A 56058-nucleotide genomic window follows, 5' to 3' on the forward strand; every position below is an offset into this window, starting at 1 on the left:
TCATCTCGGCGCTGGCGGAAACGAACCGTCCGCCCTTCGACCTGCCGGAAGCTGAATCCGAACTCGTCGCAGGCTTCATGGTCGAGTATGGCTCCACGCCGTACATGATGTTCATGCTCGGCGAATATGCCGCCATCTGCCTGATGTGCGCACTGACCACGATCCTCTTCCTCGGCGGCTGGCTGCCCCCGGTCGATTTCTGGCTGTTCAACTGGGTACCGGGCATCATCTGGTTCCTGCTGAAGGCAGGCTTCGTCTTCTTCATGTTCGCGATGGTGAAGGCATTCGTGCCGCGCTACCGCTACGACCAACTCATGCGTCTAGGCTGGAAGGTGTTCCTCCCGCTGTCGCTGGCCATGGTCGTGATCGTTGCATTCGTGCTGAAGCTCACAGGATGGACCGCATGACCATCAGTGACTTCGGCAACATTGGAGCTTTGTAATGGCTAGTATTTCGCAAGCCGTCGGTTCGCTGTTCCTCAAGGAATTCGTTGGCGCCTTCTTCCTGTCGATGCGCTATTTCTTCCGGCCCAAGGCCACGCTGAACTATCCCTTCGAGAAGGGTCCGGTTTCGCCGCGCTTCCGCGGCGAGCACGCTCTGCGCCGCTATCCGAACGGCGAGGAACGCTGCATTGCGTGCAAGCTTTGCGAGGCGATCTGTCCTGCCCAGGCAATCACGATCGAGGCCGGCCCGCGCCGCAACGACGGCACCCGCCGTACGGTGCGCTACGACATCGACATGGTGAAGTGCATCTATTGCGGTTTCTGCCAGGAAGCCTGCCCGGTCGACGCGATCGTGGAAGGTCCGAATTTCGAGTTCTCGACGGAAACTCGCGAGGAACTGTACTACGACAAGCAGCGGCTCCTCGATAACGGCGACCGTTGGGAACGCGAAATCGCGCGCAACATCGCGATCGACGCACCCTACCGCTGATAGAATTGAGTTGAGGCCGGCGCTCGAAGAAGCGGCGGCACTGCAAGTGATAGGCATGGGCCTGGTGGCGAATACACCGGGCCGAGGCGGGAAGGGGGCTTTGAAGCCAGACCCTTCCGCGGAAGACGAAAAGGCACCAACATGGGTCTCCAGGCTCTATTCTTCTATATCTTCGCCTTTGTGGCCGTGGGGTCGGCGTTCATGGTGATCGCGTCCCGCAACCCGGTCTATTCCGTGTTGTTCCTGATCCTGACCTTCTTCAACTCGGCCGGGCTCTTCCTGCTGACCGGCGCCGAGTTCCTGGCCATGATCCTCCTCGTCGTCTATGTCGGCGCGGTTGCGGTGCTCTTCCTGTTCGTCGTGATGATGCTCGACATCGATTTCGCGGAGTTGCGCGCCGGCGTCATGGAGCATGCGCCTGTTGGAGCGCTCGTCGGCCTGATCCTCGCGGCAGAGCTGATCATCGTGGTGGGCGGCTCCACGCTGTCGCCGGAAATCGCCAAGAATGTGGCCATGCCGATCCCGGCCGTGACCGAGCGGACCAATACCGCGGCGCTCGGGGACGTGCTCTACACCCATTACGTCTATTTCTTCCAGATCGCCGGCCTCGTGCTTCTGGTCGCCATGATCGGCGCCATCGTGCTGACGCTGCGCCATCGGGAACATATCAAGCGTCAGGATATCTCCAGGCAGGTTGCTCGCAAGCCGGAGACTGCGGTCGAAGTGGTCAAGGTCAAGCCCGGGCAGGGCGTGTGAGCGGACGGAGCTAAGGAACCCACATCATGGAAATCGGTATTTCCCACTATCTCACCGTTAGCGCCATTCTCTTCACCCTCGGCGTCTTCGGTATCTTCCTGAACCGCAAGAACGTCATCATCATCCTGATGTCGGTGGAACTCATCCTGCTTGCGGTCAATATCAACATGGTCGCGTTCTCCGCTTTCCTCAACGATATCGTCGGCCAGGTATTCGCTTTGTTCATTTTGACCGTGGCGGCAGCCGAGGCTGCGATCGGTCTTGCAATTCTCGTCGTCTTCTATCGCAACCGCGGTTCGATCGCGGTCGAAGACGTCAACATGATGAAGGGTTGATCGGCTCATGGATACGATCATCAAGGCCATAGTTTTCCTGCCGCTGATCGGTGCGCTGATCGCCGGCCTGGGCGGCGGCGCCATCGGCGCCAAGGCATCCGAATACATCACCAGCGGCTTCATGATCATCGCCGCGGTTCTTTCCTGGATCGTGTTCTCCAACATGGCTCTTGGCCATGAAGAGATGGTCAGGGTCAGCGTCATGCGCTGGATCCAGTCTGGCACGTTCGACGTCGAATGGGCGTTCCGCGTCGACTCGCTGACGGCTGTGATGCTTGTCGTCGTGAACACGGTGTCGACGCTCGTCCACATCTACTCGATCGGCTACATGCATCACGATCCGCATCGCCCGCGGTTCTTCTCCTACCTGTCGCTGTTCACCTTCGCCATGCTGATGCTGGTGACGTCCGACAACCTGCTTCAGATGTTCTTCGGCTGGGAAGGCGTCGGCCTTGCCTCCTACCTGCTCATCGGTTTCTGGTACAAGAAGCCCTCGGCCTGCGCCGCTGCAATGAAGGCATTCATCGTCAACCGCGTCGGCGACTTCGGCTTCGCGCTCGGCATCTTCAGCGTCTTCGTCCTGTTCGGATCGGTGAACCTCGAGACGATCTTTGCGTCCGCTGCCTCGTTCCTGCCTGCTGAAGGCGCGGCCGATACAGCTGAACCCATCATCAACCTCTTCGGGATGCACCTCGACAAGGCCGACGCGATGACGGCGACCTGCCTGCTGCTCTTCATGGGCGCGATGGGTAAGTCGGCGCAGTTCCTGCTGCACACCTGGCTTCCGGACGCCATGGAAGGCCCGACCCCGGTCTCGGCTCTCATCCATGCCGCAACAATGGTGACCGCAGGCGTCTTCCTCGTCGCCCGCATGTCGCCCCTGTTCGAGCTTTCTCCGGATGCTCTGACCGTCGTCACCGTGATCGGTGCCATCACCGCCTTCTTCGCGGCGACCGTCGGCCTCGTGCAGAACGACATCAAGCGCGTGATCGCCTATTCGACCTGCTCGCAGCTCGGCTACATGTTCGTCGCCCTCGGCGTCGGCGCCTATGGCGCGGCTATCTTCCACCTGTTCACGCACGCCTTCTTCAAGGCACTTCTGTTCCTTGGTGCGGGCTCCGTTATCCACGCCGTCGATGGCGAGCAGGACATGCGTTACATGGGTGGCCTTCGCAAGCACATCCCCGTGACCTTCTGGATGATGACGATCGGCACGCTGGCCCTTACCGGCCTCGGCATCCCCGGTACGCTCATCGGCTTTGCGGGCTTCTTCTCTAAGGACGCCATCATCGAGTCGACCTTCGCTTCGCACAGCGCGGTCTCCGGTTTCGCCTTCACGCTGCTGGTCATCGCCGCGCTCTTCACGAGCTTCTACTCGTGGCGCCTTGCCTTCCTTACCTTCTTCGGCAAGCCGCGCGCTTCGTCGGACGTCATGCACCATGTGCATGAATCTCCGGCCGTGATGCTGGTTCCGCTCTACATCCTCGCCGCTGGCGCGGTGCTCGCGGGCGTGCTGTTCCACGACTACTTCTTCGGTCACCACTACGTCGAGTTCTGGAAGGGCGCGCTCTTCACGTCCGCCGAGAACGAGATCCTGGAGGAATATCACCACGTTCCCCTGTGGGTGAAGTGGAGCCCCTTCGTCGCCATGTCGCTCGGCTTCATCGTCTCCTGGTACATGTACATCCGCTCGCCGGAAACGCCGAAGTACCTGGCCGACCAGCATCGCGTGCTCTACAGGTTCCTGCTGAACAAGTGGTACTTCGACGAGCTCTATGATTTCCTCTTCGTCCGCCCCGCCATGTGGGTCGGCAAGTTCCTCTGGAAGAAGGGTGACGGTGCGGTCATCGACGGCCTCGGGCCGAACGGTGTCGCGGCTCGCGTCATCGACGTGACGGATCGCGTCGTCCGTCTCCAGACTGGTTACCTCTATCACTACGCATTCGCGATGCTGCTCGGAATTGCCGCACTCGCCACATGGATGATGCTCGGGAGTTCTCTCTGATGACCGATTGGCCCATTCTTTCCGCGGTCACCTTCCTTCCGCTCGTCGGTGTGGTGCTGCTGCTGCTGACGCGTGAAGACGGCGTCTACGGCCGGCGCAACATTCTGAACGTTTCTCTGCTGACGACGGTGTTCACCTTCCTGCTGTCGCTCTTCATCTGGGCCGGCTTCGATTATTCGAACCCGGGCTTCCAGATGATCGAGAAGCACGAGTGGCTCGGAACAGGCATTTCCTACCATCTGGGCGTCGACGGCATCTCCATGCTGTTCGTCATCCTGTCGACCTTCCTGATGCCCTTCTGTGTTCTGGCGAGCTGGAACTCGATCGAGAAGCGCCTGAAGGAATACATGATCGCCTTCCTCATCCTGGAAGTGTTCATGGTCGGCGTGTTCGTATCGCTCGATATCGTGCTGTTCTACGTGTTCTTCGAAGCCGGTCTCATCCCGATGTTCATCATCATCGGCGTGTGGGGCGGCAAGGACCGTGTCTATGCCAGCTACAAGTTCTTCCTCTACACGCTCCTCGGCTCCGTGCTGATGCTGCTTGCCATTATGGCAATGTACTGGCAGGCAGGAACGACTGACATCACGGAACTGCTCGCCTACCAGTTCCCGGCGCATATGCAGACGTGGCTATGGCTTGCCTTCTTCGCCTCCTTCGCGGTGAAGATGCCGATGTGGCCGGTCCACACCTGGCTTCCCGATGCGCACGTTCAGGCGCCGACCGCGGGTTCGGTCATCCTGGCTGGCATTCTCTTGAAGCTCGGCGGCTATGGCTTCCTGCGGTTCTCGCTCCCGATGTTCCCGCTGGCATCCGACTATTTCGCGCCGTTCGTCTTCACGCTGTCCGTCGTCGCGATCATCTACACCTCGTTGGTGGCGATGATGCAGGACGACATCAAGAAGCTGATCGCCTACTCGTCGGTCGCCCACATGGGCTACGTGACCATGGGCATCTTTGCTGCCAACGTGCAGGGGGTCCAGGGCGCTCTGTTCCAGATGCTCTCCCACGGTATCGTCTCCGGCGCGCTCTTCCTCTGTGTCGGCGTGGTGTACGATCGGCTTCACACCCGCGAGATCGCGGCCTATGGCGGCCTCGTCAACAACATGCCGAAGTATGCCGTGGCCTTCATGGTGTTCACCATGGCTAACGTCGGTCTTCCGGGTACGTCGGGCTTCATCGGCGAAGTCACCACCCTGCTTGGCGCATTCCGCACCAACACCTGGGTCGCCTTCTTCGCCACCACCGGTGTCATCCTGTCCGCAGCCTATGCCCTCTGGCTCTATCGCCGCGTGATATTCGGTGCGCTGGAGAAGGAAAGCCTGAAGGCGCTGCTCGACCTGTCGGCGCGCGAGAAGATCATTCTCTATCCTCTCGTTGCCCTGACGATCCTCTTCGGCGTCTATCCTGCACCGGTCTTCGATGCCACGGCGGCTTCGGTCGATGCGCTTCTTAATAACTACACCGCAGCTCTTGAGGCGGCGCAATCTGTTGCGCTGTCGATGAACTGACGACGGGACTTTCCGACATGACCGCTGATACAATCCTTGCCAGCCTTCAGCTCTCGACGCCCGAGATCATTCTTGCGCTTGGCGCGATGCTCCTGCTGATGATCGGTGTCTTCTCCGGCGAACGCTCGGCGAGCACGGTGACCGGCCTTGCCGTGGCCCTGCTCATCATTGCCGGCCTTTGGCTGGTGATGGTTACGGGTGAGGGGGCTGCCTATGGCGGCGCCTTCCTTTCGGATCCCTTCGCCAAGTTCATGAAGGTTCTTGCCCTGATCGGTTCCGTCACCGCGATGGTGATGACCGTGGGGCATGCCCGCTCCGAGCAGATCGACCGGTTCGAGTTTCCCGTCCTGATCGTGCTGGCGACGCTCGGCATGATGCTGATGATTTCGGCCAACGACCTGATTTCGGTCTACCTGGCGCTCGAACTTCAGTCTCTTGCCGCCTACGTCGTGGCGGCGATCAATCGCGACAGCCTCCGCTCGACGGAAGCTGGCCTGAAGTACTTCGTGCTGGGCGCGCTGTCCTCGGGCATGCTGCTCTACGGCATGTCGCTCATCTATGGCTTCACCGGCCACACCGGCTTTGAAGCGATTGCAACGGCGATCTCGACCGAAGGTCGCTCGCTCGGCCTCGTTTTCGGCCTCGTCTTCGTGCTTGCAGGTTTTGCCTTCAAGATCTCGGCGGTACCGTTCCACATGTGGACGCCGGACGTCTACGAGGGTGCTCCGACACCTGTGACCGCATTCTTCGCAGGTGCGCCGAAGGTGGCGGCGATGGCTATGCTCGTGCGCATCGTTATCGAGGCGTTCGAACCGGTCGCTGCGGACTGGCAGCAGATCATCGTCTTCATCTCGATCGCCTCGATGCTGCTCGGCTCCTTCGCCGCGATCGGACAGCGTAACATCAAGCGTCTGATGGCCTATTCGTCCATCGGTCACATGGGCTACGCGCTTGTCGGTCTTGCCGCAGGTTCGATGGCCGGTGTGCGCGGCGTCGCACTCTACATGCTCATCTACATGATCATGACGCTGGGTACGTTCGCCTGCATCCTCGCGATGCGTCGCAAGGAAGGCGGCAACGTCGAGAACGTCGATGACCTTGCTGGGCTCTCGACCACGAACCCCTTCATGGCGACGGTCCTGACCATCCTGATGTTCTCGCTGGCTGGCATCCCGCCGCTTGCAGGCTTCTTCGCCAAGTACTTCGTCTTCATGGCGGCGATCGAGGCGCATCTCTATGCGCTTGCCATCATCGGCGTGCTCGCTTCCGTTGTTGGCGCTTACTATTACCTGCGCATCATCAAGGTGATGTGGTTCGACGAGGCGACGGGCGAGTTCGCCCGCACCGCCGGTGAACTGAAGCTGGTGTTCGGCCTGGCCGGTCTCTTCGTTGCCGGCTACGTGCTGATCGGTGGCCCGATCGGGGCTGCCGCCGAGGCCGCCGCGCGGACGTTCTTTTGAGCACGTTTGACGGCCCCCGCCGGATGTCGCTCGACGACTTCCGGCACGAGGCGCTGGCTGAAACCGGCTCCACGAATACGGAATGCCTGGAGCGCGCCCGAAACGGCGCGCTTTCAGGTCTTTGGATAACGGCAGAGCGTCAGACCGTCGGGCGTGGCCGGCGCGGCCGCCCGTGGCAGTCGGAGGCAGGAAACCTCTACGCCTCGCTGCTCCTGGTCGATCCGGCGCCGCATGCGAGCCTTGCCTCCCTGCCGCTCGCCGTAGCGGTCGCCGTGCAGTCGGCAATCTCGTGCGTGATGCCGGTCGCCGCGCCGAGCGTTCTGATCAAGTGGCCGAACGACATTCTAGTCGAGCGCAGGAAGGTCTGCGGCATTCTCGTGGAGAGCGAGACGATGAGGGACGGGCGCCAGGCAGTGGTGATCGGTTGCGGCATCAATGTCGCCGTTGCACCTGACGTGGGTCTCTATCCGGTTGCGACGCTTCGGGAGTTCGGTGCATCTGCGTCGCCCCAGGAGCTCTTCGCCCACCTTTTCCGGGAGATGGCGGATGTGCTCGCGCTCTGGGACAGCGGTCGGGGCATCGATGAGATCATGGTGCGATGGCGCAAGGTCGCGGGCGGGATCGGCGAGAGGATCACGGTGAATCTGCCGGACCGTTCAATTTCCGGGCTTTTCGCGGGAATTGATGATACAGGACTGCTTAAACTAGAAATGGACGATGGCAGCACACGCCTGATCGCCGCTGGCGATGTATTTTTCGGATAGTTGGAATAAAGCAAAAAATGGCAAAACAAGAAGAACTGGTGTTCGTACCGCTCGGCGGCGTCGGCGAGATCGGCATGAACCTCGGGCTCTACGGCTATGGTCCGCGCGGAAACCGCCAGTGGCTCATGGTCGATTGCGGCGTGACCTTTCCGGGGCCGGAGCTTCCGGGCGTCGATCTTGTATTGCCGGATATCCGGTTTCTGGCCGAGGAACGCAAGAACCTCAAGGGCATCGTCATCACCCATGCCCATGAGGACCACTATGGCGGCCTGAACGAGCTGTGGCCGGGATTGAACGTGCCGGTCTATGCCTCGCCGTTCACGGCCGGCATGCTCGAGGCAAAGCGTGACTACGAACGCAGCCGTGGCGACATCCCGATCACGATTTTCAAGCAGGGCGACCGCATCAACATCGGGCCATTCGAGGTGGAAGCCGTCGGCGTCAACCATTCCATCCCCGAGCCGATGTCTCTTGTGATCCGCACTCCGCTCGGAAATGTTGTCCATACGGGCGACTGGAAAATCGACCTGGCACCGTCGCTTGGGCCTCTGACGGACGAGGCGCGTTTCCGGGCGATCGGAGACGAGGGCGTGTTGGCACTCGTTTGCGATTCCACGAATGCACAGCGTGACGGCGTGTCCCCGTCCGAACAGGAAGTTTCGGAGAGCCTGCGCCAGATCATCGAAAAAGCCGAGGGCAGGGTGGCGATCACCACCTTCTCCTCGAATGTTGGCCGTATTCGCTCGATCGCGGAAGCCGCGGAAGCTGCCGGCCGCGAGGTTCTTCTTCTCGGCAGTTCGATGAAGCGCGTGACCAACGTTGCGCGCGACATTGGCCTGATGGAAGGACTGAAGCCCTTTATCGCGGAAGACGAGTTCGGCTACATTCCGCGTGACAAGGTCGTGGTCATCCTGACCGGCAGCCAGGGTGAGCCCCGCGCGGCGCTTGCGAAGATCGCGCGCGACGAAATGCGTGACGTCGCCTTCACGGCCGGCGACACGGTCATTTTCTCGTCGCGCGCCATTCCGGGCAACGAGAAGGCGATCAACGACATCAAGAACGGCCTCATCGAACAGGGTCTCCATATCGTGACGGACAGCGAGGCACTCGTGCACGTCTCGGGTCATCCACGCCGCAACGAATTGCAGCAGATGTATGCCTGGACCCGCCCGCAGATGGTGGTACCCGTTCACGGCGAGGCGGCGCATCTGACCGCGCAGGCGGAACTCGCCGAACAGTCCGGCGTCCTGTCGGTCCCAAGGGTGCGCAACGGCAACATCCTGCGGCTTGCTCCGGGGCCGGCGGAAGTCATCGGCGAGGCGCCGCACGGGCGTATCTTCAAGGACGGCAACCTCATCGGGGACTACGAGGAGATGGGGATCGGCGATCGCCGCAAGCTCTCCTTCGTCGGCCACGTCTCGGTCAATGTCATCCTGGACGAGCGCTATGATTTCCTCGGCGATCCGGAGGTGGAGCCCTACGGCTTGCCCGAGTTCGACGACGAGGGCGAGGACATGGGCGATACGCTCTATGACGCGGTACTGGGTGCCGTCGAGAGCATTCCCCGCGCGCGACGCAAGGATCTCGCGACCGTCAGGGAGGCCGTGCGCCGGGCCGTTCGGGCAATGGCAAACGACACCTGGGGCAAGAAGCCCGTCGTCACGGTCTTCGTGACGAAGGTATGACCACCTGACGGCTGCTGCCTGCGGCCGTAACCACTTTGTGACCGGGAGAAGAAGTGATGCTAGGCCGCGTGAATCACATCGCGATTGCCGTTCCGGATCTCGCTACTGCGGCCGGCTCCTATCGTGATGTTCTCGGTGCAACGGTCACCGCCCCCCAGGCCCTTCCCGAGCACGGCGTGACGGTCGTCTTCGTGGAACTTCCGAACACCAAGGTCGAGCTGCTGGAGCCGCTCGGGGAGGCGTCGCCCATCGCCTCCTTCCTCGAGAAGTCGCCGTCCGGCGGCATGCACCACGTGTGCTACGAAGTGGAGGACATCCTCGCGGCACGCGACAGGCTGGTCGAGGGTGGAGCGCGCATTCTTGGGGACGGTAACCCGAAGATCGGTGCCCACGGAAAGCCGGTTCTGTTCCTCCACCCCAAGGACTTCTTCGGTACGCTGATCGAGCTTGAGCAGGTGTGACAGCACGTCGCTTGCATCGGGTTTGAATTCGATCGCCGGCGGGGGTATTAGAAGCCGCACCGGCGTCACGTTTCGCCATTGCCATCGGTCAGGGCTTGCCGGAGAGACGCAGGCCCATCAAGGACGCATTCGATGCAGTTATTCTCGATCTTCGCCGTCTATTTCATCGTCTGGTGGCTGACCCTCTTTGCGGTTCTGCCATTCGGCCTGAAGACCCAGGCGGAAGAAAACGAGGTCGTGCTGGGAAGCGTGGAGAGCGCGCCCGCCCGTTTCCGCGCTGGCCGGGTAGTCCTGATGACGACCATCGTCTCCGCGATCATCTACGGCTGTTGGTATGTCGCTTCGGTGAAGTACGGCTATGGCATCGACTCCATCCCGCAATTCGCACCGAAATTTGACTGATCCCAAGACGGGGTTGGAGATGTGACGGGCGCACGCTTGTCTTGCCTCCGACAAAGGGATGCCGGATCGGCAACGCGTGTCGCGCCTCAATCATTGGTATAGGTGCGACTACCCCTCGGAATATGCGGCCCGGACGTTTTTTTCATTTTTTTCGTCCAGCTGGAATTTGTACCCTGAATCGGTTCATTCGCTTGTTGGCACCTACGCCTTCCGCCGTATGTCGGTGGATGCGAACCGGGTACATTTCGACCATTGGTAGCAAGAAAATCATACAAATCCGCCGGACGGGTGAAATTTGCCGACGCGTTGTCACAAATCTGTAATAGCGGGCTTCTAAAGCGGTTTCGAGAAGGCAAAAAAAAACAAGGCTGAAAGCCCTGTTTTTAAAGTATCGCGTGATCTTTATCCGTTGCCGGTGGCAGCGTCTGCGCGCGCCAAAGATCTGATCCTCCCAAGACTTGACCGCGAAAATGACAGGAATTTGTACTCCCTGCCTCTTTTGTGGCCTGAACCTAGCCCAAACCTTAGGCGTTGTCATCCGCTTTTTTTGCATTTTTGATACACTGGAATATTTTTTTTCCGTTGACAAACTTCCCGCAATTTCCGTTATTGACGGGCTCTTTTTCGAGCCGGCTTACGAAGCTCCGGTTGCCGCACCTTCGCAGTTCAAGATTGCCGTCCGAGACCCTTCCGCCGGGTTCCCTTCCTGCGATGAAGCGTTTATGTACGCGTGAAAATCAACGTCGTTTCGCCCGATTCTTCGTTTAGGCGGAAGCATCAACTGGACCCTGCCATGCGCCTCTCTCGCTTTTTCATGCCCATTCTGAAGGAAAACCCCAAGGAGGCGGAGATCGTCTCGCACCGGTTGATGCTTCGCGCCGGCATGATCAAGCAGAATTCCTCCGGCATCTATACATGGCTGCCGCTGGGTAAGCGCGTGCTCGACAAGGTCAATGCGATCATCCGTGAGGAACAGAACCGCTCCGGCGCAGTCGAACTGCTGATGCCGACGCTGCAGTCTGCCGAGCTCTGGCAGGAAAGCGGCCGCTATGATGCCTACGGCAAGGAGATGCTGCGCATCAAGGACCGGCAGGACCGGCCGATGCTCTATGGTCCGACCAACGAAGAGATGATCACGGACGTGTTCCGTTCCTACGTCAAGTCCTACAAGGACCTGCCGCTCAATCTCTACCATATCCAGCTCAAGTTCCGTGACGAGATCCGTCCGCGTTTCGGCACCATGCGATCGCGCGAATTCCTGATGAAGGACGCCTACTCCTTCGACCTTGACCGCGAAAGCGCGGAGCACGCTTACAATCGTATGTTCGCTGCCTACCTGCGTACCTTCTCGCGCATGGGACTGCGCGCCATTCCGATGCGCGCCGACACGGGTCCGATCGGGGGCAATCTCAGCCACGAGTTCATCATCCTGGCGGAGACCGGCGAGTCCGAAGTGTTCTGCCACAAGGACTTCCTGAACTTCGACATTCCGGACGTGGATACCAATTTCGACGACGTTGCGGGTCTCCGCGGCATCTTCGACAAGTGGACCTCCCTCTACGCCGCAACGTCCGAAATGCACGATGCGGACGCGTTCGACGCCATCCCCGAGGGTGAACGGCTTTCGGCCCGCGGTATCGAGGTCGGCCATATCTTCTATTTCGGCACAAAATACTCCGAGCCGCTGGGCGCGAAGGTACAAGGCCCCGACGGCAAGGAGCATCCGGTCCACATGGGCTCCTATGGCATCGGACCGACCCGTCTCGTGCCGGCGATCATCGAAGCATCGCACGATGAGAACGGCATCATCTGGCCGAAGGCGGTCGCCCCCTTCGAAGCGATCATCATTAACATGAAGGCCGGCGACGCAGGCTGCGACGGTGCCTGCGAGCAGATCTATACGGCGCTCCGCAACGCGGGCGTCGATGCCCTCTATGACGACACGGACGACCGGGCAGGGACCAAGTTCGCCACGGCCGACCTCATCGGTGCGCCCCTTCAGATCATTGCCGGCCCGCGTTCCGTCGCGAATGGCGAAGTGGAAGTGAAGGACCGCAAGACCGGCGCACGCGAGACCCTGACCGTCGAGGCGGCGATCGCCCGAGTGACGGCTAACTGATCCGGAGACATCATGGCAGAGGCAGCGAGCGGCGAAGTTGAGAGGCCGGTGGAAAGCCGGCTGGCAAGCCGCCCGTTTTCCGCTTTCGAACGAATGGTCGCCTGGCGCTACCTGCGGTCCCGCCGCAAGGAAGCGTTTATTTCGGTCATCGCGGGTTTCTCCTTCATCGGCATTATGCTCGGCGTGGCGACGCTCATCATCGTGATGGCGGTGATGAACGGTTTCCGTACGGAACTCATCTCGCGAATTCTGGGCATCAACGGCCACATGATCGTGCAGCCGATCGACGGGCCGCTGGATAATTACGCTGCGCTCGCCGAGAAGTTCTCCGCGGTGCCCGGCGTGACCATGGCCATCCCGCTCGTCGAGGGGCAGACGCTGGCTTCCGGGCCGGGCGGCGCGGGTACCGGCGCGCTGGTCCGCGGCATTCGCGCCGAAGACCTGACCAAGATGAAGATGGTCTCGGACCATATCAAGGAAGGCGATCTCGTCGGTTTTGCTGCCGGTAACGGCGTGGCGATTGGCGCCCGCATGGCCGAGGCGCTCGGCATCCGAGCAGGTCAGCAGATAACGCTGGTGGCGCCCGAGGGTGACGTCACGCCGCTCGGCGTCAATCCTCGCGTGAAGAGCTATCCCGTTTCGGCTGTCTTCGAGATCGGCATGTCGGAATACGATGCATCGATCATCTACATGCCGCTGGAAGAGTCGCAGCTCTACTTCAATGCCGAAGGCATCGTGCAGTCGATCGAGCTTTTCGTTTCCGATCCTGATCGCATAGACGACCTGCGCGAATCCGTGGAGGCGGCGGCCGGGCGGCAGATCTACATAACCGACTGGCGGCAGCGCAATCGCACCTTCTTCTCCGCGCTTGAAGTCGAGCGGAACGTGATGTTCATGATCCTGACGCTGATCGTGCTGGTGGCCGCGCTCAACATCATCTCCGGCCTCATCATGCTGGTGAAGGACAAGGGCAGCGATATCGCAATCCTGCGCACCATGGGTGCGAGTTCCGGGGCGATCATGCGGATCTTCTTCATGACCGGGGCCGCGATCGGCACGGTCGGAACATTCGCGGGCGTGCTTCTCGGCGTCATCGTCTGCCTCAATGTCGAATCGATCCGCCAGTTCTTTTCCTGGATCTCGGGGACGACGCTGTTCAACCCCGAGCTCTACTTCCTGAGTCAGCTGCCGGCCGACATGAACGCAGGCGAAACCGTCTCCGTCATCGTCATGGCACTTCTCCTCTCCTTCCTGGCGACCATCTTCCCGGCGTGGCGCGCATCCAGGCTCGATCCCGTCCAGGCCCTTCGTTACGAATAGGAAGACCATTTCCATGAATGCACGCGTGGCATTGCAACTGTCCGGCGTCGAGCGCCATTACGGCCAGGGCGAGACGCTGCTTTCGATCCTGAAGGGAGCCGATTTCACCTTGCGCAGCGGCGAGACGGTGGCATTGGTGGCGCCTTCCGGTACCGGCAAGTCGACGCTCCTTCACATCGCCGGCCTTCTGGAGAAGCCGGACGCGGGCGAGGTGATGATCAACGGGGTCTCGTGCGGCAATCTCGACGACGAGAAGCGTACGGCCATCCGAAGAGCTGAAATCGGGTTCGTGTACCAGTTCCATCATCTCCTGCCGGAATTCTCCGCGCTGGAAAACATCATGATGCCGCAGCTGATCTCCGGTCTTTCCAAGGCGGAAGCTCGGGTGCGCGCGGCCCAGTTGCTGGACTACATGCGCATCGGCCATCGCGCCGAACACCGCCCCTCGGAGCTCTCCGGCGGTGAGCAGCAGCGCGTCGCGATCGCCCGCGCGGTCGCCAACGCGCCAATGGTTCTTCTTGCGGACGAGCCGACGGGCAACCTTGATCCGGAGACGGCCGGCTATGTGTTCGAGGCGCTGGAAGCCCTGGTTCGCCAGTCGGGGCTCGCGGCATTGATCGCAACCCACAACCACGAGCTTGCCTCCCTCATGGATCGTCGTGTCACGATCGAGGACGGCAAGGTGCACGAACTGCGCTAAACGGCTTCGGTGCTGCGGGCGGCCCCTTACTCGCCGCCGAGGCCGCAAGCCTTCTGACCGATCTGGTCGTCCCAGTCCTTGAGCAAAACCAGCTCGCCCTTCACGGTGAGTGCCTTGCTGTTGACCTTCCCCTTGCCGGTCAGGACGTTGAAATCGCATTCGGTCGTATTGTTCTGATCGAGCGTATCGTAGGACGAGTAGGTGTATCCTGCCACGACGAAGTCAAAATTGCGGTAGGCGACCGTCAGCGTCTGCCGCCAGCGGTCTCGCCCGACAGCATCGTTCTTCGTGGTGATTGCGATCGAGCCGTTAGCAAGTGCGGCAAGTTCCGGCTCCTGGCCGAACATGGCGTAGTTTCCCCAGACCTTGTTGGGAAGTGCGGTGACCAGCTCGAGCCGCTTTTCGTCACCCTTGTTGATGTAAATATAGATGCCGTTGTCGTCGTCGCTGCCTTCCTCGGGCTTTGCGATCAGCGCGAGGTCGGGATTGGCATCCTTGTTCCAGTCTCCGCCTGCGGCAGCGACGATCCTGTCGGCCGGAAAATCGGCGGCGCCGACCGGCATCGGCAAAAGCGCGGCAAGGATCAGCGGCAAGAGACGTTTCATCGATGGTTCCGGGGCTCCGGTTCGTGCGGCGGGATCAGGTGAAACGAGACTATTCGATCCCTTCCGATTGTCCAGACGCGTCTGGCCTTCCGGATCCGCGTCGCGATATGGCTCGCTTGACACGTGAACAAAAATAGAACAAAATAAAAACATACAAAGAAAGGGAGCCTTGCAATGACCGATTTTCTGCGTGACCTCGCTGCATTCGCATCCATGGCCATGTTCGTGGCGAGCTTCTCCGTCATCATCCTCGGAATGTAGAGACTACCTTCGCAGTCGCAATCGGCCGCCCGGGTGTTTGGTTCTGCGTGGTCCCTCCGTTTGATATCGGGGAAAAGGGCGGTCGTGCGCTGCCGTTATGGACTCACGAGCGGCGAATCCGTGTATCGTCACCTCTTCTTCGATGAGGTGCAGGTATGGCGGGTGATACGACGGCGACGGTTTCCGGAGACGAGGCGAAAGGATCGCCGGCTTTCGTGCATCTGAGGGTGCATTCGGCCTTTTCCCTGCTCGAAGGGGCGCTGCCCATCAAGAAGATTGTCGGCAAGGCGGTCTCGGACGGCCAGCCGGCCATTGCCATCACCGACACGAACAACCTGTTTGCGGCTCTGGAATTTTCCCAGAAGGCGGTCGGCGACGGCATTCAGCCGGTGATCGGCTGCCAGCTCTCGATCGACATGGAGGACGAAGGTGACGGTGAGCGGCGCGGCGGTCAGGCCCAGCTTGCCAAGCTCCCGTCCGTGGTCCTGCTCGCTGCGACGGAGGAGGGTTATGTTCGCCTTGTTGAACTGGTGAGCCGCGCCTATCTCGGCGGCGAGGGCGGCCAGTCTGTGCGCATCGCGCTTTCCTGGCTGGAGGAGGGCACTGAAGGGCTCATCGCCCTCACGGGCGCTTCCACGGGACCCGTCGACATGGCACTCATCGCGGGCCAGCCTACGGTCGCGGCCTCGAGGCTCTCCGCGCTGAAGCGGCTCTTTGGAGATCGCCTCTATGTCGAGCTGCAGCGGCACGGACGCTACGACCGGCAGCACGAACGCCGCATGATCGAATTCGCCTATGCACAGGACCTGCCGCTGGTCGCGACCAACGAGCCGTTCTTTCCGTCGCCGGACGACTACGACGCTCACGACGCTCTCATGGCCGTCGCGCACAATGCCATGGTGTCGGACGACAGCCGTTTCCGCCTGTCGCCGGATCACTACCTCAAGAGCCGGAAGGACATGGCGGCGCTCTTCGCCGACATGCCGGAGGCGCTCGAGAACACCGTCGAGATTGCGCGGCGATGCTCCTTCATCCTGAAGACGCGTGGGCCGATCCTGCCGCGCTTCACCGGTGCCACCGACGATCCCGCGGAGGCCGAGCGTGCCGAATCCGCGGAACTCCGCCGCCAGGCGGCCGAAGGGCTGGAAGAGCGAATGGACAAGCTCGGCCTTTCGCCGGGTTATTCGCGCGAGGACTATGTGGAGCGCCTTGATTTCGAGCTCGGCGTCATCGAGCGAATGAAATTTCCGGGCTACTTCCTGATCGTTTCCGACTTCATCAAGTGGGCCAAGCAGCAGAACATACCCGTCGGACCCGGCCGTGGTTCGGGTGCAGGCTCGCTGGTCGCCTATGCGCTGACCATCACCGATGTCGATCCGCTGCGGTTCTCTCTTCTGTTCGAGCGCTTCCTGAACCCCGAACGTGTGTCGATGCCGGACTTCGACATCGACTTCTGCCAGGACCGCCGCGAAGAGGTGATCCGCTACGTCCAGCGGAAGTATGGCCGCGAACAGGTGGCGCAGATCATCACCTTCGGTTCGCTGCAGGCGCGCGCGGCCTTGCGGGATGTCGGGCGAGTCCTCGAAATGCCCTACGGGCAGGTCGACCGGATCTGCAAGCTGGTGCCGAACAATCCTGCGAACCCGACGCCCCTCTACAAGGCGATCGAGGAGGAGCCCAAGCTGCAGGAAGAGGCGGAGAACGAGCCGGTCGTCGCACGCCTGCTCGACATCGCCCAGAAGATCGAGGGGCTTTACCGCCACGCCTCGACGCATGCCGCCGGCATCGTCATCGGCGACAGGCCGCTGTCGCAGCTCGTGCCGATGTATCGCGATCCGCGCTCCGACATGCCCGTCACCCAGTTCAACATGAAATGGGTGGAGCAGGCCGGCCTCGTGAAGTTCGACTTCCTCGGGCTGAAGACCCTGACCGTTCTCAAGACCGCGGTGGATTTCATCCGCAAGCGCGAGATCGAGGTGAAGCTCGAAAGCCTGCCGCTGGATGACGGCCTGACCTACGAGATGCTGTCGCGCGGCGAAACGGTCGGCGTCTTCCAGGTTGAAAGTGCCGGCATGCGCAAGGCGCTCATCGGCATGCGTCCGGACTGCATCGAGGACATCATCGCGCTCGTGGCCCTCTACCGGCCGGGCCCGATGGAGAACATCCCGGTCTACAACGCCCGCAAGCACGGTGAAGAGGAGATCGAATCGATCCATCCGATGATCGATCATCTCCTGAAGGAAACCCAGGGCGTTATCGTCTACCAGGAACAGGTGATGCAGATCGCCCAGGTTCTGTCGGGATACTCTCTCGGCGAGGCCGATCTGCTTCGCCGCGCCATGGGTAAGAAGATCAAGGAGGAGATGGACAAGCAGCGTGCCCGCTTCGTCGAGGGCGCGGTGAAGAACGGCGTCTCCAAGCCGCAATCCGACCTCATCTTCGACCTGCTCGCCAAGTTCGCGAACTACGGCTTCAACAAGTCGCACGCCGCCGCCTACGCCATCGTCTCCTACCAGACGGCCTACCTCAAGGCGCACTATCCAGTCGAGTTCCTCGCCGCGTCGATGACCTACGACATGTCGAACACGGACAAGCTCAACGATTTCAGGCAGGATGCTGCGCGCCTCGGCATCAAGGTCGTGCCGCCTTCGGTGCAGACGTCGTTTGCTCATTTCGAGACCGGCGAAAACCGCATCTACTATGCGCTTGCGGCAATCAAGGGCGTTGGCGAGGCCGCGGTTCAGCACATCGTCGACGTGCGCGGCGACCGTCCCTTCGAAAGCCTCGAGGACTTTTGCCTTAGGATCGACCCCAAGTTCGTCAACCGGCGCGTCTTTGAAAGCCTGATTTCCGCAGGTGCCTTCGATTGTTTCGGCCATGACCGTGCCGCGCTGATCGGCGGGATGGACCGCCTGCTCGGCTATGCCCAACGTGCGCAGGAAAACAAGACAAGCGGCCAGAGCGACATGTTCGGTGCGGGCGCCGCAACCGGTCCGGAGGTCATTTCATTTCCCTCCTACACGCCTTGGCTCGCATCCGAGAAGCTGCACCGGGAGTTCCAGGTGCTCGGCTTCTACCTCTCCGCCCATCCGCTCGACACCTACAACGTGATGCTCGCGAAGATGCGGGTTCAAGGCTTCTCGGATTTTGCAGCGGCAGTGAAGAAGGGCGCAACGGCAGGACGCCTCGCCGGCACTGTAACCTCCAAGCAGGAGCGCAAGACACGCACCGGCAACAAGATGGGGATCGTCGCCTTCTCCGATGCCTCGGGCCAGTTCGAGGCCGTGCTGTTCTCCGAGATGCTGAACCAGTACCGTGACCTGCTGGAGCCCGGGAAATCGCTGGTGATGACGGTGCAGGCGGAAGAGCGGCCGGAGGGGATCGGTATGCGTATCCAGACATTGCGCTCCCTGGAGGAAGAAGCCCTTCAGCAGCAGAAGGCGCTACGCGTCTATGTGCGCGATTCAGGCCCCTTGCGATCCATCGCCTCGCATCTCAACGCCAAGGGCGACGGCCTCGTCTCCTTTATCGTCATCAAGGACAACGGCCAGCGCGAGATCGAAGTGGAGCTGAACGAGCGCTACAGGATCTCGCCGGAGATTGCCGCCGCGCTGCGCACGGCGCCAGGCGTGATCGACGTGGAACTGGTCTAGGGGCAAAACCTTGCTGAGGTGAACGCTGGCCCGGCGGCGGATCGTGCCGTTGTGCCTGATCGGACCGGGTTGCTCTCCTCGGGGAGAGCCGCCGTCGGCCGGGAAGATTGTCCGCTGGATATCTTAGGCTGCGCCTCCGGTAGAAAGTCGAGGCCCTTTGGGTGTTCACTTGATGGTGACGACTGAGCTCTCGACCTTGTGCCTATTGCTCACGCGGCTGCCGGAGCCGGCGCTCTCGCGGGTGACGGTGATGAAATCGGTTCCCGCGCCGGTTTCCGGTCCGAGCCCCATGTCGGAAATGGAAATGGACGTGCCCTCGGTCATCATCTGAGCGATTCGTGCCCGTGTGTCCTGCGGGATGACAAGGCGATCGAGTGTCCTGCTGATCGCCTCCGCGTCGAATGAATCCTCGATCGTGGTGATGCCGAGCCGCTTCATCGTGGACGCCGGCAGCTCGTTCGCAAGGCTGACGCCGTACCAGTCCACCAGCCCCTGGTCGGTGTCGACGCCGCGTGCCAGCAGGAACTGGGCTCCGAGCGCGATTTCGGGATTGAGGATCTCGACGGGTCCTTCGAAGAGTGGCGTGAAATTCTTGCGAACCATGATCTGGCCGTTCGGGGGTGATCCCTTGCCCGCCTTTGCGTAGATTGCCTTTGCAAGATCCTGTGTCAGCATCCCGTCGGTCTTGAGACCCTCGGCCGCCTGGAACGCCCGCAGCGCCGTGTAGGTGAGGGGACCTGCGAAGCCGTCGGGAATCCCGACGTCGTAGCCAAGCCCGGAAAGCGTCTCCTGGAGGTCCATCAGTTTTTCGCGGTCACCTCGCCGGGTGATCAGGATGCGCAGCGGATCGGAGTCCGTCCGCATGACGACCGGGCTCGGCGTTTCGGGCTTCGGTTCGTTCATGGCGACCTCGATGCTGCCCGTCATGTCTCCATGGCTCGTCAGGCGAAGCTTCGCATCCGACAGCAAGGGTTCGTCCGGTTCGGTGACACCCGGGCGGAAGAGGACCCGATGCACGACGCGGCGCGGCGCCACTTCGCCGCCGCTGATCAGCACATGGCCGCCCCGCCGGGTCAACTGGTAGAGCGTTCTGGCGAAGTCGCTCGGAAGACGGACGCATCCGTGGGAGGCCGGATAGGACGGCACGTGATTGGAGGCGTGCAGCGCGATGCCCGACCATGTCAGCCGTTGCATGAATGGCATCTCGGCATCGTCATAGAGGTTCGAATGGTGCATCCGCTTCTTTTCGAGAATCGAGAAGATGCCCGTGGGTGTGGTGTGCCCCGGCTTGCCGCTCGACACCTTCGACGAAGCGACGACGACGTCGCCGTCATAGACCTTCAAGGACTGAAGGTCCCTCGAAACGATGATCTCCAGAGGACCTTCGAGGGTGCCTGCTGATGCCGGGGACGCAAACGCAATGGCAAGGAGGCCGATCCCGGCTATCCGGCTGAAGGTCATCAATCTGGTTCCATACGCGATACAAGGAACCGCGATTATGCCCCGTGGCATTTAACGAAGTTTTGATACGAATCCTCCGAATCGACAGCAGCCCTCCGCCGCGCGATTTCAAACGGCTGCCGGGGATAGGCTGAAGCACGCACCTCGGGTGCTCAGCGCCGGTCCTTGCCGAAGGTGTATCCGGTTTCGACGCTGTTCTTTCCGAACTTGTCGCGGAGCGTGTTCATGGCCGCCTCCGCAGCCGCGCGGCGGCCGGCCTGCGGATCGACAAGGTCGGGAGGATCGGCGCGCTGCGGATCTGTGAGATCAGTGACGCCAATGCCGATGAGCCGGAACTTGGTCCCGTTCACTTCCTTCTTCAGGAGTTCCGCGCCGATGCGGAAGATGCGGTCCGCAAGCATGGTGGGATCCTCCAGCTTGCGGTTGCGGGTGCGGGTCTTGAAGTCGCTTGTCTTGAGCTTGAGAACGACCGTCTGCCCCGCGATGCCGGTCTTGCGAAGCCGGGAAGCGACCTGCTCGCTGAGGCGGCGCAGGATCGCGATGAGTTCGTCGCCAGCTGAAATGTCCTCGAAGAAGGTGGTTTCCGAGGAGACGCTCTTGGCCGCGTCGTTGAGATGGACCTCGCGATCGTCCTGTCCGCGCGAGAGATTGTAGAGCCGCTTGCCCATGACGCCGTAGCGGCGCATGAGATCGCTTTCCTCCATGGTCTGCAACTGGCCTATCAGACGGATGCCGTCGCGCTCCAGCGTCTCCGCAAAGGCCTTTCCAACGCCCCAGATCATTCGGACCGACTTGTCCTTCAAGAAGTCCAGCGCTTCCTCCTCTCCGACAACCGAGAAGCCGCGCGGCTTCTGGAGGTCGGAGGCGACCTTTGCGAGAAACTTGCAGTAGGAAAGCCCGACCGAAACGGTGATCCCGATCTCGCTCTCGACGCGTCTGGCGAAGCGCGCAAGCACCCGAGCGGGTGGGTCGTGGTGAAGCCGCTCGGTACCCTTGAGCTCGAGAAAGGCCTCGTCGATCGAGAGCGGTTGCACGAGCGGCGTCAGTTCCTGCATGAGCGAGCGCACCTCGCGCCCCACCTTCACGTACTTCTCCATGTCGGGCTTGATCACGATCGCCTGCGGACAGGCCTCGAGCGCCTTGAACATTGGCATTGCCGATCGGACCCCATGGATGCGCGCGACATAGCACGCCGTCGAGACGACTCCGCGCTTGCCGCCGCCAATGATCACCGGCTTGTCGGCAAGCTCGGGATTGTCGCGCTTCTCGACAGAAGCGTAGAAGGCGTCGCAATCGATGTGCGCAAGCGTGAGGCGGTAGAGCTCGGGATGATACAGGAGCCTGGGGCTGCCGCAGGCGAGGCAACGGCGCAGATTGTCGGGCTGCCCTTTCAGGCAGTCGCGGCAGAACCCCGGAAAACGCGTGTCGTTCAGGCCCATGGTGAGAACAAATATTGAACGTGGGGAAAGTAACGCGTATGCTGCTGCCACTCAAGAGCGCGGGGGCTCGCAAGTGCATGGCGTCAACACTTCATTTCTTCTCGATGAGGCAAGGCTCTGACTGGCTTCCTCATCGTCTGTTGCAGGTGAGAACGCGATCGGGACCTCCGCTTCCGCGGCGGGCTTTAGCTGCATGATGCCGTTCGCGTCACCTGCCTGCGATCGGCATCCAATGCGCGCGAATGAGGCTTGCGGCGTGAGTCCAGTCCGTTGCACTCACGACGCCATCGCCGAGCGCAGGCGCCATGGCGCGAAATTCCGCGTTCGCCATCAGATGCAGCAGCAGCGTGTCCGGCGCATGTGCGCGAACGGATTCGAGGTTGCGCGATATGTCGTCGATGAAGACCGCGGGCAGGGAGCGCTGGCGATGCAGGGCGCGCACCACCGGTCCCTTTTCCTCCTCGGTGGCGACCATCGGAAATGTGAGCCCCACCCGATCCAGCAGCCGGCGGCGGGTTGCCTCGTGGCGCGGCGGCATGGCCGTCAGGAAGACGACGTCCGCGTCCTTGCCGAGCATCGTCAGTGTCTCGACGGCCTGGAGCGCCGGCCGCTGCCAGGCCTCCTGATCGGCGAAGAAATCCTCCTGCAGCGCGGAGATGACGGCGTTGTCGGTTATCGTTCCATCGATAAGCCCCACGATGTTCCCGTGCAGCCGGAACGATCTGGGCAGCAGATCGTGGCCTCGCGAGTTCAGGAACTCGCGAAACGGGGTCAGGAATTCGAGAACGACCTCATCGACGTCGCAGACGACCAGGGGACGGTCGCCAAGACGGATATGGTCGATCGTAACCGTGCTCGTTACCATGACGAATACTCGTCGCTGGCAGGCGGTCCGCACAGGACCGCGTGGGCGCGTACCACCGTTTCGGGCCGAATATCCGTCGCCTCGCAGAAGGCCATCAATGTCGGCTCGTGCCCCATGAGGAATTCCACGAGCGCGGCCAGGAAGGAAAGTTCGCCGGCCGCCTTGCGCAGCATGCCCGGTTCGACCCCGCTCAGCGCAAGGAAACGGGAAAGGTGTTCGGGCTCGCCGGCCAGCCAGCCAAGCACGGCAATGGCGGTCGCCTCGGCATCGGCGACAGGTGTATCTTTTTGGCGTTGCATCTGGGTTTTCCGGAAAAGTTACCTTTTAATCAACCAAATGGCACTAGTTTGGCGATGGTCAGGCTGGATGAATTCGGCATAGCCGCAACTTATATTTCTCGCGGAAGGTTGCAAGGCTGGAGTTATGAACAAGGACGCGCGATGCCCAAGCAAGTCATGATCGTCGAGGATAACGAGCTCAACATGAAGCTCTTCCGGGACCTCATCGAGGCCTCCGGATACACGACCATTCAGACCCGCAATGGCATGGAAGCACTCGATCTTGCCCGAAAGTACCGCCCCGACCTTATTTTAATGGATATTCAGCTGCCTGAGGTTTCCGGTCTCGAGGTGACGAAATGGCTCAAGGAGGACGACGAACTCCATGTCATTCCGGTCATCGCAGTCACTGCCTTCGCGATGAAGGGTGACGAGGAAAGGATACGTCAGGGTGGCTGCGAAGCTTATGTTTCAAAACCGATATCGGTACCGAAATTCATTGAAACCATAAAGACGTACCTCGGCGACGCATAGGAGCCGGGGCAGGGGCAGGGCGCATGACCGCACGAATTCTTGTCGTTGACGACATTCCGGCCAATGTGAAATTGCTGGAAGCGCGGCTGCTTGCCGAGTATTTCGATGTCCTGACGGCGGGAAACGGTCACGAGGCTCTTTCGCTCTGTGAACGTACCCAGGTTGATCTCATCCTCCTCGATGTCATGATGCCCGGCATCGATGGATTCGAGGTCTGCGAGCGGCTGAAGTCCAATCCGCGCACTGCGCATATTCCGGTCGTCATGGTGACTGCCCTCGACCAGCCCTCCGACCGCATCCGGGACTGAAGGCCGGCGCCGACGATTTCCTGACCAAGCCGGTGAACGACCTGCAATTGATGTCGCGGGTGAAGAGCCTCGTGCGGCTGAAGACGCTCACCGATGAGCTGCGCGCACGCGCGGCCACCGCGCGCGCACTCCAGATGCAGGACGGACTGAACGGCGCCATCGGCAACGAGCCGGGGCACGTGCTGCTCGTCGACGGCCGCGGCAGCTCGCAGGAGCGCATCGTCCGCTCGCTGAAGCCGATCGCCGACGTCATCTGCATATCCGACCCGCAGGCAGCACTCTTCGATGCGGCCGAAAACTCCTACGAACTCGTTATCGTCAATGCGAATTTCACCGACCACGATCCGCTGCGGCTCTGCTCGCAATTGCGCTCCCTCGAGCGTACCCGTTTCCTGCCGATTCTCCTGATTGCGGAACAGGGCAACGAGGAGATGGTGGTCCGCGCACTCGATCTCGGTGTGACCGACTATCTGATGCGGCCAATCGACCCGAACGAGCTGCTTGCCCGCACCCTGACCCAGATCCGGCGCAAGCGCTACGACGACAGCCTTCGCGCAAGCGTAAGGGAGACGATCGAGCTGGCCGTGACCGACGGGCTTACGGGGCTCTACAATCGCCGTTACCTCGACAATCACCTCAAGGTGCTGATCGACCGCGCGATGGCGCGGGGGCGTCCGCTCTCGATCTGCATGACCGACATCGATCGCTTCAAGGCGGTCAACGATACCTATGGCCATGATGCCGGTGACGACGTGCTGAAGGAATTCTCCAACCGCGTCCGCTCGGCCGTGCGTGGCGCGGACCTCGCATGCCGCTATGGCGGCGAAGAGTTCGTCCTGGTGATGCCCGACACGTCCGCCGAGACGGCCGCCAAGGTCGCGGAGCGTTTGCGCACCATAATCGAGCAACAGCCTTTCGCGATCGGAGCGGCCCAGGAGGCGCTGCAGGTGACGGCCTCCCTCGGCATCGCTACCGTACTGCCGGAGGGCGATACGCCGGATGCGCTGATGAAGCGGGCCGATGCTGCCCTCTATGAAGCGAAGCGCGCAGGCCGCAACCGGGTCGTCGCAGCCGCCGCCTGAGGCTCGCGGTTCGGCAGCTCCATCCCGGTTCCCTTCTCAACAGTACTTCCTGATTCCGGATCGCCGCTTCTCGTGTGATCTGCATTGCCAAACCCGGCTGTGGGGCGGGTTGTCCCGTTACTATCCAGTGCCTTTCCACAGTACATCCACAGGATCTCCACAGCAGGCCCTGGTCCTGATATCATCCATTGGAAGGCAGCAGAGACTGGTATTCCGGGCGTATTGCAATCTGTAATTGATTATACGGCCACTCATACGTGAGTCGTAGCAGGTCCGACGCCCGGGGGAGAGGGTGTGCCGGGACACCGCGCCGGTCGCAGCGCGGGACCGCGCTACACGTCATTACAGGAAGCGCATGCGCCGGTGCACGCGATGGCTGCGAACAGCTAGCCCACGAGGCGACACACGCCTGTCGCGAATGCGGGGTGGATTAACCATCCATCCAACAGGGGCGGTGTCCCATTAAGAATTCATTGATTTTCACCTGATTTTGCGCAATTGTTCCATTTAGGGGCAACGATATGCCCAAGAAACCGGTTACCCCATGATGCTAGGTCCGCCGCATCTCCTGGGTCGTGGGGTCGGTCGACTGGATGCGACTTTAACGGAATCCTCGTGCCGTTGTCGCCTCCGGTCGACCCCGTTCAGCGCCGCTCCGTCACGGAGCGGCGTTTCTCATGTCAGATCCGTTCAAAAGATTGCCATAAGATACCGCTCCGGATGTTCATTTCGGCACAGCGTCCACTTCCCTGAGATGGGGAAGGGCGAGCGCCGGGCAATTCGCGGAGGACAACTTCCGGACGATGAGCCGGTCTCGACGCGAACCCCGTCCCGCAGGGCAACCGAGGAGCCGGCGGCAATAGGTGGGGACAGTTGGCGGCCGGAGCCTGTGGAAAGAAAAAGGCGCCGCGGCAATTGCCGGGCGCCTTTCTCGAACCAGTGACGATCAAGATTCACTTGATCTTGGTTTCCTTGAATTCGACGTGCTTCTTCGCGACCGGGTCGTACTTGGTCTTCGTCATCTTTTCCGTCATCGTGCGGCTGTTCTTAGTCGTGACGTAGAAGAAACCCGTGTCGGCTGTCGACAGCAGCTTGATCTTGATAGTGGTAGCCTTGGCCATGGTCGTCCTGCCTTTTACAAAAACGAAGCCGTGACGGCACTTCTGCCCCACGGCCTTGGCGCACGACCCCAAAAACGAACCGGCTTCTGGAAAGGTTCACGCGCACGTTGGATTGGTTTACAGCGACGGACAGCCTCCCGGAGAAAGCCACGCCGTAAGTTGGCGCGAAACTACAAATCGCGCCCGAAAAGTCAAGCCCGTTTTGGCCCCATAGCAATCCGGACGAGAGAAAGTGCCACGTATAAGCCGAAAAAGGACACGATAGCCCACGCAAAGCCATTCTGGCGGCCTGCATCCATGGCTGCGCCGATCACCTGCGGCCCTGCCACGGTTCCAACGGCGTAGCAGAAAACGAAGGCTGCGTTGGCGGCCGCGAGATTCGCTCCGTGCAGGCTGGATCCGAGGTGGCTCAGGCCTACAGTATAGAGGCCGGCCACGCATCCGCCCCAGAACAGCAGGACGATCGCCATCAGGATCCAGTTCTCCGCGAGCAGCGGCAGCGCCAGCGCTCCCACCATGCCAATCAGCGCCATGATCGACAGCAGCGCGCGCCGGTCCTTCATATGGTCCGACAGCAGGCCAAGCGGTATCTGGAAGAGAACGTTTCCGAGCCCCATGCTGGTGAGCAGAAGGGCGGCTTGCGATTCGGTGAAGCCGACGCGTGTCGCATAGACAGGGAAGAGGGAGAGGCCGCCGGCCTCCACCGCGCCGAACACGAAGACGGCGGCCGTAGCGGTCGGCACGAGGAAGACATAGCGCATGAAGTGCAGCTCGGGTTTCTCGTCGATAACAGGTCCTTCGTCGCGCGCGATGAAGATCGGTACGGCCGCCAGAAGGATGACGCCGGCGCCGACGGCAAACGGCAGGACGCCGTTGCTGCCGAGAAGGGAAAAGAGCAATGGTCCCGCGGCAAACCCGAGAGACAGCACGGTTGCGTAGATCCCGAGCACAAGGCCGCGGCGACGCGGTGGCGCGGCGGCGTTGATCCAGAACTCCGACAGGATGAAGAGCATCGTGATCGCGCCATGGAACACGACGCGCAACGGGAACCAGAGCCAGAAATTCTGGATGTAATAGAAGCCGAGCGCGCTGATGGCGGCAAGGACGACTGCGGCGAGCATGGTGTTGGCGGTCCCGAGGGAGTGCGCCAGGCGCGTCGTGACCGGTGCCGCCGCCATCGCCGCTATACCTGCCATGGCCGAGTTCAGTCCGATGAGGGTTGAGGAAATCCCTCGCTTTTCCATGATGATGCTCAGCAGCGGCAGACCGAGGCCCATGGCGATACCGACAGCCGATATGGCCGAGATAGCCGCAACGAGCGACGGCCAGTGAATTTCTTCCACCGGAGCCATTTGGCCGGATTGCGGCTGTGACATGCGAACTATTTCCTCAAAGTCTTTCCCGGACGAACTGTCCGCGCCGTGTATGGAAGAAAGCTGCGGCCCTTCCGTACGGCAATGACGAGTCTTCTTGAAGGCAAATTCTGAGCTCTTCAAGGATCAGGACAGTAATGTCGGCCATCTCGATGCCCGATGCGTCGAAGACATCGATCCACCTGAGGTCCTCCAGCTCGTGGTTTCCCCTGACGCTTGCCGGGTCGATTTCAGCCTCATCGGTGAAGAGGGTGAAGAAACGGGTGTCGAAGCGGCGGACATGGCCGGGCGGAGTGATGGCCCGGGCGAGAAACCTCAGGCGCGAGAGATCGGGCAGGAACGGCAACGCCGTTGTCCCGCTATCCGGCGCCGTTCCGACCGTCAATCCGGCTTCCTCATGCAGTTCGCGAAGGCCGGCGATCGCGATCGCCCGCAAGGTGGCCTGGGTCACGCGCTTGCCTGTTCTCAGCTCCAGCCGTTCCCGTGCAAGCGGATGCAGGTCGCCCGAGACAGGAATGCCGGCGTCCGTGCGATCGCGCCGCCCGCCGGGGAAGACATAGACCTCTGGCATGAAGACGTGCTTCCTGCTGCGTCGGCCCATCAGCACACGACACCCATTGTCGGAACGGTCGACGAGCAGGACGGAGGCAGCGTCCGCCGTGCGAACTGGCGCCGTCGGCATCAGCCGCGTGTGTCCCTGGCCGGGATGACGTCCATGGGCTCGTCGGCTTTTCCGTCGAAGCCGTGCAACCGCAGGGCCCATTGCAAACCAATTGTTCCGCCTTTGACAGGCTGCAGCAGAAGAAGCGAGCAGATGATGGTGATCGGCGCCCAGATTGCCATGTGCACCCATGTCGGCAGTACGAACACCAGGTCCGTCATCAGATAGCCCGTCAGCACGAGATGGCCCACGATCGTGATGACGATGTAGGGGGGCAGGTCGTCGGCGCGCTGGTGATGCATTGCCTCGCCGCAGGCGGCGCAATTGTCCACCGGCTTCAGGAAGCTCTTGAACAGACGGCCACTGCCGCACGCGGGACAGGTGTTGAGAAGGCCACGCCTGATCGATTGGCCGAGCGGCCGCTCCGCGCGCTGCTGTTCGAAATGAACCACGCCTTTTGAAGCTTCGTTCGCCTGCATGACGTTTCCTTCCTTGCCGGCGTTTCCAGCCGGCCTATCTTCTGCCGCGCGGCGGGCGTGTACCCGGCTGGCGCCTCGGGGCGCCTCGGTCCCGTCGTCCCGCCTTGTGGAAGGAGCGCACGCCCGTCGGCATCTTGCGCCCTTCGCTCAGCATCTCGAAACGGAGCGCTCCAGCGAGCGGAACGGCCTCCACGAGTTTCACGCGAACCGGGTCTCCGAGACGATATCCGAGCCCCGTCTTCTCACCGGAAAGCGCCTGGTGCGCCTCGTCATAGATGAAGTAGTCGCGCCCGAGCGTAGATATAGGCACAAAGCCGTCGGCGCCATAGTCGGGAAGGGTGACAAATAGTCCCGCCTTTGTGACGCCCGAGACGCGTGCGTCGAACTCCTCGTTCACCCGGCCGCTGAGATGGTGCGCGATCAGCCGGTCTACCGTATCGCGTTCGGCAGCCATGGCGCGGCGCTCGAACGTGGAGATTTCGGCCGCGATGTCGTCCAGTGCCGCTTCCTCGTCCGGTGTCAGCCCGCCTTCGCCGAAATGCAGTGAGCCGACCAGTGCCCTGTGCACGATAAGATCCGCATAGCGGCGGATGGGTGACGTGAAGTGGGCATACTTCATCAGGTTGAGGCCGAAATGCCCGATGTTCTCAGGGCTGTAGATGGCCTGGCTCTGCGAGCGCAGGACCATTTCGTTGACCATCTGCTCGAAGGGCTTGCCTTGTGCCTTCGACAGGATGCCGTTGAAGTGGTTCGAGCGCATGTTCCCGCCCTTGGCGAGCGAAAGGTCGAGCGTCTGAAGGAATTCGCGCAGGGTCTCCTGCTTGGCCAGGGACGGCGCGTCGTGGACGCGATAGATCAGCGCCTGGCGCTTCGTCTCCAGTGTTTCTGCCGCTGCCACGTTCGCCTGGATCATCATTTCTTCGATCAGCTTGTGCGCATCGAGCCGTGGCGGCACGATTACCCGATCGACGGTGCCGTCCTCCTTGAGGAGAATCTTGCGTTCGGGCATGTCGAGCTCGAGCGGCTGGCGGCGGTCGCGTCCGATCGTCATGATCCGGTAGGCGTTCCAGAGGGGCTTCAGGATCTGTTCGAGGATCGGACCGGTCTTGTCGTCGGTCTGGCCGTCGATCGCGGCCTGCGCCTGCTGATAGGAGAGCTTCGCGGCGCTCTTCATCATGATCCGGTGGAAGGTGTGGCCAGCTTTTCGACCTTCTTTCGAAAACACCATGCGGACGGCCAATGCAGGCCTGTCGACGCCTTCCTTGAGCGAGCACAGATCGTTCGAGATGCGCTCGGGCAGCATGGGAACCACGCGATCGGGGAAGTAGACCGAGTTGCCACGCTTCAGCGCCTCCCGGTCGAGAGCGGACTTCGGCCGCACGTAGTAGCTCACGTCGGCGATCGCGACGGTGACGATGACGCCGCCGGGGTTGTCGGGGGAGGGATCCGCCTCGGCGTGAACCGCGTCGTCGTGATCCTTTGCATCCGCCGGATCGATGGTGATCAATGGCAGGCTGCGCCAGTCCTCGCGGTTGGCCATGGTAGCCGGCCCTGCGGCCTCCGCCTCGCGGATGACCGCGTCGGGAAAGACATGGGGGATGCCGTGTGCATGGATCGCGATCATGGAGATCGCCTTCTCCGATGCCACGGATCCGACCACCGACTTGATCTGCGCGCGCGGCAGCCCGTAGCGGCCCGTCCGCACGACGTCCAGTTCGACCAGATCGCCGTCCTTCGCCCCGGCGGTATAGTCGGCATCGACGGTCATTTCCTCGCCACGCCGGTCGATCGGCATGATTCGTCCGCCGCCGCCCGGGGTCGGACGGAACACGCCCATGCCGATATTCTTGCGCTTGTCGAGCACCTTGATGATGCGCGCGGTGTAGGCGGGCCCGCCGCGTTCCTTTGCAGGAAAGATCTTGGCCAGCACGCGATCGCCGAGGCCGGCGACGGGGGCTTTCCCGGAAGATTTGCCGACGGTGGACTGGCGGATCGCCACGGCGGGCGCCACGCCGGCCTCCTCCAGCCATTCAGCGGGGCGGCCGATAAGCTCGCCGTCGACATCGCGCGTCGTGATGTCGAGGACTGTCACCGGTGGCAGGCCTCCCGGACGGGTGAGCGACTTGCGACGCTTTTCGAGCAGGCCTTCTTCTTCGAGCCTCTTCAGAAGGGCCTTCAGCTCGACACGCGTCTCTCCCTTGAGGCCGAATGCCTTGGAGATTTCACGCTTCGATGCCCGTTCCGGATTTTCCGCGATGAAACGCAGAAGCACCTCTCGCGGCGGGATTTCGCCGTGGATGATCGGTATGTCCGCGCCCGGCGCGAGCTCCCTGCCGGCCCGGCCGGACCGCGTTGAGTGTCTGGACCGGTCGCGCGGCTCGCGTGTCATCTCTGTCAGGCCTTCTTGGTCTTTGCTGCGGCTTTCGGCTTGGCCTTGGGCTTCGCTGTCTTCGTCTCGTCCGACTTCGCGGATTTCGCTGTCGCCGTCTTTGCCTTCGCCTTGGCCTTGCCAGCGGGTGCCTTGGCCGCTTTGCCGGCAATCAGCTGGAGCGCTTCTTCAAGCGTGACCGACTGTGCGTCTTGCCCCTTGGGCAGGGTCGCGTTGATCTTGCCCCAGTTGACGTAGGGACCGTACTTGCCGTCACGGACAGTGATTGCGCCGCCGTCCGGGTGGTCGCCCAGTTCCTTGAGCGCCGCAGCCGTCTTGCCGCCGCGGCCGCCCGGGCCCTTGGATTGCTTGTCGGCAATGACTGATACCGCGCGGTTGAGGCCGATCGAGAACACGTCTTCCACGGATTCGAGGTTCGCATAGGAACCGTCGTGGAGCACGAACGGGCCATAGCGGCCGATCCCGGACGAGATCATCTTGCCCGTTTCCGGGTGTGCACCGATATCGCGGGGAAGCGACAGAAGCGCCATGGCCTTCTCGTGATCGATACTCGCGGGTGTCCAGCCTTTCGGCAAGCTCGCCCGCTTTGCCTCCTTGCCGTCGCCACGCTGCACATAGGGGCCGAAACGGCCGCTGCGCAGGGTAATCTCTTCCCCGGTGTGCGGATCCTTGCCGAGCGACTGCGGTTCGCTTGAGGCAGCCGCCTCCGCATCGCCGTTGGTGTCGGAGGACAGCTGGCGGGTGTAGTTGCATTCCGGATAGTTCGAGCAGCCGACGAATGCGCCGTACTTTCCGAGCTTCAGCGAAAGCTGACCCGTGCCGCAGACCTGGCAGGTGCGCGGATCGCCACCATCGTCGCGCTTCGGGAAGACGAGAGGCGCCAGTTCCTCGTTGAGAGCGTCGAGCACGTTGGTGACGCGGAGCTCCTTGGTATCCTCGATCTGGGCGAAGAAATCGCGCCAGAAGTCACGAAGGACGTCCTTCCACTTCAGCTCGCCGGCAGAGATCTGGTCGAGCTTCTCCTCCAGGGAGGCGGTGAAGTCGTATTCGACGTAACGCGTGAAGAAGCTCTCCAGGAAGGCGGTTACGAGCCGGCCCTTCGACTGCGGGATCAGCTTGCGCTTGTCGATCACCACGTATTCGCGGTCGCGCAAGGTTGCGAGCGTTGCCGCATAGGTGGAAGGACGGCCGATGCCGAGTTCTTCCATCTTCTTGATGAGGGACGCTTCGGAATAGCGCGGCGGCGGCTCGGTGAAATGCTGCGATGCATTGATCTTCTGTTTCGCGAGATCCTCGCGCGCATTGATCTCGGGCAGGCGGCCATCCTCATCGCCGTCGTCGGACTGCTCGCCATCTTCCTTCTGGTCGGTGTAGGCCGCAATGAAGCCGTCGAAGCGGATTACCGAACCGGTTGCGCGCAGACCGGCCTTGTTGCCGGCATTGTCCGCATCGATCTCGACGGTGGTGCGCTCGATCTCGGCCGAGGCCATCTGGCTGGCAATGCCGCGCTTCCAGATGAGGTCGTAGAGGCGAAGCTGGTCGGCGTCGAGGTAGCGACGTACCTGATCCGGCGTGCGGTCGAAGTCCGTTGGCCGGATGGCCTCGTGCGCTTCCTGGGCGTTCTTGGCCTTGGTGGAGTAGAAGCGCGCCTTTTCCGGAAGGTAACGGTCGCCGAACTGGCCGGCGATCGCGCGCCGGGCTGCGTCGATCGCTTCGGGTGCCATCTGCACGCCGTCGGTTCGCATATAGGTGATGAGACCGACGGTCTCGCCGCCGATGTCGATGCCTTCGTAGAGTTTCTGTGCCACCTGCATGGTGCGCGAAGCCGAGAAGCCGAGCTTCGAGGACGCCGCCTGCTGCAGGGTCGAAGTGGTGAAGGGAGGGCCGGGGTTGCGTTTGGTCGGCTTGGCCTCGACGCTCTCGACGCGGTAGCTCGCGCCCTCCAGCAGGGTCTTGAGGCGGCCGGCTTCCTCGCCGTTGCCTATAGCCCTGGGTTGCAGACGCTTGCCGGATGCCGAGACGAGGCGTGCCTCGAACTCGTCGCCGCGCGGTGTCTTGAGAAGTGCGGAGATGTTCCAGTATTCCTCGGAGACGAACCGCTCGATTTCCGATTCACGATCGCAGACGAGGCGAAGCGCCACGGACTGGACACGCCCTGCGGAGCGTGCGCCCGGCAGCTTGCGCCACAGCACCGGCGACAGGTTGAAGCCGACGAGGTAGTCGAGCGCCCGACGGGCCAGATAGGCATCGACCAGGTCGATGTCGATGTCGCGCGGCGACTTCATGGCATCGAGGACAGCAGACTTGGTAATGGCGTTGAAGACGACGCGCTTGACCGGCTTGTCGCCGATGACCTTCTTCTTCTTCAGAAGATCGAGCACGTGCCATGAAATCGCTTCGCCCTCGCGATCAGGGTCGGTTGCGAGAATGAGGCCGTCCGAGGACTTCACTGCGTCGGCAATGTCCTTCATGCGCTTGGCGGATGCGCCATCGACCTCCCAGGACATATCGAAGTCCTCGTCGGGGCGCACCGAGCCGTCCTTTGCCGGAAGATCGCGAACATGTCCGAATGAGGCGAGGACCTTGTAGCCCGACCCGAGGTACTTGTTGATTGTCTTGGCCTTTGCAGGCGATTCAACCACTACAACGTTCATACTCTTACTCTGATGCCGGGCGCCATCTGTTGGAGGGAGGGCTGAAAACTCAACTTGCGCAGGAAAGTCGATGCCTCGAAATGAACAGTGAATGCGTCGCGGTCAAGAGGTGAGCCCAAAATAACTGCTCCACAACGCAATGCAACTAATAAGGGAAATGACGTTTATTGCAATTTAGGATTATTGCTTTATCATCCTTGAGGTGTAGAGGGCCTTGGCCACGCGTTGATTCCGCGGCCATGTTCGATCGGGAAACTGCGATGACTTCCAAATCAGCCGTATCTCCGCCTCCATCGGCCCAGACGCGGGAAAACATCACGTATATTCGTCAGATGCTTGGTGAGCTTCGTTTGGTCGCACATAGCGAAGGGGCCGATATGCTGCGCTATCTTATCGAGATGGCCTATGTCGAGGCGGGCGATATACAGGCAGGATTGCGGCCGCTCTCACCCAATCGCTAGTGAGACGAGGCCTCCCGGATAGCGATGCAACCGTCCGGCGAGGTCCAGCTCGAGCAACACCAGGTAGACCACGGACGCAGGCAACTCCGTGTGGCGCAGGATATCGTCGATCTCGACCGGCGTCGGTCCGAGGGCTTCGGTGATCCGTTGGCGATCGTCGTCATCAGGTGGTCGCTTCATGGTTTCGGGATCCGGTGGCGACGCAGGCTCTCCGGCGCCCGTCTGGCCGGAGAAGAAATCAGGTTCCTGAAGTGGCCGCAGATGGCTCAGTACGTCTTCGGATTCCGTCGCGATGATGGCTCCATCCTTCAGCAGGCCATTGGTTCCATGGCAGCGGGGGTCGAGTGGCGATCCGGGAACGGCGAAGACGAGACGGCCGAACTCCGCGGCATTTCGGGCTGTGATCAGCGAACCGGACCGGTCGGCCGCTTCGACGACGACAAGGCCCAGCGAAATTCCGGCGATGAGCCGGTTGCGGCGCGGGAAATCCCGGGCGCGCGGTTCCCATCCGAACGGCATCTCGCTGATCGCCAGCCCGTTGCCGGAGGTGATCTCGTCGAGCAGTGGCGCATTCTCGGGCGGGTAGGGCTGGTCGATACCTCCCGCAAGGATCGCCATCGTTCCTGTTTCCAGGCTGGCACGATGCGCTGCCGTATCAATCCCGCGTGCCAGTCCGGAGACGATCGCATAGCCGGCCCGCCCGATCTCGCGTGCAAGGAGCGCGGCGAACTTGCTTCCGTATATGGAGGCGTTTCGCGATCCGACGATACCGGCGGCCGGTTCGGTCGCGATGCCGGCATTGCCTTTCACCGCAATCAGCGGGGGAGCGCCGTCGATATGTCGCAGAAGGGGAGGATAGTCGGGCTCGCCGATGCCGATGAAAGCGGCCCGGTGCCGTGCCGCCATCTCGAGTTCGCGCACCGCATCGGCGTGGCTTGCTACGCGGATTGCCCTCATGGATCCGCCGCGCCTGGAAAGTTCCGGGAGCATCTCGAGGGCGGTTTCGGCACTGCCGAAATGGTTGATGAGATCGCGGAATGTCGCCGGTCCGACATTGTCGCTTCGGATCAGCCGCAGCCAGGCGATCCTCTGTTTTTCCGTCAGCGCAATGCCTGTTCCCTTGCGCTGCGGTTGTTCATCCTATCCCTTGTCCCCGATCCGGCTCTCGGTGCCGTTCAGCAGCCGGGAGATGTTGGCCTTGTGCTTCCACCAAGTCATGACTGTCAGGATGACGAAGAGAGCCGCCACCTTCTCGTGTCCGAGCGCATACAATACAACCGGACTGATCGCCGTTGCAACCAGGGCGGACAACGAGGAAAAGCGGGTGAGATAAGCGGTCGCGATCCAGATTGCGGCGAAGATCGGCATCATGACTGGGACAAGGCCAAGAAGAATGCCGAGATACGTCGCGACACCCTTGCCCCCCTTGAAGCCGAGCCAGACCGGATAGAGGTGGCCGAGGAAGGCAGCGAAGCCTGCTGCAATGCCAGCCTCGAGGCCCCAACGGGAGGCTATCGCCGCGGCAGCCGTACCCTTGAGTGCGTCCAGGGCGAGAGTGACGGCCGCAAGCTTCTTGTTTCCCGTTCTCAGAACGTTCGTTGCCCCGATGTTTCCCGAGCCGATCTGGCGCACGTCGCCGAGACCTGCCATCCGCGTGACGATCAGGCCAAAGGGTATGGAGCCCAGCAGATATCCGAAAACGAGGCTGGCGAGTGTGGCGGGCAGACCGATCTGCCAGGTCAATATGTCAGTCAATTGCGTCTCCCGGACGTCCCCCTGAGCGCCACCCCTCCGACTGGACGGGTCAGGTCGCTCTGCCTCCTGAAATGATTGCCCCGCAAGTCTGGCTCGCCTGGCGGGGCTTGCGGCCGGGCAGACGCCCCGGTCATGTCCCATTGACCGGGGAGATGCCTGGCTGTTCAGCATGCGATGTTTACCGCACCGAATGAACGCGCTTTCCTGCAACATAGGTTTGAAGCGCCCGTCCCGTAAAGCGGGCATCTTCGAAGGGTGTATTCTTGGATCGGGAGACCAGCTGATCCTTCGAGGCGATCCAGGGTTCGTCCGGGTCGATGAGCACGATGTCGGCGCGCGCGCCCGGCATGAGCGTTCCCGCATCGAGGCCAAATGTCTTGGCCGGGCGCGTCGACATGGCATCGATCAGCCGCATCAGGCTTACTTCGCCGCTGTGATGCAACCTGAGGGCCGCCGCCAGAAGGGTCTCCAGCCCGATCGCCCCGTCGGCGGCATCGGCAAAGGGCAGGCGCTTCGTATCGACGTCCTGAGGGTCATGCGCGGAGACGATGATATCGATTGCACCGCTCGCGAGTGCATCCACCATGGCCGATCGGTCGGCTTCCGCGCGCAGCGGCGGTGAAAGCTTGAAGAACGTGCGGTATTCGCCGATGTCGTTCTCGTTGAGCGTCAGGTGATTGATGGAGACGCCGCAGGTAACGTTCGCACCACGCTCGCGGGCGATCCGCACGGCTTCCGCCGATTCGGGAACGGAGATCTGCGCTGCGTGGTATGCGGCACGCGTAAGCGCCGCGATCCTCAGGTCGCGCTCCAGCGGGATGAGCTCGGCTTCGCGCGGCGTACCGGAGAGGCCGAGCCAGCTGGCAAGGAGGCCTTCGTTCATCACGCCGCCGGCGCCGAGGTGCTTGTCGCGCGTCTCGAGTGCGATGACGGCGCCGAATTCGCGTCCGTATGTCATCGCCCGGCGAAGGACCTGCGCGTTATGCATCGCATGCCGGCCGTTGGTAAAGGCGACTGCGCCTGCTGCCATGAGAAGGCCGAACTCGGTCATCTCCTCGCCCTGCAGTCCCTTGGTTAGGGCAGCGGCAGGGTGGATGTTCACGATCGCCTTGTCGCGCGCCGTCTTCAGAACGAATTCCACGAGCGCGATGTCGTCGATAACAGGATCGGTGTCGGGCATCATGATGAAGGTGGTGACACCGCCGGCCGCCGCCGCCCGGGAGGCGGATTCGATCGTCTCGCGGTGTTCCGCGCCGGGTTCGCCGACGAAGACCCGCGCATCGACCAGTCCGGGGGCTGCGATCAGCCCGCTGCAGTCCATCACCTCGGCATCCGACGGCGCGCCCTGGTTCAGTGCCGATTGTCCGGCAGCGGAGATCCGCCCGTGCTCGATGACGATCGTTCCGATTTCGTCGACGTTGCGTGAGGGGTCGATGATGCGGAGATTCTGTAGAACGGTCGGGCGGCTCATGTGCGGGGCCCCTGGTTTTGCGAAAGAAGAAGGGTTTCCATGACGGCCATGCGCACGGCGACACCCATCTCGACCTGCTGTTCGATGACGCTCTGGGGACCGTCGGCGATTTCCGAGGCAATCTCGACACCGCGGTTCATCGGCCCCGGATGCATGACGAGCGCGTCTTCCTTGGCCGCCTTGAGCTTCTCTGCGTCGAGGCCGTAGTAGTGGAAATACTCGCGAACCGACGGGACGAAGGCGCCGGACATGCGCTCGCGCTGGAGGCGGAGCATCATGACGACGTCCGCATCCTTCAGGCCTTCCGCCATCGAATGATAGACCTCGGCCCCCATCTCGGCGATGCCGGTGGGCAACAGTGTCGACGGCGCCACGACCCGGACCCGCGCGCCCATCTGGTTGAGGAGAAGGATGTTTGAACGGGCGACGCGCGAGTGCAGCACGTCGCCGCAAATCGCCACGATGATCCGCGACAGCTTGCCTTTGGCGCGCCGGATGGTGAGCGCGTCGAGAAGCGCCTGCGTCGGATGCTCATGCTGCCCGTCGCCGGCATTGACGACGGAGCAGGAGACCTTCTGGGCGAGCAGGGCGGCGGCACCGGCCGAGGAGTGGCGCACGACCAGCACGTCCGGATGCATCGCGTTCAGCGTCATCGCGGTGTCGATCAGCGTCTCGCCCTTCTTCACGGAGGAGTTCGAAACCGACATGTTCATCACGTCGGCGCCGAGCCGCTTGCCGGCGAGTTCGAATGAGGACTGCGTGCGCGTGGAGGCCTCGAAGAACAGATTGATCTGGGTAAGGCCGCGAAGGGTGGAGGTTTTCTTCTCCCTTTGGCGACTTATCTTGACGGCCTCGTCTGCCTTGTCGAGCAGGAGCGTAATTTCCTGTTCGGTCAGACCCTTTATGCCGAGAAGGTGGCGATGCGGAAAGAAATCCATTGGGACCCGCCTCAACTTTCGTGGATACGCGCGGTCTATAGTTGCTCCCACCGGCGGCGGCAAGGCGGCACGGCGGCTTCCGTTCCGTCCTCGTCGTTTTATTCCAGAGTTTTGAATGTCGCGGCTGCCGACCCCGTTTCACGCCGCAATCACTTAGGATAGAACCCGGGCATGACTCGCGAAAACCGCAACGAACAGAAACTCGCCGAACTGAACCAGCCCAAGCTTTGGTCCGGCATCAACGCCTACAGAACCGATCCGCTTCTCGTGGACGCGACCGCGTCCATGCCGAAGGCGTTGCGTGACGAATTCGACGTGATCGGCCGGTATGTGACCTCGCCCGAGGCGCAGGAACTGGCGCGCATGGCGAATCAGGGCGTGCCCGAGCTACGCACGCACGGGCCGCGCGGCGAGCGGATCGATGTCGTCGATTTTCACCCGGCCTGGCACGCGCTTATGCGGCGTTCGATGACGAACGGCCTCAATTGTTCGGTCTGGGAAAACGTCGCGGATGAGCAGGGCCGGGCGCACCGCGCACGCGCTGTTCGCTTCTACCTGACGGCGCAGCTCGAATGTGGCCATCTGTGCCCTCTCACCATGACGAGCGCCTCCGTTGCGGCTCTTTCCGCCTCGCCTGCCGTTCAACGGGAGTGGGGGCGCCGCGTTCTTTCCCGCAAGTACGATTCCGCCAACAAGCCGGCCACCCAGAAGAGCGCGGTGACCATCGGCATGGGCATGACGGAAAAACAGGGCGGAACCGATGTCCGCGCCAACACCTCGACCGCCGAGCGCGTCGGGGAGGGGATCTACCGGCTGAGCGGCCACAAATGGTTCATGTCGGCGCCGATGAGCGACGCCTTCGTCATGCTCGCCAAGACCCGCGAAGGGATGGGATGTTTTCTGGTGCCGCGCCTGCTCGAGGACGGCTCCCCCAACGGCCTGCGCCTGCAGCGGTTGAAAGACAAGGTCGGCAATCGCTCCAACGCTTCGTCGGAGGTCGAGTTCTCCGAGGCGTTCGGCTTCCTGCTCGGAACCCCGGACGGCGGCATTCGTACGATTCTCGACATGGTGACGCTGACGAGGCTCGATTGCGCCCTCGCTTCGGCCGGCATCATGCGGGCATCGCTCGCCGAGGCGGTGCACCATGCCCGCGGACGCAACGTCTTCGGCAAGGTGTTGGTCAGCCAGCCGATCATGACCCGCGTGCTTGCCGACATGGCGCTCGACGTGGCCGGAGCGAGTGCGCTCGCCTTCCGGCTTGCGGAGGCCTTCGACAAGGCGCCGACAAGTGCCGAGGATGCGGCCTACGCACGCGTCATGACACCGGTCGTGAAGTACTGGTGCTGCAAGATCGCGCCGGCCCTGATCTACGAGGCGATGGAATGCATCGGAGGCAGCGGCTACGTCGAGGAGCGCCCAATTGCCCGCCACTATCGCGAGGCTCCGGTCAATGCGATCTGGGAAGGGTCGGGCAATGTCATGGCGCTTGATCTTCTCAGGGTGCTGAGCCGCGGTCGGGACCTCTTCGAACTCGTATTCGCTACCCTGACCCGCGACCTCGGCGCTGCAGGAAAGAAGACGGTCGACGTATTGCGTGCGGCCATGTCGCTTTGCGAGCGGGACGAGGGGGCGGCACGCATGCTTGTCGAGCAACTGGCGCTCGCTGCTGCCGCCGCAGAACTCTATCGCGTAGGCGCCGGTCGTATAGCCGACGCCTTCCTGGAGACGAGGCTCGCCGCCGGCTGGCGTTCCACTTATGGGATGCTCGATTCCCGGTTCGACTCAGCCCAGATCGTCGATCTTCTCTACCCGCCCGCCGCATAGGCCGGGCCAGACCTCGCCAGAGCTCATATAGTAAAGATAGAGCATGCCGTCGCCGGCTTCGGCGTCGCATTGCTTCGGACCCTTTCCGCAGGGCGGGGGAGGCCGGCTAAATGCTGTTCCTGAGGGACGGTCAGCCCGGCGTTCTTGTCCATCCCTCCCATCGACACTTGATTGCTCCGGGTCGTGGAACCGAACCGGCAACGGTGCGTTTTCGCCCGCGAGTTGCCGAGTGGTTTGCGTTTTCGCCCGCATTGTCCTCACGCGAAAGCGTCCGCTGTGGAAATTAACCTTAACAATTGGTTTACGTTGCGTGGAAAGCGTTAACGGGCCAAGGTCATATAAACAATGCGTTAACCAGCACCGGAGAATGGATTGCCAATGGCCAGAGCGGCCTCAATCGCGGTCATGACGACCTTCTTTTCCTGCCTGGCGCTGGATATCACCGTGCCGGCGGTCTTCCTGCCGGTCCTACTCGGTTTGGGCGAGGCGGGCTTGAAACTCGCCGACGGCTTTGGCCGTCAAGCGAGGATCGCATGAAGTGGTTCCTGATCCTGTGGGCCGGCCCGATCGCGCTGCTCGGCAGCTGGTACGGTCTGTCCTACTACGACATGAGCTTCGGCATTTTCATGCTGACGCGCGATGCGCATGATCTTGTGTTTCGCATCTACGGGCACATTCTCGGCGTGCCGCCGGAAGTCCTTCCGCCGCTCGTCGCACGCGCCATCGTCGTCGACAGCCTTGTCGTATTCGCTGTGATCGCGTTTCGCCGGCGGGCCCGCATTCGCGCCTGGTGGCATGCGCGCAAGGCGGCCGCTCAGCCGTCCGAGCCGTTGCGGGCAAGCGAGGAGAGCCTGTCGAGCGCTCCCTGAAGGATGAAGGATGCGGCAGCGGAATCAATCCGCTCCGCGCGCTTCTTGCGAGAAACGTCCATCTCGATGAGGGCCCTTTCCGCGGCGACGGTCGAAAGCCGCTCGTCCCAGTATACGAAAGGGATCTCGGTCTTCTCGACCATGTTGCGCACGAAGGCGCGCGTTGCCTGCACACGCGGTCCGGCGCTTCCATCCATGTTGACGGGAAGGCCGATGACGAAGGCGACGACCTTCTCCTTGTGGGCGAAGGAAAGCAGAGCTTCCGCATCCACCGTGAATTTCACGCGCTTCAGCACCGGACGGGGTGTCGCCAGCCGACGTCCGAGATCGGAGAGAGAAAGCCCTATCGTCTTGGTGCCGAGATCGAGACCGGCAACGGCCTCGCCGGGGCCAAGCTTCTCTGCCAGTTCCTCGATCGATAGAATTGCCATTGACTTCCGATTCCCACTTTCATTCCCAGTGCCTTGGATCCATATGCTGGTCGCAGGGAGCATCCTGCAAGGAGAAATTTCATGAAGATCACCTGGCTCGGCCATTCGGCCTTTCACATCGAGACGGCAAACGCGAAAATCCTGATCGACCCGTTCTTCACCGGTAACCCGGCCTTCGATGAGGCGACCCGCCGCGATGCCGTCGCCGGCCTTACCCACGTTCTGCTGACCCACGGACATGGCGACCATGTCGGCGATACGATCGCGATTGCCAAGGAGACCGGTGCCACGGTCCTCGCCAATGCGGACCTCGCGGCCTGGCTTGGCTCCAGGGGCGTCTCCAAGCTGGAGATGGGCAACACAGGTGGCACGGTTCACTTCGATGGTTTCTCCGCGACCTTCGTCAATGCACTGCATTCGTCGGCGCAGATCACCGAGGACGGCGTTTCCCATTCTCTCGGCAACGCCAACGGCCTCGTCCTGCATTTCGAGGACGAGCCGACGCTATATCACATGGGTGACACGGACATCTTCTCCGACATGGCTCTGATCAACGAGCTGCACATGCCCGAGATTGGCCTCGTGCCCATCGGCGACCGTTTCACCATGGGAGGAGCCGTGGCTGCTCTTGCCTGCCAGCGCTACTTCAAGTTCGAAACGGTCATTCCGTGCCACTACGGCTCGTTCGGGATCATCGACAAGACGGCTGACAAGTTCGTGGCCGGCATGGACGGGGTCGCAACGAAGGTAGAGGTGGCCAAAGTCGGCGTCGGCCTTTCGCGTTGACAGCGAAAATGCCCGGTGAGGCGCAAGCGTGGGCATTCCCCCGTTGCGCCTCTGATGCTTGGTCATTATAGCGATAGCAAATTTTCTGCCGGAGAACGCCCATGTCCGTAGATCTTGCCACCGTGAAGCGCGTGGCGCACCTTGCTCGCATCGCAGTCACCGAAGAGGAGGCCAGCCGCATGACGGGCGAGCTGAACGCCATTCTCGGCTTCGTGGAGCAACTCTCGGAAGTGGATGTCGAAGGCGTCGCTCCGATGACGTCGGTTACTCCGATGGAGATGAAGGAGCGTGTCGACGCGGTAACGGACGGCAACAAGGCCACCGATATCGTTGCCAATGCACCCGTTACCGACCGCAACTTCTTCCTCGTGCCGAAAGTGGTGGAGTAAATCTTGGCCATCACCCTCGCAGTCGAGAGCCCGCTGCAGGACGACGTTCGTGATCTCGTCGCGGATCTGAACGACACGCTGCTGGCACTTTCGCCTCCGGAAGCCTGCTTTCATCTTACGGTGGAGCAGATGGCCGAGCCGTCCGTGACCGTCTGGATCGCCCGTGATGGCGGCGAAGTGGTCGGATGCGGTGCGCTGAAGCGCCATTCCTCGACCGTTGGCGAGGTGAAGCGCATGTTCACCCGCCCGCAATGGCAGGGGCAGGGGGTCGGCAAGGCGATCCTCTCCCGGATCATCGCGGCTGCAGAATCCGAGAATCTCGCCACGCTGGTGCTGGAAACGGGGGACCGCCATCCGGCTGCCTGGGCACTCTACGAGAAAGCCGGCTTCTCGCTTTGCGGCCCGGTTCTCGACTATCCGGCTTCGCCTTATTCAGTGTTCTACCAGAAGCAGCTTTGCGCTGCGTGACCGAAGTGATTTCACCATGACCGATCTTACCCGCCTGACCATTGCCGAAGCCCGCGAAAAGCTCGCTGGCAAGGAGATCACTGCCGTCGAGCTGACGGATGCCTACCTTGCGGCGATCGAGGCTGCGAACGGGGCGCTCAATGCCTATGTCACGGTGACGCCTGAGAAGGCCCGCGAGATGGCAAAGGCATCCGACGACCGCATAGCCGAGGGCAAGGCGGGAGCGCTCGAAGGCATCCCGCTGGGCATCAAGGACCTCTTCGGGACGGAAGGCGTTCATACCCAGGCTTGCAGCCACATCCTCGACGGGTTCAAGCCGCGATACGAATCGACCGTGACCCAGAACCTCTGGAACGATGGCGCCGTCATGCTCGGCAAGCTGAACATGGACGAGTTTGCCATGGGCTCGTCGAACGAGACCTCGTTCTACGGTCCGGTGAAGAACCCCTGGCGCGCAAAGGGCTCGAACCTGGACCTCGTGCCGGGTGGGTCGTCCGGCGGCTCGGCTGCTGCCGTGGCCGCGTTCCTCTGCGCCGGCGCCACCGCGACGGATACGGGCGGCTCGATCCGCCAGCCTGCGGCCTTCACGGGTACCGTCGGCATCAAGCCGACCTACGGACGATGCTCGCGTTGGGGCGTAGTCGCGTTCGCGTCCTCGCTGGACCAGGCTGGCCCGATTGCCCGCGACGTCCGCGATGCGGCTATCCTCCTGAAATCCATGGCAAGCGTCGATGCGAAGGACACCACCTCCGTCGACCTGCCGGTGCCGGACTATGAAAAGTCGATCGGACAGTCCGTGAAGGGCATGAGAATCGGTATCCCGAAGGAGTACCGCGTCGACGGCATGCCGGAGGAGATCGAAGCGCTCTGGCAGCAGGGCATCGCCTGGCTCAAGGAAGCGGGCGCCGAGATTGTCGACATCAGCCTGCCCCACACGAAGTACGCGCTGCCGGCCTACTACATCGTCGCCCCCGCCGAGGCATCGTCGAACCTTGCCCGTTACGACGGCGTTCGCTACGGCCTGCGCGTCGAAGGCAAGGACATCGTCGACATGTACGAGAAGACGCGCGCCGCCGGCTTCGGCAAGGAGGTCAAGCGCCGCATCATGATCGGCACCTACGTGCTTTCGGCTGGTTACTACGATGCGTACTACCTACAGGCTCAGAAGGTCCGCACGCTGATCAAGCGCGATTTCGAACTCGTCTTCAATGCCGGCGTCGACGCCATCCTGACGCCCGCCACCCCGTCCTCGGCCTTCGGCATCGCCGACGAGGATCTCGCCGCCGATCCGGTGAAGATGTACCTGAACGACATCTTCACGGTGACGGTGAACATGGCGGGTCTTCCGGGCATCGCGGTTCCCGCCGGCCTCGACCACAAGGGCCTGCCGCTCGGCCTGCAGCTCATCGGCAAGCCGTTCGATGAAGAGACGCTCTTCAAGACGGCGCACGTCATTGAACAGGCAGCAGGTCGCTTCGCACCCACCAAGTGGTGGTAATTTCCTGATCGCGCCGCCGTCCCCGATGGCGGCGCGACCTGCGGCATAGGTTCCGCCCCAGCTCCTGTACCGAAGGTTCGGTACCTCGACGACCCGCGCTCGTTCGCAGGTTGCAGTTGCCCCTCGCCAAACGATGATTCGGATGGTTTGATGATTGCCGGGGAAAGGGGCCGGCTTCATGATCAGCATTCGAAATGCGCGACAGCATGAGGTTTCTGCGCTGGCGGATATCGGCATGCTTGCCTGGGAACAGGCGGTGCTCGGCGTTGCCGACCTCGATGCGCTGAGAGAGAACGCGCGCAACGCCTTCGCCGCATTCCTCAGCAGGCACTGGTCCACGGTTATCGCTGCGGAACTGGATGGCGTGCTTGCCGGCTGGGCGGCCCGCGAGGCAATGGACGAGGAGATCACCGACCTCTGGGTTGCGCCACAGGCGCAGCGGCAGGGGATCGGTTCGGCTCTTCTTTCAGCTGTAGAGGCCGAAATGGTGGAAGCCTCCCATGAGGCGGCAGGATTGCAGACCCACGCCCGCAACGCGCTGGCGCTCTCCTTCTTTCGCAAACACGGCTATTCGGTCAGCTGGCTGTCCGTTGCCTATTCGCCCAAGCTCGACCGCGACGTCGAGTCGATCGGGCTGCGCCGCAACCTGGTGGAGGATGAGCCGCTCGGCTACGGATCGAACGGCTTCTGAGCATTTTTCGGACAACCCGACACGCCGGAAGACGTGCGCGACCGAAGTCGCGCACGCACTTGTCAACAATTGTCGAGCTGGGACCGTACCAGGACGAGCCCACGCCCGGTGATCCGATAGGGTCTTCCGCCGCTGGACGAGATGCATTTGCGTCGCTTCAGCTTTCTAAACAGCTCGATGTCGAGGCCGTTGGCCCGCCAGCCGTCGCGCGTGATGCAGAAGACGTTGATGATGGTGCGGGTTTCGTCCCGCTCGAGTTCGATCCTGCCGCCTTGGGCGAGCAGATGGAGAATGCGCTGTTCTGCGTGGGAAATATCCATATCGGTGAAGTCCATAGGGGCGTTCTTCGAGAACGCGAAAAAACGATCCGCCAGGCTATGCCAGGCAGGCTGAAGCGTTTTTCCCGGCCCATGCGCGCAAGATGAATTTGCGGGCAGGGCCCTTAGCGGGACTCTCTCGAAGAGTGCATGAAATGCTCCCCATATTGGACGCGCCGAACTTAGGAAGTCGCGCCAGGGCGGTCAAGGTGCCTGTGCGATCACCCGGAAAAACCAGTCTGGCGCTAAGATCGAGATGATCGCCAGCGCAAGTTGACAGCCGATGATGAGCTTCAAGATGGAGGCGAACGGCTCCTTGCGCGTCTTGTGACGCAACAAGCGTTGGGCAAGAATGGCGCCGGGGCTTCCGCCAACGAGGGCCAAGCCGAGAAGCGTGCGTTCCCGCACCCGCCATTCTCCGGCGCGGGCTGCTTCCTTGTCCCACCAGAAGACGAGGAACGTTAGAAAATTGATCGCCACAAGGGCGACGGCAATCGGCAAGGCGCTCATCGTTCAAGCATAGCCGGTGCCCGTTAACGCCTCGCTCACGGATTTTACGGGGGCGCTATCGTTGCAGCCGGGCGTGGGAGGGCGAAAGCCTTGCGCCACAGGCCCATATGGTCTACCGACACAGTTCGAAAATCAGCCACCCGAAGCGATCTTCAAAGAGCTAATCATGACCATTGTCGACGTCCGCATCTCCGATCCGAAACGCTACATCCCCGGTGCCACCGGCGACTGGGAGGTGATCATCGGCATGGAGGTGCACGCGCAGGTCACCAGCAGCTCGAAGCTCTTCTCCGGTGCTGCCACGGAGTTCGGCAATGCCCCGAACGCCAATGTTTCTCTCGTAGATGCGGCCATGCCCGGCATGCTTCCGGTGATCAACGAGGAGTGCGTGAAGCAGGCGGTTCGCACCGGCCTCGGCCTCAAGGCGCAGATCAATCATCGCTCCGTCTTCGACCGCAAGAACTACTTCTATCCGGACCTGCCGCAGGGCTACCAGATCTCGCAGTACAAGGATCCCATCGTCGGCGAGGGCAAGATCACGATCTCGATCGGTCCTGACCGCCAGGGCAACTTCGAGGACGTGGAGATCGGAATCGAGCGCCTCCACCTCGAGCAGGACGCCGGCAAGTCCATGCACGACCAGCACCCCACGATGTCCTACGTGGATCTCAACCGTTCGGGCGTCGCGCTGATGGAAATCGTGTCGAAGCCGGATCTGCGGTCCTCGGATGAGGCCAAGGCCTACCTGACCAAGCTGCGGACCATTCTGCGCTATCTCGGAACCTGCGACGGCAACATGGACGAAGGCTCGATGCGCGCGGACGTGAACGTCTCCGTCCGCCGGCCGGGTGAGGGATTCGGCACGCGCTGCGAGATCAAGAACGTCAACTCCATCCGCTTTGTCGGACAGGCGATCGAATATGAAGCGCGTCGCCAGATCGGCATTCTGGAGGACGGCGGCTCGATCGACCAGGAAACCCGCCTTTTCGATCCCGGCAAGGGTGAGACGCGTTCTATGCGCTCCAAGGAGGATGCGCACGACTATCGCTATTTCCCCGATCCGGATCTTCTGCCGCTCGAGTTCGACAATGCGTTCGTCGGCAAGCTGCTTGCCGATCTGCCGGAGCTGCCCGACGACAAGAAAGAGCGATTTGTCAAGGATCTCGGCCTTTCAGTCTACGACGCCTCGGTTCTGGTGTCCGAGAAGGCAATTGCCGACTACTTCGAGGCTGTGGCCGCTGGCCGCGACGGCAAGATCGCCGCGAACTGGGTCATCAACGACCTGCTCGGCGCCTTGAACAAGGCCGGCAAAGGCATTGAAGAGACGCCTGTTTCTCCGGTCCAGCTCGGCCAGATCATCGATCTGATCAAGGATGGCACGATCTCCGGAAAAATCGCCAAGGACCTCTTTGAGATTGTCTGGAACGAGGGCGGTTCTCCCACGGAGATCGTCGAGTCACGCGGCATGAAGCAGGTGACCGATACCGGCGCCATCGAGAAGGCCGTCGACGAGATCATCGCCGCCAATCCCGACCAGGTGGCCAAGGTGCAGGCAAAGCCCTCGCTTGCCGGCTGGTTCGTCGGTCAGGTCATGAAGGCAACGGGCGGCAAGGCCAACCCGCAGGCCGTTCAGGCGCTCGTCAAGGCCAAGCTCGGCCTCGAGGACTGACCCCGATGTTCTTCGTCCGCACCGCATCGGAGCGTGATCTGGCCAAGGTCAGCACGCTCCTCGGTGAGACATGGCACGCGACCTACGACGCGCTCTACGGCGCCGACAAGGTCGCGGAGCTGACGGCGAGATGGCATTCCGTGCCGGCGCTTAAAGCGCAGCTTGCCCGGAAGAATTCGGAGTTCGTGGTCGCCGACAACGGCAAGGAGATCGGCGGCATGGGATATGCCGCGATGTCCGATACCCTGCGGAAAGGTGCCATTCTGCATCAGCTCTACGTGCTGCCGAAGTTCCAGCGCCAGGGCGTCGGCCGCGAGATGTTCGCCGAGCTCGAGACATGCTTTCCCGATGCGGAGATCATGCAGTTGGAGGTGGAGCCGCAGAACCATGCCGCGATAGGTTTCTATCTGGCGCACGGCTTCGTGAAAACCGGCGATACGGCCAGTTGCAACGATGCCCAGTCGGGCATTCCCGCGCTCATCATGCAGAAGTCGCTGCTCTGACGCGCATCTCCCCGATGTGTTCACCGATTCCGGCACAAGACAGCGTAAAAACAACACGTTAAAGCCTGCGTAGCGAGTTCGGCCGTTCGCGGCACACGTTGGAAATCTTTCACTCCGCTGTCACATTCCCTTCGTGGAACGATGCCAAGTGTCCCGTCGACACGAGGAGTTCGCACGACATGGATGGAATGGCGCACACAACCACGATACGGACCGCAACGCGCGCCGACCTTCGGGCGCTGATTGCGATCTTTGCCGCGGACGCCCTCGGCGGCCATGGCGATACGACGGAAGAGAGGGCTTACGACGACTACGTGAGAGCCTTCGACCGGATCGAGGCTTCGCCGAACGACACGCTCTTCGTCGCCGAGATCGGCGGCGAAATCGTCGGGACGTTCCAGACGACGGTTCTCTCCAGCCTGCCCGGCCGAGGAAGTTCTAGCCTGCTGCTGGAGGCGGTCCAGACGCGGCAGGATCGGCGGGGGCGGGGGATCGGCGAGGCCATGATCCGCTTTGCCATCGAAGAGGCGCGCCGTCAGGGGCTGGGCAAGATTCAACTGACCTCCAACGCGGTTCGCAAGGATGCCCATCGGTTCTATGCGCGCCTGGGCTTCGAGCCATCGCATATCGGCTTCAAGCTCCGGCTGAAATGAAGGGTGAAACAGCGGGAATCGCTGGACATTGCGGCGGTGGCGCGCCATAAGCGCAGTGTGTAATTCGAGAAGGAGTGGCACTCCGTGCTGCTCTGCCAAGGACGGCGATCCCATGAAGCTTCTTCTGCAAATCTTTACCTGGTGGAACAACCAGACGATCGGAACGCGCTTTCACACCTGGCGCTTCGGCACCAAGGTCGGTGAAGACGAATTCGGCAACGTCTACTATCAGGGCGGCAAGGACTCCGAGGGCCGTACAAGGCGCTGGGTCATCTACAACGGTTATGCCGACGCATCGGCAATTCCTCCCGGCTGGCATGGTTGGATGCACCATCGCACCGACGTTTCGCCGGCGGATGAGGAATACAAGCCGCGCGAATGGCAGAAGACCCACCGTGCAAACGGCACCGGTAGTGCTCAGGCCTATCGTCCGCCGGGCTCGCTTGCCGTCACCGGCGAACGTCCTCGCGTCACGGGTGACTACGACGCCTGGTCGCCGCGCTCCTGATACAGATTGGCCACATTTGCCCGGTAGCGCATGGCTGAAGATAAAAGGCTGCGCGACCGCAGGAGAATGGCACAGATGAAATTTACGGACAGCCTGAGAACTGTTTGCGCGGGAGCAGCGGCAGCCGTGACGATGGGTGCTGTCCTTCTGGCGGCGCTTCCGGCCGAGGCGACGCGCATCTCCAATCCCGTCGCGGTATTCTCCGGCATCGACAAGATTACCGGCCGCATCACGAGCTTCGACGTCTACATCGGCGAGACCGTCCAGTTCGGTGCCCTGCAGGTCACTCCGCGCGTCTGCTACAATCGCGACGATACGGAAGCGCAGAAGGTGACGACCTTCGTGGAGGTCGACGAAATCACGCTCGACCGCAAGATCCGCCGCATCTTCACCGGATGGATGTTCGCCGACAGCCCCGGTCTCAATGCCGTCGAGCATCCGGTCTATGACGTGTGGCTCGTCGAGTGCAAGGTGAAGTCCGACGTTCCTCCGCCGGAAACCACACAGACGCAGTAGGCCGGGTATTTCGGCCAGCGGATCCCATCGCTCAAGCCTGGGCCAGTGCGGCAACGCTCTCTGGATTTCAAATGAAAACGATGGAGCGAGTTCGGCGCCGGGCGCCCGATCCCCGCTTCAGAAGCGCAGGTGCGGCGAGGAGAGGGCTCTTGCGAGCAGGTCCTCGTACTTGTGCTTGGGCACGTCGATCGCCCCGAAGGACTTCAGGTGTTCGGTGGTGAACTGCGTATCAAGCAGCCGGAAGCCCTTCGCCTTCATCCGTTCGACGAGATAGACGAGGCATATCTTGGAGGCGTCCGTGCGCCGGGAGAACATGCTTTCACCGAAGAACGCAGCCCCCAGCGAAACGCCATAGAGACCACCGACGAGATGGTCGCCTTCCCAGGCCTCGACGGAATGGGCATGTCCCATGTGATGGAGCGTGGAGTAGAGGGCCTTGATCTTCCGGTTAATCCAGGTGGACGGCCGGTCCGGTGCAGCTTCGGCACAGGCGGCAATCACTGCGTCGAATGCGGTGTCGACGCGGATGTCGAAGGGCTTCTTTCGGATCGTCTTGGCGAGGCTGCGCGAGACGTGAAACTTGTCTAGCGGAATGATGCCGCGCATGTCGGGCTCGACCCAGAAGAGTTCCGGGTCGTCTGCCGAGTCAGCCATCGGGAAGAGGCCGATGGAGTAGGCGCGCAGGAGAAGTTCCGGCGTTATGTCCGGTTGTCTGCTGCGTCGCCCCGCCATCGCGGTTCATCCTCAGTGGGAGGTTTTGGCCAGATAGGTCTCCAGCCAATGGATGTCGTAGTCACCATTGGCGATGTCCTGGTTGGATACGAGATCCTGGAACAGCGGCAATGTCGTCTTGATACCATCTACCACGAATTCGTCGAGAGCGCGACGCAGACGCATCATGCATTCGACACGGGTGCGTCCGTGAACGATCAGTTTGCCGATCAGGCTGTCGTAGTACGGAGGAATCCGATAGCCCTGATAGGCGCCGGAATCGATGCGCACTCCAAGACCACCCGGTGCGTGGAAATGCGTGATCGTGCCGGGCGAGGGCACGAAGGTACGTGCATCCTCGGCATTGATGCGGCATTCGATCGCGTGTCCGGAGAAGACGATATCTTCCTGGCGGACCGAGAGCCCGCCGCCGGAGGCGACGCGGATCTGCTCGTGTACGAGATCGATTCCGGTAATGGCCTCGGTGATCGGGTGTTCCACCTGGAGACGCGTGTTCATTTCGATGAAATAGAACTCGCCGTTCTCGTAGAGGAATTCGATGGTGCCGGCACCGCGGTACTTCAGCTTCTTCATCGCATCGGCGCAGACCTGGCCGATCTTCATCCGCTGTTCGACGTTGAGGGCAGGGGAGTTCGCTTCTTCCCAGACCTTCTGGTGGCGCCGCTGGAGCGAGCAATCGCGTTCACCGAGGTGGATCGCATTGCCTTCGCCGTCGCCAACAATCTGCACCTCGATGTGCCGCGGCTGGCCAAGGTACTTTTCCATGTAGACCGCGTCGTTGCCGAATGCGGCCGCAGCCTCGGCGCGTGCCGTCGAAATGGCTTCGTCCAGGTCGGCCTCGGTCCTGGCGACCTTCATGCCGCGTCCGCCGCCGCCGGCGGTCGCCTTGATCAGGACAGGGAAGCCAATCTTGCGGGCGATCTCCCGCGCGTTCTCCGGCTTGACCTCGCCGTCCGAGCCCGGAACCACGGGAATGCCAAGCTCTTCCGCCGTCTTCTTGGCGGTGATCTTGTCACCCATGATGCGGATGTGCTCGGCGGTCGGCCCGATGAAGGTTATGCCGTGCGCATCGAGGATCTCAGCGAACTTCGCATTTTCCGACAGGAAGCCGTATCCCGGGTGCACCGCATCCGCGCCCGTGATCTCGCAGGCAGCGACGATCTGGTGGATGTTCAGGTAGCTTTCGCGCGAGGGCGGCGGGCCGATGCAGACGCTTTCGTCGGCAAGGCGGACGTGCATCGCGTCGGCATCCGCCGTCGAGTGCACGGCGACTGTGGCGATGCCGAGCTCCTTGCAGGCCCTGAGGACCCGGAGGGCGATTTCGCCGCGGTTGGCTATGAGGATCTTGGAAATCATGAGCCTGGCCTTACTCGATGACGATCAGCGGTTCGCCATACTCGACCGGGGCAGCGTCTTCCACGAGGATTTCAACGACCTTGCCGGAACGCGGCGCCGGAATCTGGTTCATCGTCTTCATGGCTTCGATGATGAGGATCGTCTGGCCCTCGGTGACAGTCGCGCCGACTTCGACGAACGGACGGGCGCCCGGTGCCGCGGCAAGATAGGCGGTTCCGACCATCGGTGCGGTGACCGCGTTCTTGTTGGTACGAGCGGTCTCGGCAGCCGGTGCAGCGACGGAAACCGCAGCCACCGGTGCTGCCACAGCCGGAACCGGCGCGGAAACGTATTGCGGCGTGCCGGCGCGCGAGACGCGGATGCGCAGGTCGTCCTGCTCCACTTCGATCTCGGTCAGATCGGTCTCGTTGAGGATATTGGCAAGATCGCGGATCAGCGTCTGGTCGATACCCTGTTTCTTGTCAGCCATGGGAAAAGCCTCTTTTTCTTGTTATTTCGTGATGTTGGAAAGCGCGTTCAGCGCAAGGATGTAGCTGTGGGCGCCAAATCCGCAGATGACGCCCTTGACCGCGGGAGCGATCATGGATTTGTGCCGGAATTCTTCGCGCGCATGGATGTTCGAAAGATGCAGCTCGACGACCGGGACCGAGATCGAGCGGATCGCATCGTGCATCGCGATGGACGTATGTCCATAGGCGCCGGGATTGATGGCGATGCCCGCCGCCTTGCTCCCGGCCTCGTGGATCCAGTCGACGAGCGTGCCCTCGTGGTTGGATTGCCGGAAATCGATGTCGAAGCCGAGTTTGGCGCCTTCGTCGCGGCAAAGCGCTTCTATGTCCGCGAGCGTCTGCCCGCCATAGATACCGGGCTCGCGTTTGCCGAGCATATTGAGGTTAGGTCCGTTGAGCACGAAAAACGTGGATGCCATTCGAAATTCCGCATGCTGGATCGAAATTTACCTATAGACCGGCGGTCCCTGCAGGGAAAGCCCCAACACGGGTATGCAAGCTTGTCCACAAGTGGGATTGGCTCAACACGATCGGGATGGCCGAATGATGGCGGTCTTCAGCATGCCGTCTGGCCGCAGGCGCGCACGTTGGCGACCTTGTCCTCTATGGCCTCGGAACCGATGGCGCCGAACACAGCCTCCTTGCCGATGATGTAGGAGGGCGTGCCGGTGATGCCGAGACTGTTTGCAAGCGAGTAGGTCGCGCGCACCGCATCGTCATGGGGCTTTTCTTCCATCGCCTTGCGGATGTCCGCCTCGGTGACGCCAAGCTTGACGGCGACCTCGATGGCGCTCTCTTCCGTGGCGCGGCCTTCTCCCCCGAGCAGCGTGCGGTGGAACTCGCCATATTTTTCGGGAGCGAGGTCGCGGAATGCGGCGCTTACCTTGTGGGCGGCAAGCGAATCGGGGCCGAGAATCGGCAATTCCTTGAGCACGAAGCGGACGTTCTTGTCCTTGGCCAGGATGTCATCCATGTCGGACAGCGCCCGCTTGCAATAGCCGCAGTTGTAGTCGAAGAACTCGACGACCGTGACATCGCCATCCGGATTGCCGAGCGTGACGTCGTTCTTTGACGAGAAGATCTCCTTCTCGTTGTCAACTATCGCGGCCTGGGCCTGAGCCTGCTGGGCCTTCGCCTGCTTGTCCTGGAGGGCTTCCTGAACGTCTATGAGGATTTCGGGATTGGCGAGGAGGTATTCCTTGATATAGGCGCCGATCTCTTCCTTCTGCTTGTCGTCAAGCGCGAAAGCCTGCAGGGGCACTGCCGTGCCGAGAGCGAGCGCCATGGCGCCGGCCGCCAGGGATTGAGCCAATTTCATTGCCGTTACAGTCCTCGTCAAATCGCAGAGCCGGGTGCTCCGTCACATCCATGTCGCGCGCAGCCAGCGTCGCGTGGCGCTTTCCGCCATTCGGTGATTCGAACTTACGGCGGCTGCCCGGCAAACGAAACTGCAAAAGCGGCGGAATTCCGGTGGTCGCGGGATTGTGAACAGGTGATTCTTGCGGCACAGGAAACGGCGATGCACAGATAACGGGATGCCTTCGATGAAATTTTCCAGACGCAGCGCAGTCGAGCCCTTTCACGCCATGGACGTTCTGGCGGAGGCGACGAGACGCAGGTCGGCCGGCCATCCCGTCATTTCCATGGCTGTTGGCCAGCCGGTGCATCCTGCGCCCCAGGCAGTGCTTGCAGCGGCCCGCACCGCCCTCGAGCATGGTCGCATCGGCTATACCGACGCCCTCGGGCTTCAGGCGCTGCGCCAGGCGATCGCGGACGACTACCGGACACGGCATGGCGTTTCGGTCGATCCCGGCCGCATCGCCGTGACCACCGGTTCGTCGGCCGGCTTCAATCTCGCGTTTCTCGTCCTCTTCGATCCGGGCGACCGGGTTGCGATCGCCCGCCCGGGTTATCCCGCCTACCGCAACATTCTCGCCGCGCTCGGAATCGAGACGGTGGAGATTGAGGTGAGCGCAGAGAATGGCTTCACCTTGACCCCTGAGAGCCTCGAGAAGGCCCAGAGCGAAAGCGGCAAGAAGCTCGATGGCGTGCTTCTCGCCAGTCCGGCGAACCCCACGGGAACGGTGACGGGCAGGGACAACCTGAAAGCCCTTGCTGACTATTGCACCGCAAACGGCATCGCCTTCATTTCCGACGAGATCTACCATGGCCTCACCTTTGTCGGGCAGGAGACGACGGCTCTTGAACTGACCGACCAGGCGGTCGTCATCAATTCCTTCTCCAAGTACTATTGCATGACGGGCTGGCGCATCGGCTGGATGGTTCTCCCGGAGGAACTCGTCCGCCCGATAGAGCGCGTCGCCCAGAGCCTCTACATCTCGGCCCCGGAACTCTCCCAGATCGCAGCCGCCGCAGCCTTCGGCGCCACGGAGGAACTTGATCGGTACCGGGATGCCTACCGCCGCAATCGCGACATGCTCGCCCGGCGCCTGCCCGAACTCGGCCTGTCGATCGCTTCCCCGATGGATGGTGCATTCTACGCCTATGCGGACGTGAGCCGCTTCACCAACGACAGCATGGCTTTCGCGCGAAAGATGCTCGCCGAGATCAACGTCGCGGCGACGCCGGGGTTCGACTTCGATCCCATCGAGGGACACCGCACGATGCGGTTCTCCTATGCCGGAAGCTACGACGACATGGTGGAAGCCATGGACCGGATCGGCGCCTGGCTCGAATAGACGATCTTCACAAAACAGACATTTCGTATCGTCCGGGAGAGTTCGGGAGCGACTGCCTGCCTGACGCGTGCGGCAGTGCGCCCAATCGTGTCGCAGCGTCGGCGCGCACAAGCTGCGCCTCCCTGATACATGGTTCTAAAGGCGCGGACCTCGGAACCCGCATCCATCTTTAGGTCTCATAAAACGAAAGAACCCGGCACTAAGCCGGGTTCGCTCGTATGTCTGTGTGAAGTCGCGCGGTGTCTCAGAAGAAACCCTTGCGCTGCCACCATCCGCCCTTCTTGGGCTTGTCTGCCTTTTCCTCGTCTTCCTGCTTGGAGGAAGAGGTCACGACAGGCGCGCTTGCAATGTTTGCCAGGTCGCGGTTGGCACGAACGGGCTTCGCATCGTCGAGCACAGCGGCAGCTTCCTCGACTTCCGGCTCCGGAGCCGGCTTTGCCTCGGCGGCAGCGTCGGTCTCCACGGGCTGGGCCTCGACTACCGCCTGTGCGGTCTGGTCGACGTCCACCGCTTCCTTGGCCTTTGCCTTAGGCTTGCGGGTACGCTTCGGCTTGGCCGGAGCTTCTTCCGCAGGCGCTTCCACGGCTTCGGCAGGTGCTTCGGCGGCCACCGCGGTGGGGGCGGGCAGTTCCTCGACCGGTATGACCGCTGCAACGGCACCGGCGTCTCCGGCGTCGCTCACATGGTCCTCGGTCTCGTCGTCGGCTTCGTCCGCCGTCGCTTCGAGATCGGCGCCTTCGGCACCCTCCGGACGGTTTCGACGACCGCCGCGCTTGCCGCGCCGGCGACGCTTGCGCTTCTGCTGTTCGCTCACGCTTTCGGCGCTCGCATCGCTCGCAGCCGCGGCCTCGTCGCCTTCATCCTCGTCTTCGCCGAGTTCGTCATCGGCAG

The 56058-nt window shown here is 61.9% G+C and carries 55 protein-coding genes and 1 pseudogene (2 of these 56 running past the window's edge); 32 read left to right on the forward strand and 24 right to left on the reverse strand.

The window, feature by feature from the left end:
• The 14 genes from nuoH to F3Y30_RS11105 form a co-directional block, all read left to right on the forward strand.
• Positions 1-407 carry the final stretch of an NADH-quinone oxidoreductase subunit NuoH gene (gene nuoH / locus F3Y30_RS11040; protein WP_203422790.1) on the forward strand. It extends 640 nt beyond the left edge of the window, so 407 of the gene's 1047 nt are visible here — the last part of the coding sequence; the start codon falls outside the window, past its left edge; its stop codon occupies positions 405-407.
• A gap of 34 nt (positions 408-441) precedes the next feature.
• On the forward strand, positions 442-933 hold the full coding sequence (gene nuoI / locus F3Y30_RS11045; RefSeq protein WP_203422791.1) for an NADH-quinone oxidoreductase subunit NuoI: 492 nt from the start codon (positions 442-444) through the stop codon (positions 931-933).
• 141 nt (positions 934-1074) lie between these two features.
• On the forward strand, positions 1075-1689 hold the full coding sequence (locus F3Y30_RS11050) for an NADH-quinone oxidoreductase subunit J (protein WP_203422792.1): 615 nt from the start codon (positions 1075-1077) through the stop codon (positions 1687-1689).
• A 26-nt stretch (positions 1690-1715) separates the two neighbouring features.
• Positions 1716-2024 (forward strand): NADH-quinone oxidoreductase subunit NuoK, encoded by a 309-nt coding sequence (gene nuoK, locus F3Y30_RS11055; protein WP_203422793.1) that lies wholly within the window; start codon positions 1716-1718, stop codon positions 2022-2024.
• Between the two features lie 7 nt (positions 2025-2031).
• Positions 2032-4029, forward strand: coding sequence for an NADH-quinone oxidoreductase subunit L (gene nuoL / locus F3Y30_RS11060; protein WP_203422794.1), 1998 nt, complete (start codon positions 2032-2034; stop codon positions 4027-4029).
• A complete protein-coding gene (locus F3Y30_RS11065; RefSeq protein WP_203422795.1) occupies positions 4029-5540 on the forward strand; it encodes an NADH-quinone oxidoreductase subunit M in 1512 nt (503 codons plus the stop codon). The genes nuoL and F3Y30_RS11065 overlap by 1 nt, the downstream gene beginning before the upstream one ends.
• Before the next feature lie 17 nt (positions 5541-5557).
• Positions 5558-7000, forward strand: a complete 1443-nt coding sequence (gene nuoN, locus F3Y30_RS11070; protein ID WP_203422796.1) for an NADH-quinone oxidoreductase subunit NuoN — start codon at positions 5558-5560, stop codon at positions 6998-7000.
• A gap of 23 nt (positions 7001-7023) precedes the next feature.
• Positions 7024-7764, forward strand: a complete 741-nt coding sequence (locus F3Y30_RS11075; protein ID WP_203426578.1) for a biotin--[acetyl-CoA-carboxylase] ligase — start codon at positions 7024-7026, stop codon at positions 7762-7764.
• A gap of 17 nt (positions 7765-7781) precedes the next feature.
• Positions 7782-9449, forward strand: a complete 1668-nt coding sequence (locus tag F3Y30_RS11080; protein ID WP_203422797.1) for a ribonuclease J — start codon at positions 7782-7784, stop codon at positions 9447-9449.
• A 56-nt stretch (positions 9450-9505) separates the two neighbouring features.
• Positions 9506-9910 (forward strand): methylmalonyl-CoA epimerase, encoded by a 405-nt coding sequence (mce, locus tag F3Y30_RS11085; protein ID WP_203422798.1) that lies wholly within the window; start codon positions 9506-9508, stop codon positions 9908-9910.
• Positions 9911-10042: 132 nt separating this feature from the next.
• Entirely contained in the window at positions 10043-10312 is a 270-nt protein-coding gene (locus tag F3Y30_RS11090; RefSeq protein ID WP_203422799.1) for a DUF1467 family protein, read from the forward strand.
• Positions 10313-11105: 793 nt separating this feature from the next.
• Complete coding sequence (gene proS / locus F3Y30_RS11095; protein WP_203422800.1) at positions 11106-12431, forward strand: proline--tRNA ligase; 1326 nt, start codon at positions 11106-11108, stop codon at positions 12429-12431.
• Positions 12432-12443: 12 nt separating this feature from the next.
• The gene (locus tag F3Y30_RS11100) at positions 12444-13751 is read left to right on the forward strand and encodes a lipoprotein-releasing ABC transporter permease subunit (protein WP_203422801.1); all 1308 of its coding nucleotides are present in this window, start codon (positions 12444-12446) and stop codon (positions 13749-13751) included.
• A 13-nt stretch (positions 13752-13764) separates the two neighbouring features.
• Positions 13765-14451, forward strand: a complete 687-nt coding sequence (locus F3Y30_RS11105; protein ID WP_203422802.1) for an ABC transporter ATP-binding protein — start codon at positions 13765-13767, stop codon at positions 14449-14451.
• A 26-nt stretch (positions 14452-14477) separates the two neighbouring features.
• Here F3Y30_RS11105 and F3Y30_RS11110 read toward each other — a convergent pair whose 3' ends face one another.
• Entirely contained in the window at positions 14478-15056 is a 579-nt protein-coding gene (locus F3Y30_RS11110) for a hypothetical protein (protein WP_203422803.1), read from the reverse strand.
• Between the two features lie 416 nt (positions 15057-15472).
• Between F3Y30_RS11110 and dnaE the strand changes: the two genes are divergently transcribed.
• Positions 15473-18970: a DNA polymerase III subunit alpha gene (gene dnaE / locus F3Y30_RS11115; protein ID WP_203422804.1), complete on the forward strand. Its 3498-nt coding sequence runs from the start codon at positions 15473-15475 to the stop codon at positions 18968-18970.
• A 165-nt stretch (positions 18971-19135) separates the two neighbouring features.
• Here the strand turns inward: dnaE and F3Y30_RS11120 are convergent, their stop codons facing one another.
• The 4 genes from F3Y30_RS11120 to F3Y30_RS11135 form a co-directional block, all read right to left on the reverse strand.
• Entirely contained in the window at positions 19136-20431 is a 1296-nt protein-coding gene (locus F3Y30_RS11120) for a L,D-transpeptidase family protein (protein ID WP_203422805.1), read from the reverse strand.
• Between the two features lie 152 nt (positions 20432-20583).
• Positions 20584-21870 carry a DNA polymerase IV gene (locus F3Y30_RS11125; protein WP_203422806.1) on the reverse strand — a complete coding sequence of 429 codons (1287 nt, stop codon included), beginning with the start codon at positions 21868-21870 and terminating at the stop codon, positions 20584-20586.
• Between the two features lie 208 nt (positions 21871-22078).
• The gene (locus F3Y30_RS11130) at positions 22079-22735 is read right to left on the reverse strand and encodes a hypothetical protein (RefSeq protein ID WP_203422807.1); all 657 of its coding nucleotides are present in this window, start codon (positions 22733-22735) and stop codon (positions 22079-22081) included.
• Entirely contained in the window at positions 22729-23034 is a 306-nt protein-coding gene (locus F3Y30_RS11135; RefSeq protein WP_203422808.1) for a DUF3572 domain-containing protein, read from the reverse strand. The genes F3Y30_RS11130 and F3Y30_RS11135 overlap by 7 nt, the downstream gene beginning before the upstream one ends.
• Before the next feature lie 141 nt (positions 23035-23175).
• Here F3Y30_RS11135 and F3Y30_RS11140 point away from each other — a divergent pair, with 141 nt between their 5' ends.
• A complete protein-coding gene (locus F3Y30_RS11140; RefSeq protein ID WP_010065708.1) occupies positions 23176-23547 on the forward strand; it encodes a response regulator in 372 nt (123 codons plus the stop codon).
• 23 nt (positions 23548-23570) lie between these two features.
• A pseudogene (locus F3Y30_RS11145) lies at positions 23571-24937 on the forward strand (PleD family two-component system response regulator).
• A gap of 953 nt (positions 24938-25890) precedes the next feature.
• Here the strand turns inward: F3Y30_RS11145 and rpmG are convergent.
• From rpmG to topA, 6 genes are all read right to left on the reverse strand, one after another.
• Positions 25891-26058 carry a 50S ribosomal protein L33 gene (gene rpmG / locus F3Y30_RS11150; protein ID WP_006727600.1) on the reverse strand — a complete coding sequence of 56 codons (168 nt, stop codon included), beginning with the start codon at positions 26056-26058 and terminating at the stop codon, positions 25891-25893.
• Positions 26059-26249: 191 nt separating this feature from the next.
• A complete protein-coding gene (locus tag F3Y30_RS11155) occupies positions 26250-27434 on the reverse strand; it encodes an MFS transporter (RefSeq protein ID WP_203422809.1) in 1185 nt (394 codons plus the stop codon).
• Between the two features lie 13 nt (positions 27435-27447).
• Positions 27448-28113, reverse strand: coding sequence for a hydrolase (locus tag F3Y30_RS11160; protein ID WP_246752710.1), 666 nt, complete (start codon positions 28111-28113; stop codon positions 27448-27450).
• Positions 28113-28571, reverse strand: coding sequence for a DUF983 domain-containing protein (locus F3Y30_RS11165; protein ID WP_203422811.1), 459 nt, complete (start codon positions 28569-28571; stop codon positions 28113-28115). The genes F3Y30_RS11160 and F3Y30_RS11165 overlap by 1 nt, the downstream gene beginning before the upstream one ends.
• A gap of 34 nt (positions 28572-28605) precedes the next feature.
• Positions 28606-30960, reverse strand: coding sequence for a ribonuclease R (gene rnr, locus F3Y30_RS11170; protein WP_203422812.1), 2355 nt, complete (start codon positions 30958-30960; stop codon positions 28606-28608).
• A 5-nt stretch (positions 30961-30965) separates the two neighbouring features.
• Positions 30966-33614, reverse strand: a complete 2649-nt coding sequence (gene topA / locus F3Y30_RS11175) for a type I DNA topoisomerase (protein ID WP_203422813.1) — start codon at positions 33612-33614, stop codon at positions 30966-30968.
• 260 nt (positions 33615-33874) lie between these two features.
• Here topA and F3Y30_RS11180 point away from each other — a divergent pair, with 260 nt between their 5' ends.
• Positions 33875-34075: a hypothetical protein gene (locus tag F3Y30_RS11180; protein WP_203422814.1), complete on the forward strand. Its 201-nt coding sequence runs from the start codon at positions 33875-33877 to the stop codon at positions 34073-34075.
• Here the strand turns inward: F3Y30_RS11180 and dprA are convergent.
• The 4 genes from dprA to F3Y30_RS11200 form a co-directional block, all read right to left on the reverse strand.
• Complete coding sequence (dprA, locus tag F3Y30_RS11185; RefSeq protein WP_203426579.1) at positions 34061-35185, reverse strand: DNA-processing protein DprA; 1125 nt, start codon at positions 35183-35185, stop codon at positions 34061-34063. The two genes, F3Y30_RS11180 and dprA, sit on opposite strands and share 15 nt — an antisense overlap.
• Before the next feature lie 30 nt (positions 35186-35215).
• The gene (plsY, locus tag F3Y30_RS11190) at positions 35216-35821 is read right to left on the reverse strand and encodes a glycerol-3-phosphate 1-O-acyltransferase PlsY (RefSeq protein ID WP_246752970.1); all 606 of its coding nucleotides are present in this window, start codon (positions 35819-35821) and stop codon (positions 35216-35218) included.
• Positions 35822-36008: 187 nt separating this feature from the next.
• Complete coding sequence (locus F3Y30_RS11195) at positions 36009-37301, reverse strand: dihydroorotase (protein WP_203422815.1); 1293 nt, start codon at positions 37299-37301, stop codon at positions 36009-36011.
• Positions 37298-38239, reverse strand: coding sequence for an aspartate carbamoyltransferase catalytic subunit (locus F3Y30_RS11200; RefSeq protein WP_203422816.1), 942 nt, complete (start codon positions 38237-38239; stop codon positions 37298-37300). The genes F3Y30_RS11195 and F3Y30_RS11200 overlap by 4 nt, the downstream gene beginning before the upstream one ends.
• A 171-nt stretch (positions 38240-38410) precedes the next feature.
• Between F3Y30_RS11200 and F3Y30_RS11205 the strand changes: the two genes are divergently transcribed.
• The 3 genes from F3Y30_RS11205 to F3Y30_RS11215 all read left to right on the forward strand — a co-directional run bounded on the left by F3Y30_RS11205 (position 38411) and on the right by F3Y30_RS11215 (position 40932).
• Positions 38411-40063 carry an acyl-CoA dehydrogenase family protein gene (locus F3Y30_RS11205; protein WP_203422817.1) on the forward strand — a complete coding sequence of 551 codons (1653 nt, stop codon included), beginning with the start codon at positions 38411-38413 and terminating at the stop codon, positions 40061-40063.
• 378 nt (positions 40064-40441) lie between these two features.
• On the forward strand, positions 40442-40600 hold the full coding sequence (locus tag F3Y30_RS11210; RefSeq protein WP_203422818.1) for a hypothetical protein: 159 nt from the start codon (positions 40442-40444) through the stop codon (positions 40598-40600).
• Positions 40597-40932: a DUF6105 family protein gene (locus tag F3Y30_RS11215; protein WP_203422819.1), complete on the forward strand. Its 336-nt coding sequence runs from the start codon at positions 40597-40599 to the stop codon at positions 40930-40932. Before F3Y30_RS11210 ends, F3Y30_RS11215 begins: the two co-directional genes overlap by 4 nt.
• On the opposite strand, the gene ruvX is transcribed toward F3Y30_RS11215, so the two are convergent.
• A complete protein-coding gene (ruvX, locus tag F3Y30_RS11220; protein WP_203422820.1) occupies positions 40878-41363 on the reverse strand; it encodes a Holliday junction resolvase RuvX in 486 nt (161 codons plus the stop codon). The genes F3Y30_RS11215 and ruvX overlap by 55 nt on opposite strands.
• A gap of 81 nt (positions 41364-41444) precedes the next feature.
• Between ruvX and F3Y30_RS11225 the strand changes: the two genes are divergently transcribed.
• The 5 genes from F3Y30_RS11225 (at position 41445) to F3Y30_RS11245 (ending at position 45195) form a co-directional block, all read left to right on the forward strand.
• Positions 41445-42149 (forward strand): metal-dependent hydrolase, encoded by a 705-nt coding sequence (locus F3Y30_RS11225; RefSeq protein WP_203422821.1) that lies wholly within the window; start codon positions 41445-41447, stop codon positions 42147-42149.
• A 101-nt stretch (positions 42150-42250) separates the two neighbouring features.
• Positions 42251-42538 carry an Asp-tRNA(Asn)/Glu-tRNA(Gln) amidotransferase subunit GatC gene (gatC, locus tag F3Y30_RS11230; protein ID WP_203422822.1) on the forward strand — a complete coding sequence of 96 codons (288 nt, stop codon included), beginning with the start codon at positions 42251-42253 and terminating at the stop codon, positions 42536-42538.
• Between the two features lie 3 nt (positions 42539-42541).
• Complete coding sequence (locus tag F3Y30_RS11235; protein WP_203422823.1) at positions 42542-43006, forward strand: GNAT family N-acetyltransferase; 465 nt, start codon at positions 42542-42544, stop codon at positions 43004-43006.
• 16 nt (positions 43007-43022) lie between these two features.
• Positions 43023-44504 carry an Asp-tRNA(Asn)/Glu-tRNA(Gln) amidotransferase subunit GatA gene (gatA, locus tag F3Y30_RS11240; protein ID WP_203422824.1) on the forward strand — a complete coding sequence of 494 codons (1482 nt, stop codon included), beginning with the start codon at positions 43023-43025 and terminating at the stop codon, positions 44502-44504.
• Between the two features lie 178 nt (positions 44505-44682).
• A complete protein-coding gene (locus F3Y30_RS11245) occupies positions 44683-45195 on the forward strand; it encodes an N-acetyltransferase (protein WP_203422825.1) in 513 nt (170 codons plus the stop codon).
• Between the two features lie 62 nt (positions 45196-45257).
• On the opposite strand, the gene F3Y30_RS11250 is transcribed toward F3Y30_RS11245, so the two are convergent.
• On the reverse strand, positions 45258-45515 hold the full coding sequence (locus F3Y30_RS11250) for a YjhX family toxin (RefSeq protein WP_203426581.1): 258 nt from the start codon (positions 45513-45515) through the stop codon (positions 45258-45260).
• 201 nt (positions 45516-45716) lie between these two features.
• Positions 45717-46022, reverse strand: a complete 306-nt coding sequence (locus F3Y30_RS11255; RefSeq protein ID WP_203422826.1) for a DUF1294 domain-containing protein — start codon at positions 46020-46022, stop codon at positions 45717-45719.
• Positions 46023-46188: 166 nt separating this feature from the next.
• On the opposite strand from F3Y30_RS11255, the gene gatB reads away from it, so the two are divergent.
• The 5 genes from gatB to F3Y30_RS11280 all read left to right on the forward strand — a co-directional run bounded on the left by gatB (position 46189) and on the right by F3Y30_RS11280 (position 49871).
• On the forward strand, positions 46189-47691 hold the full coding sequence (gene gatB, locus F3Y30_RS11260) for an Asp-tRNA(Asn)/Glu-tRNA(Gln) amidotransferase subunit GatB (RefSeq protein WP_203422827.1): 1503 nt from the start codon (positions 46189-46191) through the stop codon (positions 47689-47691).
• Between the two features lie 5 nt (positions 47692-47696).
• Positions 47697-48194, forward strand: a complete 498-nt coding sequence (locus F3Y30_RS11265; protein ID WP_203422828.1) for a GNAT family N-acetyltransferase — start codon at positions 47697-47699, stop codon at positions 48192-48194.
• 188 nt (positions 48195-48382) lie between these two features.
• The gene (locus F3Y30_RS11270; protein ID WP_203422829.1) at positions 48383-48847 is read left to right on the forward strand and encodes a GNAT family N-acetyltransferase; all 465 of its coding nucleotides are present in this window, start codon (positions 48383-48385) and stop codon (positions 48845-48847) included.
• Between the two features lie 112 nt (positions 48848-48959).
• Positions 48960-49355, forward strand: a complete 396-nt coding sequence (locus tag F3Y30_RS11275; protein WP_203422830.1) for an NADH:ubiquinone oxidoreductase subunit NDUFA12 — start codon at positions 48960-48962, stop codon at positions 49353-49355.
• Positions 49356-49487: 132 nt separating this feature from the next.
• Positions 49488-49871 carry a DUF2155 domain-containing protein gene (locus F3Y30_RS11280; protein ID WP_246752971.1) on the forward strand — a complete coding sequence of 128 codons (384 nt, stop codon included), beginning with the start codon at positions 49488-49490 and terminating at the stop codon, positions 49869-49871.
• A gap of 117 nt (positions 49872-49988) precedes the next feature.
• On the opposite strand, the gene aat is transcribed toward F3Y30_RS11280, so the two are convergent.
• The 5 genes from aat to F3Y30_RS11305 all read right to left on the reverse strand — a co-directional run bounded on the left by aat (position 49989) and on the right by F3Y30_RS11305 (position 53753).
• Positions 49989-50603, reverse strand: coding sequence for a leucyl/phenylalanyl-tRNA--protein transferase (aat, locus tag F3Y30_RS11285; protein WP_203422832.1), 615 nt, complete (start codon positions 50601-50603; stop codon positions 49989-49991).
• Positions 50604-50615: 12 nt separating this feature from the next.
• Entirely contained in the window at positions 50616-51959 is a 1344-nt protein-coding gene (gene accC, locus F3Y30_RS11290; RefSeq protein ID WP_203422833.1) for an acetyl-CoA carboxylase biotin carboxylase subunit, read from the reverse strand.
• A 10-nt stretch (positions 51960-51969) separates the two neighbouring features.
• Entirely contained in the window at positions 51970-52428 is a 459-nt protein-coding gene (gene accB, locus F3Y30_RS11295) for an acetyl-CoA carboxylase biotin carboxyl carrier protein (protein ID WP_203422834.1), read from the reverse strand.
• Positions 52429-52449: 21 nt separating this feature from the next.
• Complete coding sequence (aroQ, locus tag F3Y30_RS11300; protein WP_203422835.1) at positions 52450-52887, reverse strand: type II 3-dehydroquinate dehydratase; 438 nt, start codon at positions 52885-52887, stop codon at positions 52450-52452.
• 137 nt (positions 52888-53024) lie between these two features.
• Complete coding sequence (locus F3Y30_RS11305) at positions 53025-53753, reverse strand: DsbA family protein (RefSeq protein WP_246752972.1); 729 nt, start codon at positions 53751-53753, stop codon at positions 53025-53027.
• A gap of 259 nt (positions 53754-54012) precedes the next feature.
• Between F3Y30_RS11305 and F3Y30_RS11310 the strand changes: the two genes are divergently transcribed.
• Entirely contained in the window at positions 54013-55167 is a 1155-nt protein-coding gene (locus F3Y30_RS11310) for a pyridoxal phosphate-dependent aminotransferase (protein WP_203422837.1), read from the forward strand.
• Positions 55168-55411: 244 nt separating this feature from the next.
• On the opposite strand, the gene F3Y30_RS11315 is transcribed toward F3Y30_RS11310, so the two are convergent.
• Positions 55412-56058, reverse strand: partial view of a ribonuclease E/G gene (locus tag F3Y30_RS11315; protein ID WP_203422838.1) — the 3' end only. Its footprint extends 2221 nt past the window's final position; 647 of the gene's 2868 nt are visible here — the last part of the coding sequence; its start codon lies off the right edge, out of view; it ends in the stop codon at positions 55412-55414.

This window comes from Sinorhizobium sp. BG8, assembly GCF_016864555.1.
Lineage (GTDB): Bacteria > Pseudomonadota > Alphaproteobacteria > Rhizobiales > Rhizobiaceae > BG8.

Excerpts from the sequence above, each read along its gene's own strand:
- accB (WP_203422834.1), bottom strand. The coding sequence starts at position 52,428 with ATGGCTGACAAGAAACAGGGTATCGACCAGACGCTGATCCGCGATCTT.
- F3Y30_RS11205 (WP_203422817.1), top strand. The coding sequence starts at position 38,411 with ATGACTCGCGAAAACCGCAACGAACAGAAACTCGCCGAACTGAACCAG.
- F3Y30_RS11200 (WP_203422816.1), bottom strand. The coding sequence starts at position 38,239 with ATGGATTTCTTTCCGCATCGCCACCTTCTCGGCATAAAGGGTCTGACC.
- aroQ (WP_203422835.1), bottom strand. The coding sequence starts at position 52,887 with ATGGCATCCACGTTTTTCGTGCTCAACGGACCTAACCTCAATATGCTC.
- F3Y30_RS11255 (WP_203422826.1), bottom strand. The coding sequence starts at position 46,022 with ATGAGCGCCTTGCCGATTGCCGTCGCCCTTGTGGCGATCAATTTTCTA.
- F3Y30_RS11250 (WP_203426581.1), bottom strand. The coding sequence starts at position 45,515 with ATGGATATTTCCCACGCAGAACAGCGCATTCTCCATCTGCTCGCCCAA.
- F3Y30_RS11215 (WP_203422819.1), top strand. The coding sequence starts at position 40,597 with ATGAAGTGGTTCCTGATCCTGTGGGCCGGCCCGATCGCGCTGCTCGGC.
- F3Y30_RS11080 (WP_203422797.1), top strand. The coding sequence starts at position 7,782 with ATGGCAAAACAAGAAGAACTGGTGTTCGTACCGCTCGGCGGCGTCGGC.
- F3Y30_RS11140 (WP_010065708.1), top strand. The coding sequence starts at position 23,176 with ATGCCCAAGCAAGTCATGATCGTCGAGGATAACGAGCTCAACATGAAG.
- F3Y30_RS11305 (WP_246752972.1), bottom strand. The coding sequence starts at position 53,753 with ATGGCGCTCGCTCTCGGCACGGCAGTGCCCCTGCAGGCTTTCGCGCTT.
- gatC (WP_203422822.1), top strand. The coding sequence starts at position 42,251 with ATGTCCGTAGATCTTGCCACCGTGAAGCGCGTGGCGCACCTTGCTCGC.
- F3Y30_RS11105 (WP_203422802.1), top strand. The coding sequence starts at position 13,765 with ATGAATGCACGCGTGGCATTGCAACTGTCCGGCGTCGAGCGCCATTAC.
- F3Y30_RS11065 (WP_203422795.1), top strand. The coding sequence starts at position 4,029 with ATGACCGATTGGCCCATTCTTTCCGCGGTCACCTTCCTTCCGCTCGTC.
- aat (WP_203422832.1), bottom strand. The coding sequence starts at position 50,603 with ATGGCGGGGCGACGCAGCAGACAACCGGACATAACGCCGGAACTTCTC.
- F3Y30_RS11245 (WP_203422825.1), top strand. The coding sequence starts at position 44,683 with ATGATCAGCATTCGAAATGCGCGACAGCATGAGGTTTCTGCGCTGGCG.
- topA (WP_203422813.1), bottom strand. The coding sequence starts at position 33,614 with ATGAACGTTGTAGTGGTTGAATCGCCTGCAAAGGCCAAGACAATCAAC.
- mce (WP_203422798.1), top strand. The coding sequence starts at position 9,506 with ATGCTAGGCCGCGTGAATCACATCGCGATTGCCGTTCCGGATCTCGCT.
- gatA (WP_203422824.1), top strand. The coding sequence starts at position 43,023 with ATGACCGATCTTACCCGCCTGACCATTGCCGAAGCCCGCGAAAAGCTC.
- dnaE (WP_203422804.1), top strand. The coding sequence starts at position 15,473 with ATGGCGGGTGATACGACGGCGACGGTTTCCGGAGACGAGGCGAAAGGA.
- nuoN (WP_203422796.1), top strand. The coding sequence starts at position 5,558 with ATGACCGCTGATACAATCCTTGCCAGCCTTCAGCTCTCGACGCCCGAG.
- F3Y30_RS11265 (WP_203422828.1), top strand. The coding sequence starts at position 47,697 with ATGTTCTTCGTCCGCACCGCATCGGAGCGTGATCTGGCCAAGGTCAGC.
- F3Y30_RS11195 (WP_203422815.1), bottom strand. The coding sequence starts at position 37,301 with ATGAGCCGCCCGACCGTTCTACAGAATCTCCGCATCATCGACCCCTCA.
- gatB (WP_203422827.1), top strand. The coding sequence starts at position 46,189 with ATGACCATTGTCGACGTCCGCATCTCCGATCCGAAACGCTACATCCCC.
- F3Y30_RS11135 (WP_203422808.1), bottom strand. The coding sequence starts at position 23,034 with ATGCAACGCCAAAAAGATACACCTGTCGCCGATGCCGAGGCGACCGCC.
- rnr (WP_203422812.1), bottom strand. The coding sequence starts at position 30,960 with ATGACACGCGAGCCGCGCGACCGGTCCAGACACTCAACGCGGTCCGGC.
- F3Y30_RS11270 (WP_203422829.1), top strand. The coding sequence starts at position 48,383 with ATGGCGCACACAACCACGATACGGACCGCAACGCGCGCCGACCTTCGG.
- F3Y30_RS11225 (WP_203422821.1), top strand. The coding sequence starts at position 41,445 with ATGAAGATCACCTGGCTCGGCCATTCGGCCTTTCACATCGAGACGGCA.
- F3Y30_RS11110 (WP_203422803.1), bottom strand. The coding sequence starts at position 15,056 with ATGAAACGTCTCTTGCCGCTGATCCTTGCCGCGCTTTTGCCGATGCCG.
- F3Y30_RS11280 (WP_246752971.1), top strand. The coding sequence starts at position 49,488 with ATGGGTGCTGTCCTTCTGGCGGCGCTTCCGGCCGAGGCGACGCGCATC.
- F3Y30_RS11090 (WP_203422799.1), top strand. The coding sequence starts at position 10,043 with ATGCAGTTATTCTCGATCTTCGCCGTCTATTTCATCGTCTGGTGGCTG.
- F3Y30_RS11180 (WP_203422814.1), top strand. The coding sequence starts at position 33,875 with ATGACTTCCAAATCAGCCGTATCTCCGCCTCCATCGGCCCAGACGCGG.
- proS (WP_203422800.1), top strand. The coding sequence starts at position 11,106 with ATGCGCCTCTCTCGCTTTTTCATGCCCATTCTGAAGGAAAACCCCAAG.
- F3Y30_RS11050 (WP_203422792.1), top strand. The coding sequence starts at position 1,075 with ATGGGTCTCCAGGCTCTATTCTTCTATATCTTCGCCTTTGTGGCCGTG.
- F3Y30_RS11120 (WP_203422805.1), bottom strand. The coding sequence starts at position 20,431 with ATGACCTTCAGCCGGATAGCCGGGATCGGCCTCCTTGCCATTGCGTTT.
- rpmG (WP_006727600.1), bottom strand. The coding sequence starts at position 26,058 with ATGGCCAAGGCTACCACTATCAAGATCAAGCTGCTGTCGACAGCCGAC.
- F3Y30_RS11075 (WP_203426578.1), top strand. The coding sequence starts at position 7,024 with ATGTCGCTCGACGACTTCCGGCACGAGGCGCTGGCTGAAACCGGCTCC.
- nuoI (WP_203422791.1), top strand. The coding sequence starts at position 442 with ATGGCTAGTATTTCGCAAGCCGTCGGTTCGCTGTTCCTCAAGGAATTC.
- F3Y30_RS11165 (WP_203422811.1), bottom strand. The coding sequence starts at position 28,571 with ATGCAGGCGAACGAAGCTTCAAAAGGCGTGGTTCATTTCGAACAGCAG.
- F3Y30_RS11210 (WP_203422818.1), top strand. The coding sequence starts at position 40,442 with ATGGCCAGAGCGGCCTCAATCGCGGTCATGACGACCTTCTTTTCCTGC.
- ruvX (WP_203422820.1), bottom strand. The coding sequence starts at position 41,363 with ATGGCAATTCTATCGATCGAGGAACTGGCAGAGAAGCTTGGCCCCGGC.
- F3Y30_RS11100 (WP_203422801.1), top strand. The coding sequence starts at position 12,444 with ATGGCAGAGGCAGCGAGCGGCGAAGTTGAGAGGCCGGTGGAAAGCCGG.
- accC (WP_203422833.1), bottom strand. The coding sequence starts at position 51,959 with ATGATTTCCAAGATCCTCATAGCCAACCGCGGCGAAATCGCCCTCCGG.
- nuoK (WP_203422793.1), top strand. The coding sequence starts at position 1,716 with ATGGAAATCGGTATTTCCCACTATCTCACCGTTAGCGCCATTCTCTTC.
- F3Y30_RS11125 (WP_203422806.1), bottom strand. The coding sequence starts at position 21,870 with ATGGGCCTGAACGACACGCGTTTTCCGGGGTTCTGCCGCGACTGCCTG.
- F3Y30_RS11155 (WP_203422809.1), bottom strand. The coding sequence starts at position 27,434 with ATGTCACAGCCGCAATCCGGCCAAATGGCTCCGGTGGAAGAAATTCAC.
- F3Y30_RS11160 (WP_246752710.1), bottom strand. The coding sequence starts at position 28,113 with ATGCCGACGGCGCCAGTTCGCACGGCGGACGCTGCCTCCGTCCTGCTC.
- nuoL (WP_203422794.1), top strand. The coding sequence starts at position 2,032 with ATGGATACGATCATCAAGGCCATAGTTTTCCTGCCGCTGATCGGTGCG.
- F3Y30_RS11310 (WP_203422837.1), top strand. The coding sequence starts at position 54,013 with ATGAAATTTTCCAGACGCAGCGCAGTCGAGCCCTTTCACGCCATGGAC.
- F3Y30_RS11275 (WP_203422830.1), top strand. The coding sequence starts at position 48,960 with ATGAAGCTTCTTCTGCAAATCTTTACCTGGTGGAACAACCAGACGATC.
- F3Y30_RS11130 (WP_203422807.1), bottom strand. The coding sequence starts at position 22,735 with ATGGTAACGAGCACGGTTACGATCGACCATATCCGTCTTGGCGACCGT.